The sequence below is a fragment of the Frankia sp. CpI1-P genome (assembly GCF_001421075.1).
In the GTDB taxonomy this organism is placed as follows: Bacteria; Actinomycetota; Actinomycetes; order Frankiales; family Frankiaceae; genus Frankia; species Frankia torreyi.
Genome location: NZ_LJJX01000027.1, coordinates 6392 through 64062 on the forward strand (window position 1 = coordinate 6392; position 57671 = coordinate 64062).

A 57671-nucleotide genomic window follows, 5' to 3' on the forward strand; every position below is an offset into this window, starting at 1 on the left:
CGCCCTCAGCACCCGTGACGCCCTCAGCACCTCACGCGCGCGTAGCGCTGGTCGGCGACCGCAGCGCCGAGATCGCTGCGCATGGCCGCATCCCCGACCTGCTCGACGCGCTGCGCCGGCGAGACGGCCTGCCGGTGGACGCCTACTGGATCCCGACCGACGAGGTGATGGCCGCGGGGCCGCTCGACGGATTCGACGGTATCTGGCTCGTGCCCGGCAGCCCGTATGCCAGCGAGGCGGGCGCGCTCGCGGCGGTCCGCACGGCCCGGGAGCGGGGCATTCCCTTCCTCGGGACCTGCGGCGGCCTCCAGCACGTCGTGCTGGAGTTCGCCCGCTCGGTGTGCGGCTTCGCCGACGCCGCGCACGCCGAGGTCGACCCCGACGCGCCCCACCCGCTGATCGTGCCGATCGCCTGCGCCCTGAACGGTCACGAGGGCGCCGTCCGGATCACCCGCGACTCCCTCGCCGAACGGGTCATCGGCGCTGACCGCACGGTCGAGCGGTACTACTGCTCATACGGGATCAACCCGGACCACGTCGGCCTGCTGCTCGCCCACGGCCTGCGGTTCAGCGGGGTGGACGAGTCCGGCGACGTCCGCGTTCTCGAGCTGCCCGGCCATCCCTTCTTCCTGGCGACGCTGTTCCAGCCCGAGCTCGGCTCGGATGCCAGCCGCCCGCACCCGGTCATCCGCGGCTTCGCGGAGGCCGCGGTCGCGATGGCCGCGGCCCGGCGAGCGTCGACGCGGGCCGCGCTTCGATCGCTCGGCTGAGCCGGCGGCGCCGCCTCACCGGCCCAGCGTGCTCATGTCCCGCGCAGTCGCGGTGCTCCGTCCCCACTGTCCTGCGCGCAGGTGTGTTAGGGGCTGGCGGCTGGGGATGAGCGTTGCATCCGACACCGAAGTCAGCCGGGAGGAAACATGGCGAGCACGGTACAGGAATCGATCGAGGTCCACGTCCCGATTCGCACCGCCTACAACCAGTGGACGCAGTTCGAGTCCTTCCCGAACTTCATGGACGGTGTCGAGTCCATCGCGCAGCTCGACAACACCCACACCCACTGGAAGGTGAAGGTCGGCGGGCAGGAGCGAGAGTTCGACGCCACGATCACCGAGCAGCTACCCGACGAGCGGGTGGCGTGGAAGAGCACCGAGGGCGCCTCGCACGCCGGCGTGGTGACCTTCCACCGGCTCGCGGACGACGAGACCCGGGTGACGGTCCAGATGGACTGGCAGCCCGAGGGGTTCGCAGAGAAGGCGGGCGCCGCCATCGGGGCGGACGACCGGCGGGTCAAGGCCGACCTCAAGCGGTTCAAGTCGTTCATCGAGCACAACCAGAGCGAGACCGGCGGCTGGCGCGGCGAGGTGCCCCGGCCCGACGCCGCCGGGCCCGCCGGCAACGCGGGTGACCCCCGTGTGGGCCGGACGCCGGGTGACACGTCCTTCGGCGCTCCGGGCACCCCCGGCTCGGCCGGTTCGTCGGGCTTCCCCGGCTCGGGCGGTTCGACGGGCGCTCCCGGCTCGGGTGGTGCTCCCGGCTCGGGTGGTGCTTCGGGCGCTCCCGGCACCGGTGGCGCGCCGTACACCCCCGGTTCGGGCGGCGCGGCCGGTGGCCCGGCCTCCGGCGCCCAGAACCGGACCCCGGGGAGCCCCGCCGGCGGCTGGTAAGCGCGGCTGAACGGAGCACGACGAGCGGCGCGGCCGGTCCGACATCGGGCCGGCCGCGCCGCTTCCCTTCCTCCCCTCTGCACGTCGCCCGGCGCCGTCCGCAGGCCGGGAGGTGACAGGGAGGTAACAAGCCTCCACCAACCGGACACGGTCCCGCGGGGCCGGCATAGGTTTCGATCCACCGACCCCGCCGGCATGTGATAGTCCGGACGCCGGGGACGGCGTCAAACCGTGCCGCGAGGGCGTGAAGCCGTGCCGCGAGGAGGAAGAACGTCGATGCGGGACCTCCGCTGCCTGCCCAAGGGGCATCTGCACCTGCACTTCGAGCTGGGAATGCGGCCGTCGACGCTCGCCGATCTGGCCGCCGCCGCGGGCATTCCGACCCCCCGGACCGGGGGATTCACGGAGTTCGGCGGCTTCAGCGACGTGATCGGCGGGATCCTGCCGGTCTTCCGCCGCCCGGCGGACTTCGAGCGACTCGTCGACGAGATGGTCAGCGACGCGGCCGACGAGGGCGTCGTGTACCTCGAGCCCAGCTTCTGGCCGTATGCCCACCTGGGTGTCTTCGGCAGCGCCGAGGCCGCCTGGGAGACCGTGCTGGCCCGATCGGAGGAGGCGGGCGCGCGGAACGGGGTGACGGTCCGCTGGATGGCCGCGGTGGACCGCGTCTACGACTCCCCCGAACAGGCGGTGGAGGTGGCCCGCACCGCACTGCGCCACGCCGACCGGGGCGTCGTCGGTCTCGGGCTGCACAACGACGAGAACGGCTGGCCACCGGAGCCGTTCGTGGCGGCGTTCCGGGTAGCCCGGGAGGGCGGGCTGCTGTCGACCCCGCACGCCGGCGAGCTCGACGGTCCGGAGTCGGTGCGCGGCGCCGTCGAGGCCCTCGGCGCCGACCGCCTGCAGCACGGCATCCGGGCGATCGAGGACCCGGCACTCGTCGACGACCTGCTCGACCGGGGCACGTGCCTGGACGTCTGTCCCACCTCCAACCTGCTGCTGTCGGTCGTGCCGTCCATGGCCGAGCACCCGCTGCCGGCGCTGCTGCGCGCCGGGGTGCGCTGCTCCATCAACGCCGACGACCCGCTGCTGTTCGGGCCCACCTGCCTGGAGGAATACGAGCTGTGCCGCCGCGAGCTCGGCCTGTCCGACGAGGAGCTGGCGGCCTGCGCGCGTAGCTCGGTGCTCGCCGGCGCGGCCCCGGAGCCGGTGCGGGCGGCGGCCCTGGCCGCCATCGATGCCTGGCTCGCGACACCGGCTCCGCTGACCACTCCGGCCGCCGGCTGAGCCGGGCAGACGAGGACGGCGCGGTGCGCCCGGTGGTCGGAACCGGATCGGCGGCGGGTGACCGGCCGCGGCGGGTGGTCATCGCCCCCGACTCGTTCAAGGGTTCGGCGACCGCGACGGAGGTCGCCGCGGCGCTCGGGGACGGCTGGCGCTCGCGCCGGCCGCGCGACGAGATCGTGACGCTGCCGATCGCCGACGGCGGCGAGGGCACCCTCGACGTCTTCGCCGCCGCCGTGCCCGACTCGGTGCGCCACCCGGTGCGCGTGACCGGCCCGGACGGGCGCCCGCACGACGCCGAATGGCTGGCGCTGCCGGGCGACGTGGCCGTGGTCGAACTCGCGCGGGCGAGTGGCCTGCCGCTCATGCTGGCTCCGGACCCGCTGCGGGCGCAGACCATCGGCCTCGGTGAGGCGCTGCGGGCCGCCCTGGCCGGCGGGGCCCAACGAATCCTGGTCGCGCTGGGCGGTTCGGCCTCCACCGACGGCGGTACCGGTGCCCTCGCCGCCCTGGGGGCTCGCTTCCTCGACGCGCGTGGGGCGGTGCTGCCACCGGGTGGGGGTGCCCTGACGGGGTTGGCCCGGGTGGAGCTGGCAGGCCTGCGGCCCCCGCCGTCCGGGGGGGTGCGCTGTCTGGTCGACGTGGACGCCCCCCTGCTGGGCCCCGCGGGCGCGGCAGAGGTGTTCGGGCCGCAGAAGGGGGCGGGCCCCACCGACGTCGACCTGCTCGCGGCCGGGCTGCGGCGGCTGGCCGAGGTGCTCGGCGGTGAACCGACGGCCCCGGGGGCGGGCGCGGCCGGCGGCACCGCCTACGGCCTCGCCGCGGCCTGGGGCGCCGACCTGGTGCCGGGTGTCCAGACAATCACCGAGGCGGCCGGGCTGCCGGCCGCCCTCGCCGGGGCCGGGTGGGTGGTGACCGGCGAGGGCCGGTTCGACCGGACGTCCCTGGCAGGCAAGGTGGTGGGCGGGGTGCTGGCCCTGGCCCGGGCGGCGGGTGTGCCGGTGCTCCTGGCCGCGGGCCAGGTGGATGCCCCCCGTCCGGAGGGGGCCATCGCCGAGGTCGCCCTGGCCCGGTTGGCGGGCGGTGCGCAGGCGGCGATGGCCGAGCCGTTGCGCTGGCTGCGCGCGGCCGGCGCGGAGCTCGCCAGCCGGGCTGGCTGACGTCGCAACGGGGATGCGCCGGGCGGGCCGGGCGGGACGGCGTCAGACGGCGTCAGACGGCACGGTTCATCCCGGTGAGGACGTAGCCGATCTTGCGCCAGGTGTTCGCTCCGCAGATGCCGTCATCGGGGATGNGGCCGAACCACGGGGAGGCGTAGCGCTGCAGTGAGGCCACCCGCGCGGTGGTGCGTGGCCCGTACTCNCCATCCGGATTGATCCGGTTGGGATCGCCGGTCGGCGCCTCGTGGCCGAAGATGATGTTCAGCGCGTTCTGGAGCTCCACGACGTCCGCGCCGCGGGCGCCCTCGCGCAGCGTCGGCCGGCCGGCGTACCGGTCGCGGGGGTCGGACGACACACCGCGACCGTTACCGAGCGCGAGCGCGAGGATGTCGCTGCGGCGTGCCGCTCGGCGGTCGCCGGGGCAGGTGTGCCCGCCCCATGCCTGCCCGCCCATCCGGTGGGTGCCGAGGCCATATCCGTTCGGCGAGTCGGCGATCTCCCCTTTCCAGCCGAACTCCCGCATCCCCCAGCCAAACAGCTCGGCCAGTCTGGTGATTTGTGCCGGTGTGTAGTCCTCGGTGTCGTAACCTTCGCATTCGCAGGAGATCCAGTACGGATTCCCGGCCGCCTGCGCCCAGGCCCGCTGATCGAACGGAACATACTGCTCGAAGTCGCCGTTCCTGGACAGCCAGAGATGGGAGCTGACCTGGCTGGCGGCGTTGTCGAACCAGCCGAACAGCGAGCCGGTGCCGACCTGGACGTGCGCGATGAGTCCGCGGGTCGGCTGGATCATCGTGCCGGACGTGTTCCGCACCGGCCGCAGTCGGGCGGGGGGGTAGAGGGTCGGCGCCATCGTCAGCGGCCCTCCCGTGCGCACACGTCGTCACGACAGGTCCCCGTCTGGAAAATCACGATTCCGGGCCGCTTCCTCTTCGTGCGGTTGATAGTCGGTGTCGACCAAGGATGGCCGGTCCCGACCGGTACAGTCCTGCTTTCTACTCGGAGCGCCGAGATGGTCGCGATGCCGGGTCTGGTGTTGTCGGTCCGTGTCGGGCAGGATGCCCGGACGTACCGCCCCCGGAAACCTCCGCGCCCACGCACCGGCGGCATCCGGCGCCGGATCGCCTCGTTCGGGGGCTCGGGTCCGGACTCATCTGCCGGCCGTCGGCCGGCCCGGCGCCTAGACTGCCGGCCTATGTCCGGATCCGGCCTGTGTCTCCCCCGATCGGACCAGTGGCGGTGAGCGGGCGCTCCGGCGACGCCGCCGTCACCGTGGTCGCGGGGACGCCCCCGCGCACCGCGCTCGACCTGCGGTACGAGGTCTTCGTCCGAGAGCAGGGCGTGCCGCCGGAGCTGGAGTACGACGGCCTCGACGCCACCGCGGACCACGCCGTCGTGCTCGATGGCGACGGTCGGGCGGTGGCCACGGCTCGCCTGCTCGATCCGGGGCCCCGCGAGCCGGACGCGGAGCCGGCGGGGGTCATCGGGCGGGTCGCCGTCTCCGCCGCCTGGCGCGGCCGGGGCCTGGGTCGGCTGGTCACCGCGGCCCTGGAGGGACGGGCAGGGGAGCGCGGACTGCCGGCCGTGGAGCTGCACGCCCAGACGAGGGTGGCGGACTTCTACACCCGCCAGGGGTACCGGTCGATCGGCGAACCCGACGTCGAGGCGGGCATCGAACACGTGTGGATGCGCCGCGAGCTGCTTCCCGGCCTGCGGCGGGCGCGGGACTCCGACGCCGCCGCCCTCCAGGACCTGATCGCGACCGCCTGGGCGGAGTACCCGGGCTGCGTCCTCGACGTGGACGCCGAGGAGCCATGGCTGCGGGCCCCCGGGTCGGCCCATGCGGCCGGCGCGGGGGAGCCCGCTCGGGCCCTGTGGGTGGTCCAGGCGGACCCCGCCGATCCGATCGGGGCGGCGGGACCGGCCGGCGGGCTGCTGGCCAGCGTGGCGGTGTGGGCCCGACCGATGGCGAATCTTGCGGCGGCGGCCGAGCTGAAGACGCTGTACGTGTCGGCCCTCGTCCGCCGCCGAGGACTCGGTTCGGCCCTGGTGCGCCGCGCCGAACGGGAGGCCCGGCGGTGGGAGGCGCGGCAGATGCGGCTGTGGACGGACACGAGGTTCACCGACGCTCACCGGTTGTACCGGCGGCTGGGCTATCGGGCGACCGGGCACAGCCGCGACCTGCACGACCTCTCGGCGACGACCGAAATCGAGTTCCATCGCCCGCTGCCGGGGGCGAACGAAATCCCAACGTCCCGCCAACTCTCGCTATCCTGACGGGCGCGTGCTGTTTTATTTACGGGAATCCCGGACCAAATGGTGGAACGGGTGTTCCGATCCCGCGCAGACGGCTCGTCCGACGGTCGTTCGCGGCCGGGGTCGACAAGGAGGCATTCAATGCCGTATGCCGCAGCCTCGCGACGGCGGGCCGGGCAGCCGATGCCCGCCCCCGCGGGGGGCCCTCCCGCTCCCGGCGACGACCACCCACCGGCCCGGCCCACCGCGCGCCGGCGGGGCCGATGCCTGCGCGGATCCCGGCCGGCCCGAACGACCCTCGCGGCGGCCGGCGCCACGATCGCCCTGACCGGGCTGTTCGCCGTGGCCGACGCCGGGGCCGCCCGCGCCGGCGGCGTGGTCTGGGCGAGCTGCCCGTCCGGCCAGGTCAGCGAGGTCAGCGTGCCCGCGTCGGACGGGGCGCCGGCGACCGGCGCGACCTGGCTCGAGGCCGGCTACTACGCCCACATCGCGACGTTCTGGCGGCCGGCGACGGCGCTGCTGTGCCGGACCGAGGCTGGCCGCGGGGTCGACGCGGGCGAGCCCACGTTCCGCTTCGAGCATCAGGGCTGCCCGGGCGGCGAGGCGACCTTCGGTGTGCCGCGCCCCGCCGCCGCCGGCGGCGGCAGCGGCGCCGACGGGCCGCCGGTGACCTGGGGGACCTACCTGCCGGACGGCTGGTACGACCTGGGCGACACCAGCGACCCGGCGTGGACGTCGGTCTGCTGGTCGTCCTTCCAGCGCTGACGGCCGCATCCCGGCGGGGGCCCTGATCTTCTCCCGGTGGAGAGGGCCCCCGGCAGGGATGGCCGCCGGTACTAGTAGCGGTAGTGGTCGGCCTTGTACGGACCCTCGACGGGCACGCCGATGTAGTCCGCCTGCTGCTTGGTCAGCTCGGTGAGCTTCACGCCGAGCGCGTCGAGGTGGAGCCGGGCGACCTTCTCGTCGAGGTGCTTGGGCAGCACGTAGACGCCGACCGGGTAGCTCTCGGTCTTGGTGAACAGCTCGATCTGCGCGATCACCTGGTTGGTGAAGCTGTTCGACATCACGAAGCTCGGGTGACCGGTCGCGCAGCCGAGGTTCATCAGCCGNCCCTCGGCGAGCACGATGATCGAGTGGCCGTCCGGGAACACCCACTCGTCGACCTGCGGCTTGATGTTGATCTTTTCGATGCCGACGGTCTTCGTCAGGCCGGCCATGTCGATCTCGTTGTCGAAGTGTCCGATGTTCGACACGATCGCCTGGTGCTTCATCGCGGCCATGTGCTCGGCGGTGATGATGTTGAAGTTGCCGGTGGTGGAGACGAAGATGTCGGCGATCCCGACGACGTCCTCGAGCACGGTCACCTGGAAGCCGTCCATCGCGGCCTGCAGCGCGCAGATCGGGTCGATCTCGGTGACGATGACCCGGGCGCCCTGGCCGCGCAGCGCGTCCGCGCAGCCCTTGCCGACGTCGCCGTAGCCGCAGACCACGGCGACCTTCCCGCCGATGAGCACGTCGGTCGCGCGGTTGAGGCCGTCGATGACCGAGTGCCGACAGCCGTACTTGTTGTCGAACTTCGACTTCGTCACCGAGTCGTTGACGTTGATCGCCGGGAAGGCGAGCGTGCCGGCCTTGGCCATCTCGTAGAGACGGTGCACGCCGGTGGTGGTCTCCTCGGTGACGCCCTTGATGTTCTGCGCCGTCTCGGTCCAGCGACCGGGCTTCTCGGCAATGGTGCGGCGCAGCGTCTCCAGGACGATCGCGTACTCCTCGCTGTCCGAGGGGTCGGTCGCCGGGACCGCGCCGGCCGTCTCGAACTGCGCGCCCTTGTGGACGAGCAGGGTCGCGTCGCCGCCGTCGTCGAGGATCATGTTCGGCGCGCCGCCGTCCGGCCAGGCCAGTGCCTGGTCGGTGCACCACCAGTACTCCTCGAGGGTCTCGCCCTTCCAGGCGAAGACCGGCACGCCCTGCGGGTCGTCCTTGGTGCCGTTCGGCCCGACGACGATCGCGGCGGCCGCGTGGTCCTGGGTGGAGAAGATGTTGCAGGAGACCCAGCGGACGTCGGCGCCGAGCGCCACCAGGGTCTCGATGAGGACCGCGGTCTGGATCGTCATGTGCAGGGAGCCCATGATGCGGGCGCCCCGCAANGGCTGGCTGGCCGCGTACTCCGCCCGGGTGGCCATCAGGCCGGGCATCTCGTGCTCGGCAAGACGGATCTCCTTGCGGCCGAACTCGGCCAACGCGAGATCCGCGACCTTGAAGTCGAAACTCATGCCTTCTCCTTCGACGCTCGGGCGGCTGCCGAGCCTGGGTGGCGGGTGCGGAGTCCCGGGAACCACCCGCCAGCGGCGGCGGTGGCCGTGATGCGCCGGCCCGGGAACACGTTTCCTGAGCGTGCCACATGCGGGCAGAGGAACGAAGACCCGGGCCAGCCGGGCGGCGCGGCCGTCCAGTCACGCCCTCACGGCGGGGTAGCCCGGCCCGGGTTTCGCCTCACCCTCGCCGTGATGCCCGCTGAGCTGGTCGGACACCCGGTGCCGGCGCGGCCCTTGGCGCGCCCGGCCCCGAGCCCCCGGCGCCGGCCGCGTCCCCGCCGCCGCGCGGTGTGCCGGACGATCGGGCCTCGCGGGTCTGTCCTGTAGCCGCCTGTCCGCTTATGAGTCTTTTGTCCGACAGCCCAGGCTCCAAGACCGCAACCGCGACCGCGCCACCGCCGCCGCGGCGGTGCACCCAACCCCGCTCGTCGGCCCAGACCAGCAGCGGAGGCAGGACGACCAGTGCGGACAGCAGGGCGACGGCCACGTTCAGGGCGACGAGCAGGCCGAAGTCCCGCAGCAGCGGCAGCGAGCTGAACGCCAGCACGGCGACGCCGATCACGGCGGCCAACGCGGAGACGAGGAAGGCCCGCCCGGTACGGGCCGCAGCCGCCTCGACCGCCTCGAGCGGCCCCAGGCCCCGGCGGCGTTCCTCCAGGTGGCGTAGCACGAGCAGGGTCGTGAACTCCGTGCACAACGCGATGATCAGCGGGCCGCTGACCGCCGTGAGCGGGCTCAGGTCGACCCCGATCAGCATGGCGATGATCGAGCTGAGTCCCACCGCGATCAGCACCGNCACCACTGACAGCACCGCCCGCACGAGGCTCCGGTTGTACAGCACGAGCAGGACGAACACCGCGGCCAGGGCGTAGTACGTCAGCTCGACCCGGTTCCTGGCGAAGTTGTCCAGCAGACCGGTGCCGACGACGGCGAGCCCTGACGGGGTGGCGCTGATGCCGGCCGCTGGGCGGACATGGTCGCGGATGTCGTCGACGACGCCGGCCTGGCGCTCCAGCGACCCCGAACCGGTCCGGAAGACGAGGTTCAGCGCGTGATGCTCGCGGTTGACCATGGCGCGCTGGACGTCGGGCGGCGCCACCTGGTAGGCGAGCCGGATGTCCGCGCCGGTCGGCATCACGACGGTCGTGTTCGGCACCTCCATCATGAAGCTGATCGTCGTGACCAGGCTGGAGGCGTCCAGCAGGTCGTCGGGGTGGGCCGCGAGCTGTGCGTTGGCGAATCTGCCGACGAAGCCCGCCGTCGCGTCGTCGAACACGTCGCCCGACTGGACGAAGATGCCGAGCTCACTGGCCGAGCCGGTGCTCGCCCGCAGCGTGTTGATGTTCTTGATCACCTGGCTCTGCTGGTCGACCCACTTCTCGGGGTCCGTCTGGATCGTCAGCCGGCCATCCGCGAAGATCCCGCCGATGAAGATCGCCACGGCGGCCACGACGAGTGGGATCGCGGTGATCCGCGGCAGGGCGCCCAGCCGGATGACGGTGCGGCCGAGCGGGCCGTGGGTGTAGTCCTTCGGCGGCGTGGGGCGGCGCCGTTCCCGCATGGTCAGCGACGCGGTGAGCAGCAGCACCGTCGCGACGACGATGACCGGCAGCCCGAGCGCGAGCAGCGTGCCGAAGTCCCGGATCATCGGTACCTGGCTGAACTCCAGGGCCAGGAAGGCAAGCACGGCGGCGACGGTGGCCAGCGCGAGCGCGGGCAGCAGCCCGGCCAGGGCCGCCATCACGGGGTTGCCGGCCCGGTCGAGCTGGGCTTCCTCCTCGACCCGGCTGTGGAACTGCACGGCGAAGTCGATGCCGACGCCGAGCAGGACGGGCAGGCCGGCGATGGTCACGACGGACAGCGGCACGCCGATGTACCCCGCGAGACCGAAGGCCCAGATGAGCCCGACCCCGACGACGCCGAGCGGCAGCAGCCGCCAGCGCACCGCGAACGCGACGACCAGCAGCCCCGCCATCAGGGCCAGCGAGATGGCGCCCAGGGTGAGGAAGCCGCCGCGGAGGTAGTTGTTGATGTCCCGGAGCAGCACGGCGGCGCCGGTGGTCATCGCCGTCGCGTGGTCGAACCGCAGGCCGGAGGTGGCCCGCTCGACGATCCGCGCACCCTCACCCTCGGCGTCCAGCGAGGCATTGCCCTCCAACCGGGTGACCATCTGGGCGGTCGACGGGGTCGGGAAGAACGGCCGCAGCGACTTGCGGATCGCGCCGGTGTTGTCGTGGAGCAGGAAATCCACCCAGGCCGGGTTGTCGACCGTGCGCTGCGCCTCGGGGATCGCCTGCATCCGCTTCAGCGTGGCCAGCGAGTCGGCGAGGCGGCGCTGCGCGGAGCCCGGATCCGGGTCGCGGCTCTGGGCGCCCAGCAGGATCTTGGCGGCCGGGCTGTCGAGGACGTTGCCGTTCTTGCTGCGCACCAGGTTGTCGGTGAACTCCAGCGCGGTCAGCGGGGTGATCGTCGACTGGACGCGCGGGTCCGCGTCGAGTTCGGCCTGCAGGTCCCGGAACTGCTTGATGTTGTGCGGGGTGAACAGGTCATCGGCGTCGGCGCCGCGCTCGATCGTGAACAGGGTGAGCATCGCCTGCCCGCCAAACAACGACTGGTAGTCGACGTTGTCCCGGGCCACCTGCGAATCGCTGTTGAGGTAGTTGTCCTGGCCGGTGGTGAACTNCAGCCGGTTCAGTCCGTACCCGAGGACGAGCGTGACGAGCAGGGTAACGACGGCGACGACACCGGAACGCCGGCCGTTGCGTGCGACGAGTGCCCGCCAGCGCCCGCCCGGGCCATCCGGCGGGTCGGCGGGCCCGCGCGCCCGTGGACCGGTCGGCCTTCGCGAGGAAGGGGCGCCGGGATCCGCGTCGGACGAGCTCGTGCGGTCGGTCGGGTCAGGAGGGCTCGTCGGATCATCGGCTGGCATGGTGCTTGGCGGCATCGGGCACGCTCCGGAGTCTTCGTTGGCCTCCGGATCAACGCAAAGTGACCGGTCGGTCCGAGGGCTACACCCCTCGGTGTATAGCGCAGATCACATCCGAGTGGTGTAGCTCGGGCATTGATCTTTTGTGCACATTCTGAATGAAACCGAGGGGGCACATTGCGTAATCGGCGGCGGAGGTCTCGACGCCTCATAGACGCAAGGCAATCCCGGTGACCCTCGTTCGGCCTGAAGGTGGCCGTAGGAATGGGCGGGCCGGGGGGCGACCCCGCACCTCCCCCGTGCGTCGCCCGATGGTGCCAGTGCACGGCGGCCGCGTGGCGTGATCGTCGGCGGTCGGCCGGCGCGGGCCGGGCCGACCGCCGACGCCGGTGGTCAGACTCGGGCGGTCTCTCGGGCGACGTGGAGCTCGACGAGCGAGTCGCAGCTCGGGAAGAACAGCCCCTCGTGCCCGTCGTCCCATCGAACGACGTACGGCGGACCGCCGTCGGCGCCGCGTATCTCGATCACGACGCCGTGCCGTTCCGGACTGCCCACGGTGCGGCCGTGGACGACGAACCTGTCTCCGACGGATGCGGACATCATGGCGGTCAACCTCCCTGCCGTTGTGGTGACCGATGGCATGCACCTGCGCTATCTGCGTAACACAGCCGCGGGGGCCCGGCCGGCCCGAAGTCCGAAAGGTCGCCGAAGTCGCGGGCGAGCCCGGCCGGTCCCCACCAATCCCCGCCGGTCCCGCGGTCGAGTCCGGCGCAGCCGCGCGGCGCGCGTCACGGGCACCGCTGGAGGCCTGGGGTCCCCAATCCGGCCACCCCCGCCGCCGTCGCCGGATCGTTCGTCCTACGCCGGCCGATGTCCGGAAGCAGGGCGGTCACGCAGGCTACGTCCTACCCGCGGTGAAATCGTAGGTCGTGGGTTCCCCGTCGTTAATCTGCGGGTAAGGCTGCTGTGGGAGGCGATCACTCGTCCGCCGCCGGTCTCACGGTCGGAACCGCTATGCGACCCAGCGTGAGACGTCGAGAAGAGTTCCGGGGACTGAGCCCTATCTCACATCTTTTTCCCGGCCCTCCTTACCGATCGGTCGGTAGGAACGATGGATGGGTTAACGGGAAGTGTCGTGATGGGGAGGCGGAGATGGTTCGGAGCTGCTCATGGTGAGCACGACGGGCCAGACCCTGATGGGCGGGCCGGTCCGGCCGGCCACGCTGGCCCGAGGCTCCGGTCGGGGTGACCGACCTGGTCGGGCGGCTGGGGCGCTGCGCAGCAGCGCCTTCATCGTGGGTCAGGTCGTTCTGCTGGGCTCGTTGTACTGGCTCTACGGGCTCGGCCGGCACTTCGCCGACGGCCGGGAGCTCGTGGCCCTGCACCACGCGAAGCGCGTCTGGCACATCGAGCGCCTGTTCGACCTGCCGAACGAGTCATCCATTCAGTCCCTCGCGCTCCACTCCAGCCACCTGCTGGAGTTCGCGAACCGCTTCTACATTGCGGTGCACTTCCCCGCGGCGATCATCTTTCTGCTTTGGGTGCTGATCTTTCAGCGGCCGGCCTGGCGCCGGGTGCGGACGGTCATCATGGCGTCGACCGGCGTCGCGTTGCTGATTCACATCGCCTACCCGCTGGCGCCCCCCCGATTCCTGCCGCGGCTGGTGCCCGGAGTGAATCTCGTCGACACCGGGGCGGTGTTCGGGCCGTCGCCCTACGGGCCGCACGACACCGTCGCCAACCAGTACGCGGCGATGCCGAGCCTGCACATCGGGTGGTCCATCCTGGAGGCGTGGGGGGTGATCACCATCCTGCGCGTCCGAGCCCGGTGGCTCGCCGTCCTGCATCCGATCATCACGACCGTCGTCGTGGTCATCACGGCGAACCACTACTGGCTCGACGGCATCATCGGTGGCGGCCTGGTCGTCGCCGCGGTCCAGCTCACTCGGCCGGAGGTCCAGGCCCGGCTGCGGCTGTGGGCCATCGCCTTCCGCCTGCCGGTCCGGGCCCTGCCCGCCGCCGCGATGGCCTGCGCACCGGGGACGGGCGCACCGGTGGCGTTGGCGGGCGGACCGCCACCCGGGGCGATCATCCAGGATCGTCCAGGGGCCGCCGGTCGGCCCGCGTCCGCGGTGCCGCAGGCCAGGAAGGGCCCCTCGGCCGACGTCGACGCCGGCGCGACCGTCGCCCGCGCTCCCGACCCGCCCGACGGGGTTGCGCCACGGGCCGCCCCGCCGCAGCGGGCCGCGGCCGAGGACGCCGACGATGCCGGCGGAGATGCCGGCGGAGATGCCGGTGGAGACACCGAAGGAGTGGCCGCGCCTGAAGGAGCGGCCGGCACCTGAGGAGTGCGGGACAGCAGGAGTCAGGACAGCCGTTCCAGGACGAGCGCCATGCCCTGACCCCCGCCGATGCACATCGTCTCCAGCCCGATGGTCGCGTCGGTGGTGCNCAGCCCGTTGATCAGGGTGGTCAGTATCCTCGCGCCGGTCATGCCGAACGGGTGCCCCAGCGCGATCGCGCCGCCGTGCACGTTCAGCTTCGACAGGTCGACGCCGAGTTCGCGGTAGGTCGGGATGACCTGTGCGGCGAACGCCTCGTTGAGTTCGACGAGGTCCACGTCGTCGATCGTCATCCTGGCCCGGGCGAGCGCCTGCCGGGACGCCTCGACCGGCGCCAGCCCCATGATCTCGGGCGACAGCGCGCTCACCCCGGTGGAGACGATCCGGGCCAGCGGGGTGACGCCCAGTTCACGGGCCCGGGTGTCGCTCATCACGACGACCGCCGCCGCGCCGTCGTTGAGCGGACAGGCGTTGCCCGCGGTCACCGTGCCATCGGGCCGGAAGACCGGCGGCAGGGCGGCGAGCGCCTCGATGGTCGTGCCCGGCCGGGGGCCGTCGTCGGCGTCGACGACCGTGCCGTCGGGGAGCCGGACCGGGGTGAGCTCCCGCTTGTAGAAACCGGCGGCGATGGCCTGCTCGGCGAGGTTCTGTGACCGGCAGGCGTACTCGTCCTGCTCCGCGCGGCCCACGCCGGTGAGCCGGGCGACGTTCTCCGCCGTCTGGCCCATCGCCATGTAGACGTCCGGTAGCTCGCCGTTGCGGCGGGGGTCCGTCCACGCCGGGGAGCCGGCGCCGGCCCGCGCCGCGGTGCGCGCCTGGGCGCCGGCGTAGCTGGGATTCTGGGTGTCGGGCAGGCTGTCGCTGTTGCCCTTGACGAAGCCGCTGACGACCTCGACCCCGGCGGCGACGAACACGTCCCCCTCCCCGGCGCGGACGGCGTGCATCGCCATCCGGATCGCCTGCAGAGACGACGCGCAGTACCGGGAGACGGTCGTGCCCGGCACGCCGTCGAGGCCGAGGCTGACCGCGACGACCCGGCCGATGTTGTGCCCCTGCTCCCCGCCGGGCAGCCCGCAGCCGACGATCAGATCATCGATCTCGTGGGGGTCGAGCATCGGCACCTGGTCGAGCGCGGCAAGGATGATCGTCGCGGCGAGGTCGTCGGCCCGAAGCTTCCGCAGCGTGCCCTTGAAGGCCCGCCCGATCGGCGAGCGGGCGGCGGCAACAACGACGGCCTCGGTCACGGACGCCCTCCCGGAAGCTCGGCGCTGCGGTCACGTGATCGCATGGCACTCGCGGCTAAATGATCAAACTTTAGCGCGGCGCGGTGCCCTCGGTCGCGGCCTCGCGGCCGGCGCGGCGATGCCGGATCGGTCGGGTTACCCTTTGATCATCGGGATGGACCGAGCCGGACGGACGGGCGGATGCGCGAGGGACCTGCTCCGACGGGCGGCGCCGTGGCGTCGGCCGGTACCGTCGACGACCTGTGCCGGCACGCCGCCGCGCTGCGCCGGGCCGCCACCGGGGTGGCTGCGGTGCTGGCCGGGGTCCGGACCACGGGTGGCGCTGGCTCGCCCCTGCGCGCCCGGCTCGACGGCCGCGTCCTGGTCTGGCAGGCGGCTCTCGATGCGGATGCCGAGGCGCTGCGGGCCCGCGCCGCGCTGCTCGACCGGCTCGCGGCCGGCTGGGCGCTGCCCACCCCAGGCCCCTGGCCCGCTGCGGCCATCTCACCCGGACCGACCTCGTCGCGGGTGCCGATTGTGCCGGCTGGGCCGACCGTGCCGATCGGGCCGACCGTGCCGATCGGGCCGACCGTGCCGATCGGGCCGGCCGAGGTGGCGGTCGGGGGAATCGGCGGCGCGGCGGTTCGCTTCGATCCGGTCCTGCTGGGCGCCCTCGCCGCGCGCCTGCGCGCCGCCGCGGACCGGGCGGCGGCGCTCGGCCGCGTGGTGGCCGTCGCCGTCGGCGAGGCCGACCGCACCCTGACACGGATGGGCGCCGCCGGGCCGGGCGGACCGGCCGGGCGCGGGCTGCGGCTCGTGGCCGTCGAGGCCCCCGCCGCCGCAGCCGACATCGAGCTGCGGATGGCCCGCTTCGCCGCCGCGCCGATCACCCTGCGCCGCGTCGGGCCGGGCGATCCATCCGAGCGGCCGGGCCGGACGCCCGGCGGCCGGCCCGCGTCGCCGACGGCCCTGGCAGTGGCGGCGGGACTGCTGGCCCTGTTCGATTCCGGGTCCAGGTCCATCCCGGACACTCCCGGCGTCGAGCGGCTGCGGGCGATCCGGGCGCGGCTGGCGGACCTGCCGGGTCCGATCCGCGCGGGAGTGATCGGGTTGCTGCGAGGCGGGCCGTTGACCGTCCTCGCCGCGATGGCCGCGCGGCTGGCCGGCACGCCGAAGCCGGGAGCGGTGCTCGCCGCAGCCGAACTCGCGGGCCTCGCCGACGATCTGCTCGCCGGGGCGCCGCCCGACCTGCTCGGTGAGCTGGTGCGGGCCCTGCCATGGCTCGAACCCGCCGCGCCGCCGCCCGCCGGCGGCGAGCGGTCGGGACCGGTCGTCGGTGTGGACCGCTCCGGAGACGCCATCGTGCGCGACGGCGCCGAACCCGGTGACGTCGGGCAGGGCGCCGTCGCCGACTGCTACCTCGCCGCGGCGCTGATCGGCCTCGCGCGGCAGGACCCCGCCCTGCTCGCCGAACGGCTGCGGCGCAACCCCAACGGCACCGTCACGGTCACCCTCCACCCGGGTTCGGGCGCACCGGTCGGCGTGACGGTGACCGCGACGCTGCCCGCGAGCCGAGTGTCCGCACCCGCTCCCCCCGGCGGCGGGGGCGGGCGTGGTGAGGCGGTCCAGGAGATCGCGATGGACGGCGACAACGCCGCGGGTCAGCCCGAGCTCTGGCCGGCGCTCTACGAGAAGGCGTACGCCCGCCTGCACGGCGGGTACCCCGCGATCGGGTTCGGCAGCGCCTCGGTCGCCCTGGGGACCCTCACCGGACGGTCGGTGAGCCGGCGAGCCGCCCGCGAGACGAGTGTCGCGGATCTCGTGGCCCTGCTCGGCCGAGGCGAGGTTGTCGTGCTCGCGACCCGGAGCCGGACCCGGCCCGGCGGCCTCGTCGCCGCCCACGCGTACCCGGCGCTGGCGGTGGATGCCGCGCGGGGACGCGTGCTGCTGCGCAATCCCTGGGATCCCGCGCCGGGCACGGACAACGTGCGGTGGTATGCCTGGTCGCAGGTCGTGGCGGACGTGCACACGGTCGTGCACGGGCCCACCCGGTGACGGCCGGCTACCGTCTGCGGATGATCGCGACGGGGGTCGGGCAGTGGATCATGCACTGATGGCTGACCGAACCCAGCAGCAGCTCGGCGAATCCGCCATGGCCGCGGGCACCGACGACGACGAGGTCGCATTCCCGGCCGGCGGCGAGCAGCGCCTGGGTTGGCGAGTCCGGCACCACCCGGCGTCGTAGCTCCAGCCCGGCGGGCAGGGCGTCGCGCACCGTGGCGACTGCCTCGTCGAGCGCGGCCTGGGCCTGTTCCTCCAGCGCCTGAGTGATCTCCCCGGGTGCCTCGGCGAAGGGCAGCGGGATGGCCGCGAGCCAGGCGTGCACGGCGATCAGCGCAACCCCGCGCCGGTAGGCCTCCTGGGCGGCCCAGGCCAGGGCGGCGAGCGAGTTCGGGGAGCCGTCCACGCCCACGGCCACCGCTCGCGCCGGTCGGCCGCAGGTCTGGGCCGGGTCGCCGCCGCGGGCGATCACCACCGGTGCCGGCGAGTGCACGGCCACCGAGGCGCTGACCGAGCCGACCCGCAGCCGGTGCAGCACGCCCCGCCCGCGGGCCCCGACCACGATCATGCGGGCGTCGTGCCCCACGGTGAGCAGTGCCTCCGCCCCGGGCTGATCGACGACCTCCTCGGCGACGTGCACCGCGGAGCCGGCCGGGACCGTGGCGGCGACGGTCTCGTGCAGCACGTGGGCCGCCCGCTCGGCCAGGCCGTCGCTCTCCTCCGGCCGGGGTGGGCCGCCGTGTCCGATCCCGACGACGGCCCGCAGCCCGCAGCCGTGCCGCTCGGCCTCGTCGAGTGCCCAGCACAACGCCACGTGGGAGCCCGGTGAGCCATCGACCCCGACCACGATGTCGGCCATCCGCCGCCTCCTTCGCCGCCCGAGTGGCGCCGCGTCCGCGGAAGCACGGTCGAAATACCCCACCCGCCGGTGGGGAACCCTCGGCGAGCGGGCCTGACCGGCGGCCCGCGACGCAAGGCGGACTGCTCCGGCCCGATCCCCGGCCCGACCCCCGGCCAGAGCTACCGGGGCCCGTGGCGTGGTGTCTCCATAGCCTGACAGATGGGTTCGATGTTCCTGGCTTCGGTTTCCCGACCGTCCGGAGGGTCCAAGCCGGAAGCGGCCGGACGGCGGCCCACTGTAGTGGTCCCACCGTGGGTTGTGGCCGTGCGTGCGCTACCCGTGACTTTTCGGTCCCACCTGCCGGCGGGAAAGTCGGCAGATCATGAGGTGTGGTTGGGCAAGCGTGGCAGCGCCTGATCCACAACCGCCTCGGTTGGCCGCGATCCGGCAATGATCTATAGCACCCGGAGATCCTTTCAATCCGGTCGCGCGGGAATCACGGCGCCGCCGGGCGGCATTCGTCACCNGGCGCGACGAGATGTTGCCGGCCGTGCCCTGTCCCGCATTCCCGGCATTGATGTGCCGGCCGGCCCCGGCCGATGCCGTCGGTCGGTGGTTGTCGCGCCGGGCCCCGGTCGGGGGCGGGCACTGGACGCGTGAGGAAAGGACGCCGGAATCGTCCCGGCAAGGTCGCGCAAAGATATGACGTCTTGCTCGAAAGAATGTCGGCCTGCCGCTCACTGATTCGCCGGCGGGTGGGGCTTTATCGGCCCTGCCGGCCGCCAACGGGACGGCTGGTTCGCCACGGCCTCGGCGGTTGCGGGGATGCGTCGCTCAGGTGTCTGGCATTCCCGCCGCCGGCACTGCCACCGCCTCGCCGCCGCCGCTGCGTCCTCGGGGCGCCTGGGGCCGCGGCCGGCCCGTCCGGCTCGTGGCGGCGTCGGGAGCGCGGCCGGAGGGCCGCTGGTGAATGGCCATCCCCGGCAGGCCGGGGATGGCCGATGAGAGGGCTGATTCGACGTCGGGCGCCGCGCCCGGCCAGATCCGGTCGTCTGCGCGCGCGACGCGCGGTGGTCCGGGGGGCGGCCCGGGACGGGCGGCCGGCGCGAGGTGCCGCCGGGCGGATCCCGGGCGGCGGGGCGAACCGGAGTCGGGCGTGTCGCGGGGCCTGGGTGTGGCACCGAAGGCCTCGTGCCCACGGTCACCCCTGCTCTCTCGTCGGAAAGCCGGGGCGCGGCCGAAAGAAACCGATCAAATCGATGACCGGTTGTCATCGGCGGCTTGATTTGCCGAATTTTTCGGCTGCTCGAACTCGCCATTTGGATGCCCCAGTGTGGCCCTTTCGTGGCCGCGTCGCCATCTTTTTGCTTGGAAGCAGTCGGGCGATGTTTGATGTTTCTGTCACACCACGACTACCCAACGGCGGTGATGGAGTCATGTCCTCTTCATGTGACCGTGGTGGCCCTCCACGGGAGCCGCTTGACCCGGTGCGGAGTACGGTGCCTGAACAGACGTCGACCCGCTCTCGTCCCACCGAGCCCGTTCCGGTGGGGCTGATCCCCGGACAGCCGGCCGTGACCACATCGGGTCCGGGCAGTCCGCCAGCATCGAGTGACCCAGCCGAGGGAAGGAGGCTTGTGCCGCCGGACACGATCCAGCTCACCATCCCCGGTGCTCTGGTTTCGGTTCAGGCGGTGCAGGAGCCGGGAACTCTGATCGCGGACCGCAGCGGATGGCAACGGGCCGTGTTACGCGCATCCATGCCCTCCGCGGCGAAACTCGTCGCGTGCACCCTGGCGTGCCACATCGCCGAGGCGCCGGAGTTCCTCCCCGCCGGTGCGGCCGTGAGCGGCCCCGGGCTGATCACCCTGCGGGAGGAGACCGGCTACAGCCGGACCCACGTCCAGCGGCAGGTTTCCCTGCTGCGCCGGCAGGGTTGGCTGACCACCGTGGCGCGGCCGGCCGCCGGCCGGACAACCCGGTTCGCCCTGAGCATCCCCGACTCGATGGTCCGGGCCGGTCTCGTCCGCCTGGTCGAGCCGCCCGTCGAGTCGACCGACGAGACGCGCGCCGAGGCCGCCAGCACCCAGGAATCCTCGCGCGAGTCGGGCCGCCGCCGCGGGCGCCGTAGCCGTGCCGGCTCCCACCCGAAGGGCGCCGCGCGGCGCCGCACCCGCGAGCGCGAGATGGCAACCGTGGGCAGCGAGGCGCAGGACCGGGCCGGCGGCTTCGTCGTCGACCTCGTGCCCTCGCGCGATCGTGGCCCCGTCGTTCCCGAGGCCGCCCAGCGTCCCGAGCCCCATCAGCGTCCCGAGCCCCATCAGCGTCCCGAGGACTGGCACCGCGAGGACCATCCGTACCAGCCGACGGACGCGCCCACCGCGCCCACCGCCACCGCCGTGACCGACCTGATCTCCGCCGAGCCCGCCGCTGCGGAGCCTACGGATCAGGCCACGGCGCACCAGGCGCCCGCCGCGCGGCCCCTGGTGGACGAAGCGACCGCGGACGAAATTCGGCGAGAGGCCGCGCACGAAGAGGCCGCGCACGTGCACGAAGAGGCCGCGGACGAGGAGGTGGCGGACGAGGCCACGTCGGGCGAGGCCCCGGCGCCCACGGTTCCGCTGCCCCCGCCGCCGCCCGCGCCGATGACTCTCGCCGCGACCCAGGTGATCAACGTGCTGGCGAACGCGATGCGCCGCCCGACCTCCGACTTCCTGGAGATCTTCGGCAAGCTGCAGATCATCTTCGACGAGGACAACTGGGATCCGGTCACGCTGGCCCTGCACCTTGTCCACATCATCCAGACCGGGGTGCTGGTCGGGGACGGCGACGAGATCGACAATCTGTCCTGGCGCCTTGACCGGCTGCCGCGGGCCTCGACCGACTGTGAGTGCCGCTCCTGCCGGGAGCGCCGGGCCGACCAGTTGAAGTCGCCGTCAGCCCCGTCCCCCAAGGGTCGGTTCAACCGCACGGGTGGGGCGGGTCGCGGCGTCGGCCGGCCGGCCGCGGCCGAGCCGAAACGCTCCGCGGCCGCGAAGACCGAGGCACCGCCGGTGGAGATCCCGCGGCCTCCCCTTGAGGCGATCGAGCGAGCCGCCCAGGCGGCGCGGGAGGCCCGGCTGCGGGAACGGCAGCAGGCGGCGGACGGCGCGGCCTGACCGGATTCGGCGCGGTGTTGCGCGGGCCGGTCGGTGGGTCATCATGGGAGGCCGGCGTCGACGGCGGCAGGTGACAGCATGGCGGAACGCGGATCCGGCGATGGTCTCGACGCGGATGTGATCGTGGTCGGCAGCGGCTTCGGCGGCAGCGTCAGCGCGTTGCGCCTCGCGGAGAAGGGCTACCGGGTCCTCGTCATCGAGGCGGGTCGCCGGTTCAGCCCGCGGACGCTGCCGCGTAACAACTGGCACATCCGCCGGTTCCTGTGGCTGCCGCGGCTGGGGTGCCACGGCATCCAGAAGATCACCTGGCTGGGTCGGGTCATCGTGCTGTCCGGGACGGCGGTCGGCGGCGGATCGGTCGTCTACGCGAACACCCTGTACCGGCCGCTCGACGCCTTCTACNCCGACCCGCAGTGGCGCGGCATCACGGACTGGCGCGCCGAGCTGGCCCCGTTCTTCGAGCAGGCCGAGCGGATGCTCGGGGTGACCGCGAACCCGACGACGACCTACGCCGACGAGGTGTTCCACGCGGTCGCGGACGAGATGGGCGTCGGTCCGAGCTTCGCGCCGGCACGGGTCGGGGTCTTCTTCGGCCGCGGCGGCCGGCAGGAGCCGGGAGTCCGGGTACCCGACCCCTACTTCGGCGGGGTCGGGCCCGGCCGCACGGGCTGCATCGAATGCGGCGAGTGCATGACCGGCTGCCGCCGCGGCGCGAAGAACACGCTGGACCGCAACTACCTGTTCCTCGCCGAGCGGGCCGGCGCGCGGGTCCTGCCCGACACCACGGTCACGGCCATCCGCCCGCGGTCCGACGGCGGGTACGAGGTCGACACGGTCCGGACGCCGGGGGTGCCCCGGCGCGGGCGGCGGACGCTGACCGCGGGGCAGGTCGTGCTCGCCGCCGGCACCCTGGGGACCCAGCGTCTGCTGCTCTCGGCGCGTGAGCGCGGCGACCTGCCCGCCCTGTCGCCCCGGCTCGGCGAGCTCACCCGGACGAACTCCGAGTCGATCCTCGGCGCGACGCGGTTCCGCCCGGACCGCCGGGTCGCCCGCGGAGTGGCGATCACGTCGTCGTTCTACCCGGACGCGCAGACCCACGTCGAACCGGTCCGCTACGGCCGGGGCAGCAACCTGATGGCCCTGATCAGCGCGGCGATGACGGATGGCGGGGGTCGGGTGCCGCGCTGGCTGAAGTACCTGCGGGAGCTGCTGGTCCGCCCGCACCACGCGGTGGCCATGGGGCTGCCCTGGCGCTGGTCCGAGCGGACCATGATCGCTTTGGTGATGCAGTCGCGCGACAACTCGCTGACCGTGTCCCTGCGGCGCGGCCCGTTCGGCCTACGTTGGCTGACGAGCCGGCAGGGCCACGGAGATCCGAACCCGTCGTGGATCCCGGCGGGCAACGACGCCGTCCGCCGGATCGCGGCCCGGATCGGCGGCTACCCCGGCGGCTCCGTCGGCGAGATCGCCGATATCCCGATGACCGCGCACATCCTCGGCGGCGCGCCGATCGGCGCGGACCCGTCCAGCGGGGTGATCGATCCCTACCAGCGGGTCTTCGGGCACGAGGGCCTGCACGTGGTCGACGGCGCGGCGATCTCGGCGAATCTCGGGGCGAACCCGTCGCTGACGATCACCGCGCAGGCCGAACGGGCCATGTCATTCTGGCCGAACAAGGGGGAAGCGGACCCCCGTCCGACGCTGGGCCAGCCCTACCGGCGGGTCGATCCCCGCCCGCCGGCCCGCCCGGCCGTGCCGGTGAACGCCCCGGGCGCGTACCGCATCGGCGATCCGGTCGCCGCGCCGCGCCGTTGACCGGTCGCCGGCTCGCCCGCGCCCGCCCCGGGCGGCCGGCCGGACGGACACACGGCCGGGCCGGTGACCAGGGGCGGACGCCGGCGGCGGAACCGGCGCGTGGCGGACTCGAACCCCGCCGGCCGGATGCCGCCGCCGCGTGCCTCAGCGGGGCCGGCTGGGCTCGCCGAACGTCGTGTCCACGCCCGGCATCTCCTCGAGGCTGTTCGTCGAGCTCGCCAGGCGGTCGTCGAAGGGGGCGCGGCCGCTCGCCCGATCGGTGGCCGCGACCGAGCCGGTCGTGCCGCCGATCGGCGCCGGCTCCGCGGTGACCGTCGGGTTGTCCTGCTGGGCCAGGTAACGGCGCACCGCGACGGCGCCCGCCGCACCGGCTCCGGCCAGGACGAGCGTCAGCAGGCCGCGGCGGCGCCGGCGGTGCACCCGGGCGAGCTTGCCCTCGGCCTTGGCCAGCCGCTTCTCCAGGATTTCCTGGGCCTTGTCGGCCTGGACGCGGGCCTTCGCCTCGTTGGCCACGGCCTTGCGTGAACGCTGCCGCTCCGAGCGCAGCTCGGCGGCGGCGCGGGCCCGCTCGGCGGACAGCTCGGCCTGGGAGCGGGCCTTCTCGATCCGCCGGCCGGCCCGCCCGGAGACGGCGACGGCCTTCCCCGCGGCCTTGCCGGCAGCCTTGCTCGCGACGCGCGGGACGGCCGTCCCGCCGCGGGTCGCGGAGCCGGAGACGTCGGAGATCCGGTGGGCCACGGTCACCCCGGCCTCCCGGGTGGCCGACGCGGCGGTGCCGGCGGTCTCCCCGGCGATGCTCGCCGCGCGGTGGGCGACCGTACCGGCCCGGTCGGCGGCGTGCTTCGCCGCGTCGGAGAGCCCGCTGACCGGCGCGGTTTCGGTGACGTGCGAAATACGGTCCTTGATGGTGGTGCTCATGGCGTCCTTCCCTGGAGCCGAGATCGTGGNGGGGGGNCGCGGGCGGTCAAGATCTGTGCAGTGTGCCGTACCCCGTTGGCGGCCCTCTCCAACGCGCCGGCCCCCCGCAGGCGTGTCACGCCGACCTGCGTGACATGCCTGGGCTGTGCAGAGGCCCGTCACGCGGTGCATGCCGATGCGGGCGGTGCGGAACGTCGGCTGCGCCCGGCGCATACGATCGGGTCCGGCTCGGGCGCCGTCTGACCGGACATCGACCCAGACCTGAAGAGAAGAGAGGCTCATGGCCGAGGAGCTGTACGCGACGCTGCGGACGACTCAGGGGGATATCGAGATCCGTCTGTTCCCCGATCACGCTCCCAAGACCGTCCGCAACTTCGTCGGGCTGGCGACCGGGACGCAGGACTGGACGGACCCGGCGAGCGGCGCCAAGAAGACCGGAACCCCGCTGTACAGCGGCACGATCTTCCACCGGGTCATCCCGAACTTCATGATCCAGGGCGGGGACCCGCTGGGCTCCGGCCGCGGGGGCCCGGGCTACCAGTTCGCCGACGAGTTCCACCCCGACCTGACGTTCAGCAAGCCCTACCTGCTCGCGATGGCGAACGCCGGGCCAGGCACGAACGGCTCGCAGTTCTTCGTCACCGTCGCGCCCACCGACTGGCTCAACCGCAAGCACACGATCTTCGGTGAGGTCACCCGGGGCACCGACGTCGTCGACGCGATCGCCAAGGCGCCGACCGCCGCGCAGGACCGCCCGAAGTCCGACATCGTGATCCAGGAGATCGTCATCGACCGTCGGCCGGCCTGACCGGTCCGGCCGGGCCCGACTCCGGGGGAGTACGACCATGAGAACACCGGACGTGCCGCCGGCCGGCCGGTCGTGCGCGGGGGCGCGGCGGGTGCGATCCAGCCGCACTCATGGGGTCGGGCGATGACCCAGCCGCCGCCGGAGCCGGGCGGACCCGCGGGCGACGCGGGCTCCGGCCCGGCCGGGGCGGGCTGGCGGCCCGCCATCGGCCCGCCGGCCGGCCACCCGGGCTGGATCCCGCCACCCGGCGCGCCCGCACCGGGTCCCTCGCCCGCACCGGGTCCCTCGCCCGCACCGGGTCCCTCGCCCGCACCGGGTCCCTCGCCCGCGCAAGGTCCGCAGGGGTCGTCGATTCCGCACTGCTACCGCCATCCGGATCGGGAGACCTACGTCTCCTGCCAGCGCTGCGGCCGGCCGATCTGCCCCGACTGCATGCGGCCGGCGGCGGTCGGGTTCCACTGCCCGGAGGAGGGACGTCCGGAGGGCGGGCGGATCGCCCCGCGCGAGCGCGAGCCGCGTACGACCCTCGGCGGCCGGGCGCAGCTCGCCCGGCAGGGGCTGGTCACCCAGATCCTCATCGGGCTGTGCGTGGTCGCGTACATCCTTCAGGGGGCGCCGGGGCTCGCCGGCGGCGACACCAGCAACCGGTTCACCGACGACTTCGCGATGATCGGCTTCCGGATCGCGGCGGACGACCAGTACTACCGGTTGCTCACCGCGGCCTTCCTGCACGCGGGCGTGCTGCACATCCTGTTCAACATGTACGCGCTGTACCTGCTGGGCTTCCAGCTCGAGGCGATCCTCGGCCGGGTCCGCTACCTGGGCCTGTTCGTGGCCGGCGCGGTCGGCGGGAACACACTGAGTTACCTGCTCGGCGGACTGTCCACGGCCTCGGTCGGCGCGTCCACCGCGATCTTCGCCTTCTTCGCGGCCTACTACGTCATCGCCCGTCGGCTGCGGGTCGATTCGCGGCAGATCCTCATCGTGCTCGGGATCAACCTGCTGATCACCTTCTCGTTCAGCAGTATCGACAAGTGGGGCCACCTCGGCGGGCTCGCGGCCGGTGTGATNGTCGGCCTGATCTACGCCTACGTACCCCCGCGGCGGGCGTGGGTGCAGGCGGGCGGCGTCGTCGGGATGATCGCGCTGCTGTTTGTCGCGGCGGCCGTCAAGTCCTCGACGCTGATCTAGCCCGCCTCGGCCAGCCCGCCTCGGCCGTGGCTGGTCAGCCCAGCCGGAGTCGGATCTCCTCGACGTGCTCGGCGACCGGGCCGGGATCGGTGCCGAGCTGGCGGCGGGTGAGCAGGATCGGGCCGTCGATCGTCTCCACCTCGAGGGTGCGCAGGTGCACCGCGCGCCGATTGTGGGTGAGGGTACCGGCGCGCACCCGGAGCACCGCCGCCCAGGGCAGGTGCCGGCGGCGCAGGCCATCGACGAGGTCGAGCCCGGCGGGGGAGACCCGCAGGGTCGGCCGGGCGAGCAGGTCGCGCAGCGTCAGCACCCACAGGCCGGCGGCGAGTACCCCGACGAGCAGCCGGCCGGCGGCGTCGAGCGAGCCGACCCGCTGCGCCAGCGGACCGACGGCGGCCACCAGCGCCGCCGCCGTGCCGGCGAGGGCGTAGAGCCCGACCCGCCACAGCGGCGGCGACCATGCGGCGGACGTCGGCGGATGGTCGGCGCCGGGCGGTTCCCCGGACCCGGTGGGTTGCGTGGTCACGCCACCACGCAACCACATCCCGCCCAGGCGGCCGCGGTCGGCGCGGGCGATGGAGATCGGCGCCGAGTTGCCAGGTGGCCGAGGTGCTTGCACCATGCTGAGTAGCGGCTACTATTCGCTATCTCATCAACACTCATTGTATTGACCTCGGTGAGGTGGCGATGGCGTGAGAGATGCCGTGGCAGATCGTGATCAGGGGGTACGGGTGGCACATTCGCCGGTGCGACGCAGCGGGGGNAGTCCGTTCNCGCCGATCGCCGAGTACGGATTCCTGTCCGACTGCGAGACGACGTGCCTGGTGGCCCCCAGCGGGAACGTCGAGTGGATGTGCGTGCCGCGGCCGGACGCGCCCAGCGTCTTCGGCTCGGTGCTGGACCGCTCGGCGGGTGGCTTCCGGTTCGGCCCCGACCGCACGCAGATCCCGGCCGGGCGCCGCTACCTGCCCGGGACGAACATTCTGGAGACGACCTGGCAGACGCCGAACGGCTGGCTCATCGTCACCGACTGCCTGGTCGTCGGCCGCTGGCATCGCACCCACAAGCGTTCCAACACCCACCGGCGGACCCCCAGCGACTGGGACGCCGACCACGTGCTGCTGCGCCTCGCCCGCTGCGAGCACGGCTCGGTCGACCTCAGCCTCGTCTGCGAGCCGAACTTCGACTACGGCCGCCAGGCGGAGTCCTGGGAGTACGAGGAGGACGACTACTCCTCCGGGGTGATCTCCAACAGCGGAAGCAACATCACCCTGCGGCTGCGCACCGACCTCCGGCTGGGCTTCGATGGTCGGCGCGCCCTGGCCCGCACCTCCCTGCGGGAGGGCGACACGGCGTTCGTCGCCCTGACCTGGCGCCCTGAGGAGCCGCTGCTGCCGGACACCTACCTGCAGGCCTGTGGCGCGGTGGACCGCACGACCGAGTTCTGGCGGCAGTGGCTCTCGCGCGGGATGTTCCCCGACCATCCCTGGCGGCGTCACCTGCAGCGCAGCGCCCTGGCCCTGAAGGGGCTGACCTACGCGCCGACCGGCGCACTGNTGGCCGCAGCCACCACCTCGCTGCCGGAGACGCCACGCGGCGAGCGGAACTGGGACTACCGGTACAGCTGGCTGCGGGACTCCACCTTCGCGCTGTGGGGCCTGTACACCCTGGGCCTGGACTACGAGGCCAACGACTTCTTCTCGTTCATCGCCGACGTCGCGGAGCACGAGGAGGACATCCAGGTGATGTACCGGGTCGGCGGTGAACCGAGGATCGACGAGGAGATCCTCGGTCACCTTTCCGGCTACGAGGGGGCCTCGCCGGTCCGGGTCGGCAACGCCGCCGCGCTGCAACGCCAGCACGACGTGTGGGGTGTCGTGCTGGACTCGGTCTACCTGCACACCAAGTCACGCGACTATCTCTCCGAGCGGTTGTGGCCGGTGCTGGTGCGTCTCGTCGAGGCCGCCGCGGCGCACTGGCAGGAGCCCGACCGCGGGATGTGGGAGGTTCGCGGGGCGCCGCAGCACTTCACCGTGTCGAAGATGATGTGCTGGGTGGCGCTGGACCGCGGCCGCCGGCTTGCGCAGATGCGCGGCGACGCGAAGACAGCCGTGCGGTGGAAGGCGATTGCCGAGGAGATCCACGCGGAGGTCTGTGACTCCGGCGTCGACCACCGCGGCGTGTTCACCCAGTACTACGGGTCGAAGGCGCTGGACGCCTCGCTGCTGCTGATCCCGCTGCTGGGATTCCTGCCCGCGTCGGACGAACGCGTGAAGGCGACCGTGCTCGCGATCGCCGACGAGCTGACCGAGGACGGCCTGGTGCTGCGCTACCGCACCGGGGAGACCGACGACGGCGTCGCCGGGGAGGAGGGCGCCTTCCTGATCTGTTCGTTCTGGCTGGTGTCGGCACTGGTCGAGATCGGCGAGCTGGCCCGGGCCCGCCAGCTCTGCGAGCGGCTGCTGAGCCTGGCCAGCCCGCTGGACCTCTACGCGGAGGAGATCGATCCGAACAGCGGCCGCCACCTCGGGAACTTCCCGCAGGCGTTCACCCACCTCGCGTTGATCAACGCCGTGATGTACGTGATCCGGGCCGAGGACGCCGAGGCGTACGCCCGCCCGTCCCCATCCACCTGAGTCTCGGCCACCTGAGCCTCGGCCGTATTCGCGGNGTCGATGGTGGTTGTGGCACTAACGTGGGGGCGTGGCAAGCCTGGAAGTCAAGGACAAGCGGGTCGAGGTCGTCATGAGCGGGTTGGAGCGGCTCGGCGCGCTACGCGGCGATGTCTCTGTGTCCCTCGACGAAATCCTCGACGTCCGCCCGGCACCGGAACCGTTCACCGAGCTCTGCGGCTGGCGGCTGCCGGGAACCGGAATCCCGCGCGTGATCGCCCTCGGCACGTGGCGCTCCCGGGACGGCAAGGCCTTCGCCGCCGTCTACCGGGGGCGGCCGGCGGTCGTCGTCGAGGTCCGGCCGGGCGGGGAGTTCCGTCNGCTGATCATCGGTGCCGACGACGCCGACGACGCCGAGGGCACCGTGTCCCGGCTGCGTGCCGCGGTCCTCGCCCGCTGACACAACCGAAGCCCTACCCAATCCCGATTGTCGCCTCGGCTTCCACCTCGACGACCCAACGCTGGTCGAGCAGGCCGGCGACCACGACCATGGTGGCGGCCGGACGGATCGCCGCGAACAGCTCCCGGTGGACCGCGCCCACCGCCGCGGCGTGCTGCGCGCCGGTGAGGAACATGCGGGTGCGGGTGACGTCGTGCAGGCTCGCCCCGGCCTGCGTCAGCGCGGCGCCGATGAGCTCGAAGCAGCGCCGGGCCTGCGCCTGCGCCTGCGCGTCCGCGGCCACCGTTCCGTCCGGCCAGACGGGGCCCGTACCACTGACGAACACCCGGTCACCGACCCGGACAGCCCGGGAGAACCCGATGGTTGCCTCGAAGGGGGACGTTCCGGCGATGAGTTGACGATCGGTACGCATGCGGTCGCTTTTCGTCAGTGACGTGCGGGGGTGGATATCCACACTTGTGGACAACGGTTGTGGATAAATGACACCGCTGGAAGTCCGGCCGAGNGAGTCCGGGGCACCGGCCGGAACGACCGCCGGCTCGACAGATATCCGGCTAGCGCCACTGGGTCGACACGGCGAGACCGATGACGACAAAGCCGAACCCAATGAGGATGTTCCAGCCGCCCAACCCCTCCATTCCCAGCACGCCGCCGTTGGAGAAGTAGTACACGAGCAGGTAGGCGATCCCGATGAGGAAGAAGGCCAGGATGAGCCCGCCGAACCAGGGCGGTGACGGCGGCCTGCTGCGGCGGGTCTGGTTGGCGTTGACGCTCGGCGTCGGCTTCTTCGGCTTGCGACGTCGTGACTCGGGCACTGCGGGACTCCTCGGCTGGCCGTGCGTGGACGAGCGGCGACCGCCGCCGCCCTCCCGGTTCGGCGGGTGGCGGTCCCGCGCTGGGCAACAGGTTAGACGGCGGGCAGCAGGTAAACGGCGGGCAGCAGGTTAGACGGCGGGCAACAGGTTAGACGGCGGGACTGTGGACACACCGGCTGCGTACCGACGTGCGGGATTCTCTCCCGGCGACCGGAGCCCGGCGATCGCCGCGACGTGGCATCGCGGGTGTCGCCGGCCGCGTAGCCTGCGGCAAGAGGCGATACCACCGACGCGGCGGACGGATCGCCTGGCCGGGCCACTGGTGGNGTGTCCGTGCGCCGCCGACCGACGATCCGCCGACATGCGGACGCGCCGCCCGCCCGGCGCGTCGGAGAGGCCGACGCCATGGTGGGTTGGGCGTGCAGCGGGCGTCGAATGGCGAGCGTGAGCCGGGTGTTCCGCGCAGGTCGGGCGGTCGGGGTCGGGCGAATGGTCGGCGGGCGGGCGGAGCGCCGGCGAGCTCGGCGGCTGACGGCGATCGGGCTGGTGTGCTGCCTCGGCCTGCTGGCCGGGACAGCCGCCGCCAGCGCCGGACCCTTCGCCGATCCGGACGGACTGCGTGACTCCCCGGCCGCGGTCGCCTTGGGGCCCGGCGGCATCGCCGAGGTCGTGGGGAACGAGTCGGAGCGGGTCGCCGCGCGGCGCGACGCGGTGGCCGAGGAATCCCGTCGGCCCGTGGCAGCCGTCGCGACCGACTCGACCGCGACCGACTCGACCGCGACCGACTCGACGATGGAGCCGGGCAGGTCGCTGCGAGCCGGCGAGGGGCCGGCCGCGGGACTGGCGGAGGCCGCCGGGCTGGCGCCGGTGCACGGGCCGGCGCTGACCGTGCAGCTCGACGACGCGCCGCGCGAGAACCGCCGCGGTCCGTATCCGGCGGGGATCCCTGCTCCGGGGCCGGACGACCTGGTCGTGCACCAGCAGGACGTGCAGGCGGTCGTGAACGCGCTCTGGGCCGGCGGTGCCGAGGCGATGACGATTATGGATCGGCGGGTCACCGCCCTGACGGCCGTCCGGTGCGTGGGCAACACGCTGCTGTTGCATGGGGAGGTCTTCTCACCGCCGTTCCGGATCACCGCGATCGGCGGCGCCGCCGCCCTGCACGCGGCGCTTCGTGACAGCCCGCAGATCGCGATCTACCAGCAGTACGTCGCCGCCTACCGGCTGGGCTACCGCGTCGACGAGGTCGCGGACGTCAGGATGCCCGCCTACGACGGGTCGTTGACCCTCGCCCGCCCGGGCAACTCGGCGGGCCGGGCGGACTGAGCCGGTTCGACGTGCCGGTTCGACGTGCCGGTTATCAGAGTGTGGGTTATCGGACCGTGCGGCTGAGGATGGCGTGGAGGGAGTCGTCGTAGCTGAGTCGGCCGCCGTCGCGGGTGTGGATGGCGGCGGGGTCGATGTGGCGGGTGGCGCGGGCGAGGATGCCGGCGGGGTCGGGTCCGGCCAGGACGGGTGGGGCGGGTGTGAGGGTGCGGCCGTCGGAGGGGTGTGCGGTGACGGTGCCGTCGTCGGTCCGGCGGAGGCTGATGTTGTCCTCGTGGATGGCGCGGTGATGCGCGGAGCAGAGCAGGAGCAGCCGGTCGATGTCGGTGTCACCCCCGCGGATCCACCACGACAGGTGGTGAATCTGCAACCAGCGGGTGTGTCCGCAGCCGGGGTACTGGCAGCGGCCCTGGTCACGGGCNTAGACGGCGTCGCGCAGCCGCGGGCCGGGCTGGCGCTGCCGGCGGCCGAGGTGCAGGGGGTTGCCCTCGGGGTCGGTGAGCAGCGCGCGGATCAGCCCGTCGCAGCCGAGGCGTTCCACGACCTGCGGCGGCAACCCGATCCCGCCGTCGATCTGCGCCCAGGCCCCGATCCCGATCCGCGGCACCCCCAGCAGCCCCGCGACGCCCTCCGCCGTCGCGTCGCCCGAGCCTCCGTCGCCGACCGCAGCGCTGTCCTGCGGGCCCACAGCCGGGGAGGCGTCGGCGGTCGGAGTGTCGCCGGTGGGGCGGGTGGTCAGGTGCACGGTGAGGGTGTGACCAGGGGTCGTCAGACCGGGAGCGGACCGGTCGAGGAAACCGTCGGCCAACGCGATCAGCGCGTCGGCGTCGCGTTGGCGATCCCGCGCGGTCACCACACTCTCCCCATCAGCGGGCAGCTCGCCCGACCCGGCATCACCCGACCCTGCGTCGTCCGACCCTGCGTCGCCGGTCGTGGCCTCGGTGGAGCCGAGGGGGGTGGTGTCGTCGAGACTGGCCCGGGCCGCGTCCAGGGCGGCGATCAGCTGGGCGCCCTCGTCTGCGGACAGGACCGCCTGCAGGCAGAGCATGCCGTCGTCGTCGAACCGCCACGACAACCGCCGCGAGGCCCGCCGCACCTTCTGATCCCCTCGGGCCTGCCGGTAGGACCGCACCAGCCGTTCCACCTGCCCCGCGGTGCAGAACCGGGCATGCGACAACCACACCTGCTCCGTCGACGCGTCCGCGACCCGGGTCACCGCCCGCACCTTCGAATACGACAACGTCCCCGCCGCGAACGCCGCCCGAATCGCCGGCAGACCCTCCAACGCACGCGCGGTCGCCACGTACTCCCGGGCCGTGCGCAGACCAAGACCACACCGCCACGCCAACCAGTGCGCNCACGATCCCATCCCGATCCCCGACCAGCCCTCACGCCGATCGAACGCGGCCAACGCCACCAACCAGCCACACGTCGCCGCCGCGATCCGCCCCGCCCATCGGCACACCACCTCCTCCACCTCCCCCAACGAAGCAGTCTCCACATCCACCCCCACCAGGGCAGACACGGCAGACGAAGNAGACGCAGCGGGGGGCAGAGGGAACGCGGGAACCGCACTCATCATGATCACCGGGCCAGGGGTGTCGTCGGTCATCGGACCCGAGCATCGTCCCACCCACCACCGACAGGAACCCGACCAAGATCAACTGGGGTGGGGCCGCCCACCCCNCAACCACGGACCCAAAACCTCGGCGTGAAACCAAAGCCGACAGACGAGCTGACACAAGNCGACAGACGAGCCGGCACACCGAAAGACGGTCACGGTGTTCGGCGGAACCCGAACCGGCCCGGCGCCGATGCCGGACCCCGGCCCGGACCCGGACCCGGACCGGGACCGGGACCCGACAGCGAGGTTCCGCGGAACCCACACCCGCACACGGCGACCTACCGGCCGGCTCAGGCGAAGGCGGCAGCCCGCAGCGTCTCCACCTCGGCGGACAGCTCGGGTGCCAGCCGGCGTGCGGCGCCACCGTCGCCGCACTGATCGAGCCAGCGGGCGAGGATCAGGTGGCCGCCCTGGGTCAGCACCGACTCGGGGTGGAACTGCACGCCCTCGAGCGGCAGCTCGCGGTGGCGCAGCGACATCACCACGCCGCTGTCGGTCCGGCCGGTCACCTCGATCTCGGCCGGCAGGGTGCTCTCCTCCACGGCGAGCGAGTGGTAGCGGGTCGCGATGAACGGCGACGGCAGGTCCGCGAGGACGCCGACGCGGTCGTGGTGGACCTGGGAGGTCTTGCCGTGCAGCAGCTCCGGCGCGCGGTCGACCGTCGCCCCGAACGCGACGCCGATCGCCTGGTGCCCCAGGCACACCCCGAGCAGGGGGGTGCCGCGCCGGGCGCACTCGCGCACCATCGGGATGCTCACTCCGGCCGCCTCGGGCGTGCCCGGCCCCGGGGACAGCAGCACGCCGTCGACGCCGAGGTCGCCGAGTTCCGCCGGCGTGATCTCGTCGTTGCGGNGCACCACGCACTCGGTGTCGAGCTGGCCGAGGTACTGGACGAGGTTGAAGACGAACGAGTCGTAGTTGTCGACCACCAGGATCCGCATCAGCACGCCACCTCCGGCGAGTTCGGGGCGAGTTCGATCATCGAGCTCACCCGTTCCCGTTCTGCGCCGCGCCGCCACCCGGGCCGGCGCCGGTGCCTGCGGCGCCCCCGCCGCGGTTGGCCGCCCCGCCGTTGCCGGCGGACAGGCCGAGCAGGCCTGTGCGGCTCGGGGTCGGGTTCGGCTGGGTCTGGGTGGCCGCCGGGCTCGGGCTGGTGGTGTCCGGCTGCTCGGTCGGCTGCTGGTCGGTCGGCGGGGTCTGGGTGGGGCTCGGCGGCGGGGTGGTCTGGATCTGCGCGGCGACCGAGAGCTGGACCGTCGATCCCCGCGGGACGTTCCCTCCGGAGGGCTGCTGGTCGACCACGGTGCCGGGGGCCACGTTGTTGTTCGCCACCGACTGCTGGGTCGCCTGCAGGCCGTAGCGGCCGAGCTCGGCGACGGCGTTCTCGTAGGAGNGGTTGCGCACGTCGGGCACGTTGACGTTGGAGCTGACCACGTTCAGGGTGACGGTGGCGCCGGGCCTGACGGCGGAGCCCACCTGCGGGTCGGTGCTGTCGACAGTGCCGGGCTTGTGGCTGGTCGCGTTCGCGTAGGGCACCGAGCTCGGCACCAGGCCGAGCCCGCGCAGCTCCGCCTCCGCGGTCGCCTGCGACTTGCCGACGAGGTCGGCCGGGATTGTGACGTCGCCGGCGGCCTTGCCGATCGACAGCGTGATCACGCCGTTGATGTCGACCTGCTTGCCCTCGGCCGGGTCGACCTTGGTGACCCGGCCGGCCATGTCCGGCGCATCGACTGAGGTGATCTCCACGCGCCCGGTGAAACCGGCGCTCTGGAGCCGGGCCTTGGCCTGCTGCTCGTTCTGGCCGGTGAGGCCGCTCGGTACGGTGAACGACTTGGCNGCCTGGTTGCCGTCGCCGCCGCCGAGGAAGGTGGTCGCGAGCAGGACCACCGCAACGAACACGACGACGATGCTCAGGCCGGCGAGGACGTACTTCAACGTCTGGGACCGCTGCTGGTCCGGCACCGCCCGGCGATCGATGGCGCCGGTGACGTCGTACCGGTCGAACGGACCGGTGCCGAACCGGCCGTCGTCGTAGGAATCGTCGCGGTAGGAGGTCGCCTCGTCGCCGTAGCGGTCGTCGGGGTAGCGGTCCCGGGTCGGGTAGCCCGCCCGGTCGCCCCGGCCGAGCAGCGCGGTGCCGGCGGTGGCGGCGGGGCCGAGGGTGGTGGCGGCACCGCTGGCGCCACCACCTCCCATCATGGCCTGCACCCGGCGTCCCGCCAACGCCCGTTCCAGATCGTCGCGCATCTCACCCGCGGTGAGGTAGCGGTCGTCCGGGTCCTTCTCCATCGCCTTCAGCACGATCGCGTCGGCCTCGGGGGAGATGTCGCGGTCGTGTGCGGACGGCGGGTCCGGATCCTCCCGGACGTGCTGGTAGGCGACCGCCACCGGGTTGTCCCCGCGGAACGGCGGGGAGCCGGTGAGCAGCTCGTAGAGCAGCACCCCGGTGGTGTAGACGTCGCTGCGGGCGTCGACGCGGGCGCCGCGGGCCTGCTCCGGGGACAGGTACTGGGCGGTGCCGATCACGGCCGCCNTCGCCGTCATCGTCGAGGACGTCGCGGTGGTGGCGCGGGCGATGCCGAAGTCCATCACCTTGACCGAACCGTCCGGGCTGAGCATCACGTTCGCCGGCTTGATGTCCCGGTGGATGATCCCCATCCGGTGGCTGTAGTCCAGCGCGGCGCAGACGTCGGAGGTGATCTCCATGGCGCGGCGCTCGGTGAACCGGCCCTCGGCCTGCAGCGCGTCGCGCAGAGTCCGGCCCTCGATGAACTCCATGACGATGTACGGGATGTGGTTGCCGTTGATGACGTCCTCGCCGGTGTCGTACACCGAGACGATCGCCGGATGGTTCAGGGCGGCCGAGGACTGCGCCTCGCGCCGGAACCGGGCGAGGAAGGTGGGGTCGCGGGCGAGGTCCGAACGCAGCGTCTTGATCGCGACCTCGCGCCCGAGTCGGATGTCGCGGCCGCGGAAGACCTCGGCCATCCCGCCGTAGCCGATGCCTGCGCCCAGCTCGTAGCGGCCACCGATGAGCTGCGGCGCCGCGTCGGGCGTGTACATCTCCGTCGCGTCGGTCACCAATACTCCCCTGCCGTCGCCCCTCCCGCGTCGGAGAGCGCCGACCCGGCGTTGCCGCTGACGATTTCATCACCGAATGCGTGCGCGTACACCACACCTGGTGGTGTGGCCGCCGAGTTCGATTCGGAGCCCTTGCTGGAGAACAGCTTGTTGGTCACGAAGGCGGTGATGGCGACCGTCAGGACCAAAAGAATGATCAGGACCGGTAGTGGCATCGGCCGCCGGGCCGCCGGACCGGATCGGCGCCGGGCCGCCCGCCCTGGCCGGGCCGCGTCCGGCTCGCCGGGGCCTGCCGGGCCGCCCGGTGGGCGGGACCACGACGGGGGACCCGGTCGGTAGAGCGTGCCCGGGTCGCGGCTGTCGCCGCGGTCGCCCGCCCGATAGCCCTGCTCCCCGTAGCCCTGCTCCCCGTAGGCGGTCTCGGCACCGTAGGCGGTCTGCTCGCCGCGATAGCCGGGGTATCCCGTGTCGGGACCGAACGACGGGCTGTGCATCGCCGTCGCGGGCAGCTCGGCGGCGCCGTGCGGGGGGCCGGCCGGACCGCCGGGCACGGCCTGGGTGTGGTCCGACCCGGCGCCGGTCCGGCCCGGCCCGCTGGTCCGCCCCATGGTCGACGGTGGGGGAGTGACCCAGGAGGGCGGCCGGTTGCGGGAGGTGGGCCGGCGGCCGGCGGGCCCCGAGGGGGGCAGGCCCGGGCCTGGGCCGGGGTGGCGCGCGGTCGCGTCCGGCGTGTCGCCCGGACCCGGCCAGCGACCGGTGTCCGGGCTCCACAGGCTGCGCCGGATGCCCGCGGCGGAACGGGCGAACGCGCCCGCGGAACTGGGCCGGCGCGCCGGGTCCTTGGNCATGGCCGACTCGACCAGGGCTCGCACCTGGTAGGGGATGTCGGCGGGTAGCGGGGGCGGGGTGTCCTGCTGGTGGGCCATGACCACGACGATCGGGTTGCGGTCGTCGAAGGGCCGCCGGCCGGCGAGGCACTCGTACGCGACGACGCCGAGGGAGTAGACGTCGCTGGCCGGCGTCACCGGTCGCCCCGACGCCTGCTCGGGTGAGACGTAGTACGCCGTGCCCATCATGATGCCGGTGGCGGTCAGCGGGGCGGCGTCCACCGCGCGGGCGATGCCGAAGTCGGTGACCTTGACCGCGCCGTCCGGGCGCAGCAGCAGGTTGCCGGGCTTGACGTCGCGGTGGACGACGCCGAGGGCGTGGGCGGCCTGCAGCGCGTCGGCGGCCTGGCCGAGGATGTCCAGCATCCGTTCGGGCGACAGCCGCTTCTCCCGGTGCAGCGCGGCCGACAGCGGCTCGCCCTCCACCAGCTCCATCACCAGGTAGGCGGTGGGGTAGTCGTCCGCGGTGGCGACCTCGCCATAGTCGTAGACCGAGGCGACCCCGGGGTGCGACAGCCGGGCGGCGTGGCGGGCCTCGCCGCGGAAGCGCACCAGGAACGACTCGTCGCTGGCGTACTCCGGGCGCAGCAGTTTCACCGCGACGGGGCGGCCGAGGGTCTGGTCGAGGCCCCGCCAGACCTCGCCCATGCCGCCCGCGGCGATCCGGCCGTCGAGCCGGTAGCGGTTGTCCAGGACGGTGTTCGGCGAGGCGGCGCCCGCGAACGGCTGCGACGGTGAGGTGGGGTTACCCGGCGAGTTGTTCATGGTGTGTCCAATGNGGCCTGCATGACCTGTTTCGCGACGGGGGCGGCAATGGCACCACCGGTGCCGACCTCACCCCCGCCGTCCTCGACGATGACGGCGACCGCCACCTTCGGCGCGTCTGACGGGGCGAACCCGACGAACCAGGCGTGCGGCAGCTCGCCCGTGCCGTGTTCCGCGGTTCCGGTCTTCCCTGCGACGGAGACGCCGTCGATGCGCGCCTTGCGGCCCGTTCCCGACGTCACCACGCTCTCCATCATGGTCGTGAGTTCGGCGGCGACGTCGCTGCTCACCGGCTTGCCGAGTTCCTTGGGATCGGTCCGGCTGATCGTCTTCTTGTCCGGGCCGCGCAGCTCGGAGACGAGGTAGGGCTTCATCTCGGTGCCACCGTTGGCGATCGCCGCGACCACCTCCGCCATCTGTAGGGGCGTGACCCGGACGTTGTACTGGCCGATCGCCGACTGCGCCGTCTGCGCGCCGTCGAGCTTGGTCGGGAACACGCTGCGGGCCTGCTGCAACGGGAAGTCGGGGAAGGTCGAGTTCAGGCCGAACGCCTCGGCCTGCTGGCGCAGCGTCTCGGCGCCGAGATTGATGCCGAGCTGCGCGAAGGCGGTGTTACAGGAGATTGTCAGCGCGTGGGTGAGGGTATCGGTCTCACCGTCGCCGCACCGCTCGCCGCCGAAGTTCGGCAGCCGCACCGTGCTCAGCGGCAACGCGAGCTCGTCGGGCGCCGGCACGCGGTCGTCCGGGTGGCGGCCGTGCGACAGCGCCGCCGCGGCGGTGATGAGCTTGAACGTCGAACCCGGTGGATAGGTCTGCTGCGTCGCCCGGTTCAGCAGCGGCTGGGCCGGGTCGCCGGAGAGCACCCCGTAGGCGCCCGTCGCCGTCTTCTCGGTGTGGCTGGCCAGCGGGCTCGGGTCGTAGGACGGGCTGGTCACCATCGCCAGGATGGCGCCGGTGGACGGGTCCAACGCGACCACGGCGCCCTTACGGTTGCCCAGCGCCTGCGCGGCGGCCTGCTGGACCGCGGGCAGGATCGTGGTGACCACGGAGCCGCCGCGGCGCTGCTTGTTGGTGAAAAGCCCGGTCACCCGGCTGGCCAGCAGCCGGTCGTCGTCGCCGGAGAGGAACACGTCCTGGGAGCGCTCCAGCCCGGCGGCGGTGAACAGCGTGTAGTAGCCCGTGATGTCGGAGTAGAGCGTCCCGGCCGGGTACTGCCGCTGGAACTTGTACTGGTCGTTCGACGGAGTCGACCGGGCGATCTCCACGTCTCCCGCCAGGATCGTCCCGNGTTCGCGTTCGAGCCGTTCGGTGATCTGGCGGCCGTTGGTCGGTTGGGTCTTGAGGTCACTGGCCTCGCCGACCTGCAGCCAGTTGGCGTTCACCAGCAGCGCGGCGAACAGGACCAGACAGGCGACGGCGACCTTGCGCACCGGGCGGTTCATGTCGTCTTCACCACCTGGGTGGGGCTGTCGGCGACCGCGCCCGGATCGAACAGCGGGGCGTCCGACGCCGGCTCGGGNGCACGGCGTGCGCTGTCGCTGACCCGCAACAGCAACGCGATGATCGCGGCGTTGGCCACGATGGACGACCCACCATAGGAGACGAACGGCAGGGTGAGNCCGGTCAGTGGGATGAGTCGCATCACCCCGCCGACCTGCACGAACACCTGGAGCGCCAGGGTGAACGACAGCCCGGTCGCCAGCAGCTTGCCGAAGGGGTCCTTCGCCCCGAGGGCGGCGCGCATGCCACGCAGCACGATCAGCGCGTACATCGTCAGGATGGCCATCACCCCGGTGAGTCCCAGCTCCTCGCCGAGGCTGGCCATGATGAAGTCGGTGTTGGNGAACGGCACCTTCTGCGGATGGCCCTCGCCGAGGCCGGTGCCGGTCATCCCGCCGGCCGCAAAGCCGTACAGACCCTGCACGAGCTGGTAGGAGGTGCTCGACGGGTTGTCGCCGTCGAAGGCGTGCAACCAGCCGTCGACGCGGACCTGGACGTGGCTGAACATGCTGTGCGCGAGCACGGCACCGATCATGAACAGCACGAACCCGATCAGGAACCACGACGCCCGCTCGGTGGCCACGTAGAGCACGACCATGAACATGCCGAAGAACAGCAGTGAGGAGCCGAGGTCGTTCTGCACGACCAGGATGCCGAGGCTCGCCAGCCACGCCATCAGGACCGGTCCGAGGTCGCGGGCGCGCGGCAGCTTCACCCCGAGNACGGACCGCGACGCCAGGGACAGCACGTCCCGCTTGTTCTCCAGGTAGCNGGCGAAGAAGATCAGAATGATGATCTTCGAGACCTCGCTGGGCTGGAACGAGAACGGCCCGACCCGCAACCAGAGCCGGGCGCCGTTGATGGAGGTGCCGATGCCCGGCACGATGGGCAGCAGCAGGCCGACGATGCCGACCAGTCCGGCCGTGTAGGCATAGCGGGCAAGGTTGCGATGGTCGCGCACCAGCGCCAGCACCAGGACGAAGACGATGACCGCCAGCAGCGTCCAGACGAGCTGCACCTGCGCGGCGCTGGGCGGGATGTGGGTGCCGGCCTGCTTGGCCGCCTGGCTCTTGGCCAGGTCCAGTCGATAGATCATGACCAGGCCGAGGCCGTTGAGGGCGACGACGACCGGCAGTAGCACCGGATCGGCGGCCGGCGCGAACCGGCGGACCGCGAGGTGCGCCAGCGCCCACAGGCAGAAGAAGCCCAGGCCGATCGAGAAGATGCCGAGCGAGAGCTCGCCGATGTCGGCGAAGGTCAGTGCGGCCAGCGCGCTGGTCGCCAGCACCCCGGCGAAGACCAGCAGGACGAGCTCACGGCGGCGGTACGGCGGCAGGTCGGTGCCCTGTGGCAGCGGCAGGCCGGCGAACGTCGCGGTGAGGTCCGCCGACCTCGGCCTGCGCAGCGGAGGAAGGGGTATCGGCGGGCGGGTCATCGCTGGCCTGAGGTCACGGTGACGTGGTGGGTACGGGCGTGCTCGGGCAGCCTGGAACGGCGACGCCGACGGGGATCGCGGTTTGGCACGCCGCAGGCACCAGACCGGCGGGGTCCAGCGACGGGGACTTGGGACGGTTGGTCGGGGACGGACTGGGCGCCGCGGTGACCGCCGGCCGCGTCGGGCTCGGCGTGTGCAGCCGGGCGATGATCTGCTTCCCCTCGTCCCGGCTGTTGGCCGGGATGCCGCGGCGCACATCGTCCTGATCGGCCGGGGTGAACTCGGACAGCAGCGGGCCGTGCGAGACCTTCGACGAGAGATGGACGCCGGCGATGCTGCCCTTCACCCCCTGGAACAGGGCCACCCGCCCGTTCTCGTCGACGCCGACGTAGTACTGGCCGCGCACGTAGGTCCACCCCGCCGCGGCCCCCGCGACGACGAGGACGAACACGACGGTGGAGACGAACAGGATCCGCCGACCCGAGCGGCGTCGGGCGTCCCCCTCCCCGTCCGCATCGTCGCTCTCGCCGTCGCCGCGGTCGCTGGCCTGCTCCTGGCGGTCCCGGCGGTGGAAACCCGACCGGCCGATCCGGGCCGCCTTGGCCGCCGCGGATTCGGCGTCCGGGTAGCGCGGGTCGGGCCCGCTGCGCGCGGACGCGGCCCCGGGCACCACCCGCTTCTCCGCCGCGGCACCGGCGACCAGCGGGTAGGGCCGGCTCTCTCCACGGTCCTCGGAGATGTCGGCGACGACGACCGTGATGTTGTCCGGACCGCCGCCCTTGAGCGCCAGATCGACGAGCTGGTCCACCGCGTCCTGCGGGGTGGGCAGCAGCAGCGTCTCCAGGATCGTCTCCTCGCTGACCACCCCCGACAGGCCGTCGGTGCACAGCAGGTAGCGATCCCCGTCCCGAGCCTGGCGCACCGACAGATCGGGCTCGACCTCGCGGCCGTCCAGCGCACGCATCAGCAGGGAGCGCTGGGGGTGCGTGTTCGCCTGCTCGGGGGTGATCCGGCCCTGGTCGACGAGGTCCTGTACCAGCGTGTGATCGTGGGTGACCTGGCTGAGGATGCCCTCGCGCAGCAGGTAGGCCCGCGAGTCCCCGACATGCAGCACCCCGAGCATGTCTCCGGAGGAGAGCACCGCGGTCACCGTGGTGCCCATGCCGTCCAGGGCNCTGTTCTCCAGCGACATCTCGCGCAACTGACGGTTGGCGTCGCGGACGGCCTCGTTCAGCTCTGTCACGAGGTCGTCGCTGTCGATGTCGTCGTCGAGGTCGGCCAGCCGGGAGATCACCATGGAGCTGGCGACCTCGCCCGCGGCGTGCCCGCCCATGCCGTCGGCCACCGCCAGCANGCGCTGCCCGGCGTAGGCGGAGTCTTCGTTTCCTTCCCGTACGTGCCCGACATCCGAGCGAACGGCGAAGTGAAGCCTGAGGCTCACCGGTGGAGCTCCAGGACCGTCTTCCCGATCCTGACCGGCGCGCCGAGAGGTACCGGCATGGGACTGGTCACCTTCGAACGGTTGAGGAATGTGCCATTGGTCGAGCCGAGGTCCTCGACGAACCACTGTCCGTCGTGGGGCACGAGTCTCGCATGCCGACCTGATGCGAAGTCATCCTCGAGGACCAGAGTCGAGTCCTGTGCCCGTCCGATGGTGACAGGTGACGATCCTAGGGGAATCGTTGTGCCTGCCAAGTGCCCCTTGGTTACCACGAGTTTGCTCGGAGACTGTGGCTTGCGTGCTGGTTGAGGTGGAGTCCGGGGGGGTGTCGGCCGTGCCATCGGGGGTGGCTCGCGCCGCTGCTGGCGCTTCGTCGGGCCGAACATGTCCAGCCGGACGGCGCGCACGGCGACCAGGACGAATCCCCACAGCAGGGCAAGAAAGCCGATCTTGACGATCAGCAGGACGAGTTCGCTGGGCTCGGTCGGATCCATCGGCCGCTACCAGCCCCGATCCGACCGCGACCGCCCGCGCCCACCGTCGCCGCCCGCCGGGGGGTCGAGCTGGCCCGGCAGGTACGTCTGCGCGTCGTACACGTCGTCCAGCGGTTCGAGGCCGCTGTCGGGCCCCGCCGCGCCGCGGGCGGGTCGGGCCGGCTCGCGGTAGCGGTCGGTGGCGTCCTCCCCGTAAGGGTCCGGCCGGCGGGGACCGTCGTCGCGGCGGTCCCGCGGATCGCGGCGATACGGGTCGCGCCCGCCGCGCTCCGGCACCGCGCGCTCCGGCACCGCGCGCTCCGGCCCGGCGTCGCGGCCCGGGTCCCGGGGGCCGGGTTCGCGGCGGGCCGGACGAGCCTGGTCACGGGCCCGGCCGACATCCGAGCCCGGGCCGTGGCCGCGGTAGCCGGGGTCGCTGCCTGCCCGGGCGGGGCGCTCCCGGTAGGGATCCGTCGGGTAGGGCTGGCCGCCGCGCGGGGGCGAGCCACGCCGGTACGGGTCGTCCGGCGGGGGCGTGGAGCGCCGGTCCGGCGGGGCCGTCGTCCGATGCCCGACCCGCTCCGGCGGAGGGGTGGCCCGGGAGGGCGACNGGCCCGCGGCGCTGCCCCGGCCGTCCTCACGGTGGAAGACGATGGTCGCGGTGCCGAGCTCGATCCGATCCCCGCTGACGAGCTTGACCTGGGTGGCCGCGCGGCCGTTGACGAGGCTGCCGTTCGTCGAGCCGGCGTCGACGTAAAGGAACTGCCCGTCCGGCAGCCGGCGGATCTCCCCGTGCCGCCGGGACACCCCGGTGTCGTTCAGCCGGATGTCGCACTCGACGCTGCGCCCGATGACGGTGGTCTCGGCGTCCAGCGGGTACTCCCGCTCCCCGCCGCCACCCGTCCCACCCGGGGCCTTCGTCGTGATCAGTAGATGGGGGGTGCCGGGCGCACTCGGGCGCGGACGGCCGCGGCGCCCGCTGACGACCCCCGGGTCCGCCGCCGCCACGCTGCTGCGGATCCGGAAGACGCCGACGTCGAGGTCGGCCGCCTCGGACATCCGGACGGAGACCGGGCCGACGAAGGTGTACCGCTGCTCGGCCGCATGCTCGCGGACCATCTCGGCCAGCTCGTCGCACAGCGCCCGGTCATATGGGGAGAGCCGGGCGAAGTCGCCGGTGGCGAGCTCCACCGCGAACTCGTTGGGCACCAGCACGCGGTTGGAACTGACCGCCCGCCGGTCGTCGGTCTCCCGGGCCAGCGCGCTGGCGATCTCCACGGGCTCGACCCCGCCCTTGAACACCTTGGCGAACGCACCCTCGACGAGGCCGCCCAGGCGCCGTTCGAAGCGTTGTAGCACGCCCATGCTCGACCTCCCTTCTCCCGGTCTGTGAGATCGTATGCCCCCGGGCGCGGACGCCCCACGGCTCGGCCGCTTGACAGGTCCACCGCGGTGGGCGACCCCCCGGCGCAGTGGACATCTCCGGCGTGATAGCGTGTCCCCTGGTTAAGAGATAGTCCCACTCGGGCGAGTGGCGGAATGGCAGACGCGCACGGTTCAGGTCCGTGTGTCCTAGCGGACGTGGGGGTTCAACTCCCCCCTCGCCCACGTCAGCCCCTACCGGAGCATGCTGCGCCGGTAGGGGCTTCCTTTATTTTGCCGGGGGGGCCGAGCCCCCCCGAGCCCCCCACGGTGGCCTGTCGGGTGGGTGGGTGGGTGAGGGGGGCGGGGTGGGGGGCGAACTTTGCCACCCCGAGGCGACCACCCCGTCCAGGCTGCCCCGGCACCGAGAAACTGGCCCAAAGCAGCCATTCCCAGTCGCACAGCAACCACTCACGCCCCTGGGACGCCCCTGCGGCCACACCACTGAGTNCACCCTCGGGGGGTGGGGTCAGGCGGGCGACTGTCGTGAAGTGGACGGCTGATCGTGGCGGTCAGTGCGCCGCGGTGGTGCCGAGCGCCGGCTGGGCGGAGCACTTCTGGAGCACCGCCCGCATCGCCTGGGCCTCCGCCGCCACCACCCACAGGTGATAGCGGGACTTCAGCCCCACCTGGCGGGCGATGTACGGGCACTNCTCGCCAGGGCTGGGCGGCAGCCATTCGGCCGCATCGTGGTCGCTCTTGCGCTGGTTCGTCGGGCCGTCCACCGCGAGCAGGTTCTCCGGGTCGTTCGCGAACTGCAGGCGCTGTGCATCGGTCCAGTTCAGTGCGCCGGTCCGCCAGGCGTCGGCCAGCGGCACGACATGGTCGATCTGCACGGCGGAGGCGTTGCGGGAGCGGTCGAAACGGATGATCCGGGTCGTGTACGGATCGGTGAGCTCGCCGGTCAGCACCGTGCAGCCGTCGGACCGCCGCACGGTGGTGCTGCGCAGGTCTCGGCGCAGGATGTCGTTGCGGGTGTCGCAGCCGTTGTGGTCGACGTCGGACCAGGGGGTGCCGAACTCGTCGCGCTGGTACTTCGGCGAGTTGTCCTCGGCGCGGACCGGCAGGGTGGCGAGCAGCGCGAGCGCCGAGCCCGCGGCGCCCCGGGAGGTCGCGCCTGCGGCGCCTGCCGCGCTCGCCGCGCCCGGATCCGCCGCGCCGGTCTGGTCGCCGCGGCTGTCGCAGGCGACCAGCGCGGTGGCCACCGCGAGCAGCAACACGAGCCCGCCGTACCTGATCCGCCCGGCCGATCCTGCCCGTCCAACCGATCCTGCCCGTCCAACCGATGCCGCCCGCCCGACCCGGCGGCGCGGGACCGCACCGACAGCGCTTGTCCGCACCTGACTCCCCACCTCGACGCCCCGCCCACCTCGACGCCCCGGGTCCGCGGGAAGAACGCCTCCGCCCGCTTGACGCCCGTCCGGGCAGAGAGTCACGTTAGCGGTCGATCGTGGTGTCCTGGTGGTTGGTACAACCCGGAAAGGGCAGTTCTTAGCGCGAAACATCGCAACGTAGCCAGTCAATCCCCTACAGTGTGCTGCCATGCTCAGACTGCTGGCGCAGGTCGCCGCCCCGATGCCGTCCCATCCCCGCGGGTNGCACGTGGTTGCCGTCCCGTCCGCGTCGCCGCGATCCTCGGCTGTGNCATCCCGGCCCTTACGCCGCGACGCCGAACTGAACCGTGCCCGCATCCTCACCGCCGCCCGGGAGCTGTTCGTCGAGCGCGGAAACGACGTCGGCGTCGAGGAGATCGCCCGCCGCGCCGGAGTCGNCATGGGCACCCTCTACCGACGTTTTCCGAACAAGGACGCGCTCATCGAGGCGATTCTGCGGTCGACCGTCGACGACATCCGCGAACTCGCCGTGGAGGTGGCCGCGACGGAACCACCGGCAAGCGCGCTGCATTGCTTCGTGGTACGGGTGCTGGCGGCCGACCCCTGCCATGGAGCCTTCCTGGCGCAGCGGCTGTGGAGCGGGCGCACCGCGGAGCGCATGATCGCCGAGGTCGTCCCGTCGGTGGCGGCGATGCTCGCCGCGGCCCAGCGGGCGGGCACGGTCCGCAGCGACGTGGTGCTGGCGGACCTGCTGGTCCTGATGCGGTCGCTACGGCTGGTCGTGGACCTCACCGAGCGAGTCGCGCCGGGGTCCTGGCGGCGCTCCCTGGAGATCATCCTGGCCGGCTTCAGGCCGGATTCCCGCAACGGCGAGCTGCCGGTGCCGGTGCCGGCCTACGCGGCGCTGGCGGGCGCCGGGGAGACGCCGCCGAGCGTCGACTGACGGCGGCCGGCCGCCGTCAGCGGACCGGGATGTGGGCCCCGGCGCTCTGCGAACTCTCGTGGAGCTCGAGTTCCTGCGGCTGCGCATCGCGGGGGACGTCGAAGACCAGGGTGCCGCGCTTGGTCTCGCCGGGGTTGATGGAGTCCCACAGGTTCTCGTCCAGCTTGAAGCGGGCGAGGAAGTTCGCCTCGTGACGGTCGCCGTGATCGTCCCAGAGCAGCTCGGTGGTGTTGTCCAACGCCGCGGAGGTGTCACCGGTGTTGCGCACCGTCACCCGGGCCAGGCAGAACCTGCCGTCCGCGCGCAGTGCGAGGATCCCGTCGCCTAGCCGGGTCTTCGAGCAGTCGACGCCCGCCACGACGAACTCCAGCCGGCCGTCCGTCGCCGGCAGGCCAAGCCCCGCGGTGGGACTCGGGGTGACCGACGCACCGCNCGCCACCGTCCCGGCGGAGCCAGGCGGCCGGCCAGAGTCAGTCCTGCCGCCGTTGCGGCTCGGCAGGCTGACCACGACCACGATGGCGATCAGCGCCGCCACGACGATTCCGATGATCAGTGCGAGCTGCCGGCGGTCCGGTCCGCGCCGGGGCCGGGACTGCGGATAGGGCGGATAGGGGGTGTCTGCGGCGCCGGGCATCGGCGTGGGACCCGGCACTCGTGCCGGCTCCGACATCCGTGCCGGCTCCGACATCCGTGCCGGCTCCGACATCCGTGCCGGCCCCGCGATCCGGGCCGGCCCCGCCATCCGTGCCGACTCCGAGGACCGGGGTGGTTCCGACATTCGCGGCGTTTCCGACATTCGCGGCGGGCCGGGCGTCCGGGTCGGCTCCGGCGTGCGGCTCGGCTCGGCCATCCGCGCCGGCTGCGGCCCGGGTCCCGGGGCCTGACCGGGTGCTCGCTGACCGCCAGGACCGGCCCACCGGGCCGCGGGCGTGCCCGGCGCCGACCCGCGCGGCCGCCCGCCCGGCTGGCGCCCGTCCGGTGGAGCGCCTGGCGCGGCTCCCGGCCCGCGACCACCGGGGGGGCCGGCGGTCGCCGGGTAGGGGGCGCCCCGCGGCCGGCCGCCGTTCGGCGGGCCACCCATCGCCGGCGTCGGGCTGGGCCCGTGGGCGCCCGGGGCCCGGTCTGCGGCGGGCGCGCGGCCCGGTGGGCCGGCCACGTCGGGCCTCACCGCGGGGGCGCCGTCCCGGGGCGGGCGGCGGGCGGGGGCCGAGGTCACCGGGCCCACCCGCGTCGGCGCCGGGCGGGGCACCTCGCCGGTGCGGTTGAGCAGCTCCTCGACCTGGCCTATCGCCGGCCCGATGGCGGGGCCACCGCGGGCCGGCGGCTGCGCGACGAGCCGCAGCAGCAGCTCCCGGGCGCTCGGCCGGTCGTCGGGATGCTTCGCCAGGGCGGCGCTGACCAGCCCGACCAGCGGCTCCCGCAGGCCACGCAGATCCGGGGCGGAGCCCACGATGCGCATGCCGAGGTCGATATCCGAGCCGTCGCCGAAGGGGTGCCGGCCGGTGCCGGCGTAGGCGATGAGGATGCCCCACGCGAACACGTCCGCCTCGGGTCCGATCGGCTGGCCGTGCACCTGCTCGGGCGCCATCCAGNCGGCCGAGCCGAACCCCCACGCCGTCGGCTTGGCCTTCGCGCCCTCCAACGCCTGGGCGATGCCGAAGTCGATCACCCGGGGACCGGACAGCGAGAGCATGACGTTGCTCGGTTTGAGGTCACGGTGCACGAGCCCCGCGCTGTGGATGGCGGTCAGGGCGGTCGCCACCCCGACAGCCAGGCCGGTCAGGGTCGAGGAGGCCAGCGGACCGGACTCGACCTGCTCGTCCAGCCGGACGCCGTCGATGAACTCGGTGACCAGGTAGGGTGCCGGCGCGTTCGGATCGGCGTCGAGCACCTCGGCGGTACAGAAGGGGGCGACCCGCCGGGCGGCCTCCACCTCGGCCCGGAACCGGCGGCGGAACTCCTCGTCGGCCGCGAGGTCGGGCCGGATCACCTTGACGGCGACCCGCCGCCCGGTGGTGTTGCGGGCCAGGTAGACCGTGCCCATCCCGCCGACGCCCAGGCGGCTGATGAGGGCGTAGGGACCGATGGACCGCGGCTCGTGGGGGTTGAGCGGGTCGCCCGGATCGGTGCGGCGGGGGTTCGGGCCCCCGGCGTCGTCGACCACGGTCAGCACCCTACGGATGTGATCACGACCGCTGCCCACTGCTTGTCACGCGAATGCCTCTCAGCTCCCGATCCCACGCACGGCCCGGACCCGACCCGCTACCAGCTCGTTCCCGTCCGGCGGCACGCGGCGGTCGGGGTTCGCCGGTGTTTCTGGGTCGCGTCGTCTCCGTTCGCAGTCTGCCGCACCGCGGGCCGTCTTCGGCACGCGCGGGCTCCCGGGCGGTCGTTCGGGTCGGTTGGCCGACAATGTGTTGCGATTGTGGATGTTTGCGGACTCCGGGCGTTTGCGGATAGTGGATGTGGCGATAGTGGCCCGCGCCCGCGGCGGGATGAGGCATCGTGGGCGAATGGATACCGGTGGCCCGCCCGGCGTCGACGGACCGTGGCTGCTGTGCCCCTGGTGCGCGGGGCCGGTCCCGTTGACCCATCTCGTCGCCTCCGACGACGAACCCGGCGCCCAGGTGGCGGTGTGCACCGGTTGCGGCCGCCGGGTGAGCTTCCTGCCGCNGACGGAGCCGTGAGGACTGACGCCCCGCCGCCTCCTACGCCTCCAGCTCATTGGCGACGGCGTGCACGACCTTGGCCACCCGCTGCGCGATCCGGCGGTCCGGGTAGCGACCGCGGCGCAGATCGCGCTGGACGTCGTCCAACACCTTGATCATGTCTTCGACCATGCTGTGCAGCTCGTCGGGGCTGCGGCGGGCCGCCTGCGCGGCCGCCTTCGCCACCGACGGGGGCGCGGCCAGCAGCCGGACCGACAGCGCCTGGTCCCCGCGCCGCCCGGCCGCGACGCCGAACTCCACCCGATCGCCCGGCTTGAGCCGCTCCACCCCTGCCGGTAGCGCGGCCTTGTGGACGAAGACGTCGCCGCCGTCGTCACGGCTGAGAAAGCCGAAGCCCTTGTCAACGTCGAACCACTTGACTTTGCCGGTGGGCACGGGCGACCTCGTTCTGTGTAACGACAGGACAACGCGACGAAAGCTGANGGAATCCCAGGCTATCCGCCGACCGCACCACGCGCGGGGTCTTCGGTCGCGATCGGCTGTCGGCCGGACCTCACCAGTGACGATCCCCTTCCCGGTGTTATCCGGGGTGCACCCCGGGCATGCCAGGTCCTGACCCTGGGCCGACCGTCCGAGCTGGACGGCCGGCCCCCGATGGCAGGAGGCGTTTCGATGGCGAATCCCGATCGCGAGGACTTCCGTACCCCGGAGGACTTCGAGGAGGCCGAGCGGAGCCGGGCTCGGGACGAGGCCGTGCTCGGCGCGGACGGCGGCCCGGACGATCCCGAGGCGAACCGCGCGGCCGAGGGTCTGGAGGTTTCCGACCAGGAAGCCGCGAACTACCGCGAGCACGTCGAGCGGGGCGCACACCAGCAGGGCGAGGGCGCGCCGGTCGTCTGAGCGCCGCCCGCGGGGTGCCCGCCCCGGAGCCGGGCACCCCGAGGAGCCCTCGCGGGTTCCCGTGGCCGCCGCCGTGGGCGGCTCCCGCCGGCGGCGCCCCGTAGGCTGGCGGCTGTGCCGCTGACGTCGCCACCGACCGAGCAGGTCGGACCCCGGGACGAGCCGGCGGCGGGCCGCGCGGACCGGCTCGTCGCGGCCGGGTGCGTGCTGTTCGGGATCGGCCTGCTCGCCACGGCGGTCGCGGTGATCCCGTTCTTCTTCGGGGTCAGGAACCTGCCGACGTGGCTGAACGCCGTGGCCGGCGGCGGGCTGACCATCGGGTTCGCCGTCGCGCTGGCCGGGGTGCTCGTCGCCGTCCGCTCCCGGATCCCCGAGGAGGCCGATCCGGACCTCTACCGGACCAACCCGCACCTCCCGATCGACTGAGCGGCTGAGCGGCGGTCAACGTCGCCGGGTGTCCTCGCCCAGCAGCCAGGGTGGGAACTCGCCGAGCCGGGCCAGGACGACGTCCGCACCGGCCGTGCGCAGCTCCTCCGCCGAGCAGGGGNCCGTGGCCACGCCCACCGCGAGCGCGCCGCCCTCCCGCGCGCCGATCATGTCGCCGACGTGATCCCCGACGAAGACGTCCACCCGATGGGTGAGCAGGGCGGCCCCCTTCGTCCGGGCGAACAGGGCGCCCTCGACCGCGTCGGCGGCGATGCCGATACGTTTCAGACTCGCCCGGGCGAGCGGGGTGCTCTTGGCGGTGACGACGACGACGCGACCGGCGAGCCGGCGTACCGCGTCCACCGCGGCGCGCGCGTCCGGCATCGGGACCGACGCGGGGACCGCGTGCACAGCGGACAGCTCCCGGTAGCGGGCGGCGATGGCGGACACGTCCGCAGCGGGGAACCAGTGGGCGAGCTCGCTCTCCAGCGGCGGTCCGAGCCGGGAGACGACCAGATCGGCGTCGACGGCCACGCCGGTCTCGTCGGACAGGGCGGCGAAGGTGGCCCGGATGCCGGCACGGGCGTCCAACAGGGTCAGGTCGAGGTCGAACCCGACAACCGGGGCTGAGGCATTCCAGGACGGCACCAACCGAGCTTAGGCCGGACCCGACGGGCCGGCCGGACGCTTCGCCTGGGTGGCCACCCCCGCGGCCGCGGCGGGTCGACTCTTCGGCACGGCCCCCAATCGGCCCGCAATCGCCGCCGACGGGGCCGCCGGGCCGGTAGTGTCCGCGGGTGTGACCAGGGTTGTGGTGGATGTGATGCTCAAGCCGGAGATCCTCGACCCGCAGGGCCAGGCGGTGCTGGGCGCGCTGCCTCGCCTCGGGGTGAGCGGAATCGTCGGCGTCCGCCAGGGCAAGCGTTTCGAGCTGGAGCTGGCGGACGGGGTGGCGCTGGACGGCGCGGTGCTGGCGCGGGTCGAACATCTCGCGTCGACGCTGCTGGCCAATCCGGTCATCGAGGACTACGTGGTGCGGGTCGAGGACGCGTCGGCCGAGCCCAGCCCGAGCACCGCGGGCTGAGCCGGCCGGCCCCGGCCGCCGCACCGGGCTTGGCGGGCCGCCGGGGCCGGAGGACAGCTGGAGGACGGCTAGAGGACTCGGGGCGCGGCGCCGCTCTCGCTCACCATCGGCCGGCCGTGGGCCTGCCAGGCGAGCATGCCGTCGGTGAGGTTGCGAACCTGCCAGCCGCCCTGGGCGAGGTAGCCCGTGACGGCGGCGGAGCGTCCGCCGGAGCGGCACACGACGACCACGTCCTGCTCGCGGGGCACCTCGTCGAGCCGGGTGACGAGCTCACCCATGGGGATGTGCAGGGCGTCGGCGATGTGACCGGCGGACCACTCGTCGGGCTCCCGGACATCCACGAGCAGCGGGGCACCGTCCGCGGACAGGTCGGCAGGCAGGTCGGCGACGCTGACGGCCGGGATCTGATCAGAACTCACCCTGCCATCCTGCCACCTATTTCAGCAGTCGGGACAACCGGCGATCGGCGAGCGTCCGCCCGCCGGTCTGACAGGTCGGGCAGTACTGCAGGGCCCGGTCGGCAAACGAGACCTCCCGCACGGTGTCGCCGCAGCGGGGGCAGGGCGACCCGGCCCGTCCGTGCACCGCCAGGTTGGCCTTCTTCTCGGCCTTGAGCTCGCCGGCGGCGAGCCCGGCGGCGCTGTCGCGGGCGGCGGTGAGCACACCGACGAGCGCGGCGTGCAGGCTCGCGGTCTGCGCCGCCGACAGCCCCGCGGCCGGCTTGAACGGCGACAGCCCCGCCGTCCACAGCGCCTCGTCGGAGTAGGCGTTGCCGACGCCGGCGAGGCGAGCCTGATCGGTGAGCACCCCCTTGAGCTGGGCCCGTCCGGCGGCGGCGAGGATCTTCTCGAGCGCGGCCACGGTGAAGGCCGCCCCGAGCGGGTCGACGCCGAGCCGGGCGATGCCGGGGCCCAGCGATGCCCCGGGGCCCAGCGATGCCGGGGCTCAGCGCAACGGCTGGCTGAGCCTCGGCACGAGGTCCGCGTCGGCGGCACGGGCGAGCAGCGTCTCGATGGCGGCGAACCCCTCGTCGCCGAGATCGAGGCTGAACTCGTTGACGTACAGCTTGATGTGCGCGTCGACGACGTCCGGCGCCATCTCCTGCGAATGGGCGAGGACGTAGTCGGCGCTCGCGGACGGGTCGGCGAAGCCGGCGGCGACGCTGGCGCGCACCGCGGCGGACAGCGCGGCGCCGTCCAGCTCGCGGCGGGCGAGGATCGCGCCGAGCGGGATCGGCAGTGAGGTCTGCTCCTCCCACCAGTCGCCGAGGTCGGCGAGCGCCGTCAGCCCGTACGACGGGTAGGTGAACCGCGACTCGTGGATGACCAGCCCCGCGTCGTACCGGCCCTCCTGCACCGCCGGCATGATCTTCTCGAACGGCACCACGTCGATGCTCGCCACGCCACGATCGGCGGCCCACAGCCGGAACAGCAGGTAGGCGGTGGTGCGGGTGCCGGGGATGGCAACCCGGGCTCCGCGCAGGTCGGTGCGGCCGGCGGTGAGCACCAGCGGGCCGCAGCCGNGGCCCAGCGCCCCGCCGGAGGTCAGCAACTGGTAGTCGGCCAGCAACCACGGCAGGGCCCCGTAGGACACCTTGACCAGATCGTCACGCCGTTCGGCCGCGCGGGAGTTCAGCACGTCGATGTCGGCGAACGTCACCGTCATCGCGGGTGNGTCCGGCACCAGCCCGTGGGCCAGGGCGTGGAAGGCGAACGTGTCGTTGGGACACGGGGAGATGGCCAGGGACAGCGACTGGGTGTCTCGCGCCGCCGTGCCCGTCGGGCGCTCGCTCATCCGGTGTCCTCCCGCTCGTCGGTGTCCCGCCGCTCGCTCGTGTCCGCCGCCCCGTCCTGAAGGTCGCGTCGGTGTCCTGTAGGCGCGTTGTCCGGGCCGGTCAGCGCGCGCCGTTGCTGCCGTGCTGGGGACCGGAGCCCGCCGCGGCCGTCCCGCCGGCGGCGGGCAGCGCCTCGGCGGCGACCAGGCCCTCGGGGTGCGCGACCAGCGCCGCCGCGGCCGTGCGCAGACTGGCGAGCGCGGCCGGCAGGTTCCAGCCGGCGCGGTCCCGACGGCCGACCGGGTTGCTCACAGCGCGGATCTCCGCGGCGGGGACGCCGAAGGATCTCGCGGCCAGGGCTACGGCGTAGCCCTCCATCGCCTCGGCCACCGGGTCCAGCCGCTCGGTGAGGGCGCTGGCCCGGCGTTCCGTGCCTGTCACGGTCGACACGCTGACCACGGTACCCGTGACGATCCGTCGACCGGTGGCGTCGAGCACGGTGTGCAGCCGCGACACCAGCTCCGGCTCGGGGCGCACGGTGGACGAGCCGAGTCCCAGGTCGTCCAGGGTGAGAAACGTCCCGCTGCCGGTCGGGCCGCGTCCGTCGGGGCCCCGACGGGTCGGTGCGCCGGCCGCGTGGAAGCCGAGGTTGCGGTCCATCTCGCTGATCCGGCCGGCCGGTGCCGACGGGGGCTCCTCGTCGAGACCGGACTCGGCGCCGAGGTCCGCGGCGACCATCCGCTCGGCGACGACGATGTCGCCGACCTCCGCCCAGCCGCGGAACCCGCCCGCGACGCCCATGGTCACCACGAGATCGAACGGCTGCCCGGCGGCGCTCGCGACCGCCAGGGCCGTCGCGGTGCCGGCGGCGGCGGCCGGACCGCCGGTGCCTGCGGCGAGGACAGTGATCGGGCCACGCCGGCGCCCGACGTAGGGGCCCAACGTCGACGTGGTGAGCAACTGGCGGTCCCAGTCCGGGGACACCAGGTTNCCCGGGCCGGCCGGCAACCTCGTCCGGCCACGCGACCAGCTACCCATCAGCCCTGCGCACACCGCGTCTGCCTCGGCTGTCACCGCGGTGACGATCAGGGTGCGGCTCACGACCAGGTCCGGATCATGATCTGGAATGTCCTCGTCTGCCGTCATGCGCTGTTGGTTGATCTACTNGAATGGCACCGGGCCGGACGGCGATGTAACGGCACGGGATTTTCGATGTGGTGCAAATCGGACTTGTTGCCGGACCTTAGCACCACGGTCGACGCTGCGTGGTCCTGATGGCGACCAGGGGCACGCTGCGCGCATGCCGAGGGGCCGAGCGGTGGCAACGGGGGTACCCGGACGGTACGTCCCCCGATCCGGCCCGGGCGGTCGCCGGTCGGGCCGCCGCGGGCGAGCGTCTCGGGCGGGCGGCGCGGCGGGATGCGGGTCAGGGCTTGATCGAGACCACGAACGGCCAGCTCCCCGATGCCGTGGTCGACTTCGGGTCGGTGGGCGCGGCGAAGACCACGAGGTTCACCGTCCCCTGCACGTTCGGGAGCAGGTAGCGGTAGTGGGTGTCGCTGATCGTCTCGGTGATCCGCTGGTTGTTGACCGAGAGGAAGTAGCCGCGATCGGCCACCGAGGTCGGGACGTCGATGTTGAGGCTGCCCCCGGGGCGGGCGTCCAGGTGGGGCGGGGAGACCGTCTGCTGGATGAGGGCACCGTCCCGCAGGTACTGCGCCGCGTTCGTCTTCACGAAGTCGCCGCCGGACTCCATCGTCACCAGCGGTGTCGGACGGTCGCAGCCGGCGACCCCGAGACCGACCGCGACGATGGCGGCGGTGATCGCGGCGAGCCGTGGGAACGGCCGGCGACGGGACCGCGTTGACGTACGCACGCTCGGAGGCTATCGCCGCCGCCGTCGCGGCGTCCCGAGCCGAGGCGTCCGCGAGTGGCGTGGGGCCGACGTCGTGAGCGGTGTCACGTCCCGCCGGCAGATTCGGCTGGGCCCTGCCGTTGGTCGGGTCGGTGTCGTTGGTCAGGCCGGCGAGGTCAGGCGCGCCGCCGACGCCCCAGGCCTCGGCGCTGCCGCGGCGCGTCCGGCCGGGTGGGGTCCTCCAGCGTGGGCGGGATGGGCGCCGGCGGCGCCTCCCGCCAGGGGTCGACGGGCGGCGCCGGTGTGGACACCGTTGCCGTCGGGCCTGGGTATGCCGTCGGCCCTGGGTATGCCGTCGGGTCCGGGTACTCCGGGTATGTCGTCGGCCCTGGGTATGCCGTCGGGTCCGGGAGTGGGGCCTGCGGCTGGGCGCCCGGGGGATACGCCGCGGCGCCGGCGGGGTACGCCGGCCCGGGCGGCCCCACGCGGGGCTGGCCGGCGGGAGTTGGGACGGCGCCGGCGGGTGCACCCGCCGGGACCGCGCCGCCCGGCGGCGGGAGATCGGCGCCCCGCAGCCGGTCGCGGGCCGCCAGGCGCGAGCGGCGCAGCGCGCCGGCCTGGACGAACAGCGTCGCGCAGACGACCGCGGCGGCCACCGCGAAGCCGACTGTCCCGGGCATCTCGATGAGCCCGAGGGCGCCACCGGCGACCCAGGTGAGCTGGAGCGCGGTCTCGGAGCGGGCGAACGCGGAGTTGCGTGTCGCCTCCGGGATGTCGCGCTGGACGACGGCGTCGAGCGCCAGCTTGCCCATCGAGCCGGCCATGGTGGCCAGCAGCGCCGCGACGAGCGAGGTGAACCTGGTGTAGGTGATGGCGGCGCCGAGACAACCGCCGGCCGCCAGGACCAGGGCGAGCATGAGGATGCCCTCCGGGCGTCGTCGGCCGAGTCGGCCGCCGATGAACACGCCGAGCCCGCTGCCGACGCCCGCGGCCACGGCCAGGCCGCCCAGCCACAGGTTGTTGCCGCCGTTGGTCCGCAGCAGGAAGGCGAGATAGAAGGTGAGAAAGCCGACGAGGCCGCGCAGGACCGCGGTGGCGCGCAGGGCCACCGGCAGCGCGCCGAGGAACGCCCGCAGCCGCGCCCCGAGCCCGCGCCGGCCGTCGGGCGCGACCGGGGCGCGCAGCGGCAGCTCGCCGGCCGCCGAGTCGACGTGCCTGGGGAGGTTGAAGGCCAGCAGGACGCCGGCCATGTAGACGATCGCGCAGAGCCGCAGCACCCACGGATAGCCGACGAACGGGATGTGCGCGATGCCCAGCCCGACCGGCGCCACGATGGCGCCGGCGACGATGTTGACCAGCGAGATCCGTGAGTTGACCTTGACGAGGGTGAGCTCGGCCGGGGCGACCCGGGGGATGACCGCGCTGCGCGCCACGCCGAAGCCGCGGGAGAGCACGAGCAGGCCGAGGGCGAGCGGATAGACGGCCAGCCCGTGCAGCGCCCCGGCAAGTTGCCAGGCCAGCAGGCCTCGGCCCAGGCAGATGGCGGCGAGCGCCGTGCGCCGGCCGTAGGCGACCCGGTCGAGCAGCGGCCCGATGACCNGTGCCAGCAGGGCGAATGGCACCATGGTGATGAGCAGGTAGAGGGCGACCTTCGATCGGGCCTCCCCCGAGGGCACCGAGAAGAACAGCGACCCGGCCAGTGCGACCGTGACCAGCGCGTCGCCCGCGGCGTTGACGAAGGACAGTTCGGTGAGGGCGGACAGTCCGGTCCGGTCGGCACCGTCCCCGCGCACGCTCGATCGCAGCCTTCGCAGGTTGTTCGAGACCGTGCTGCCCAGGTTCACCATGCCAAGTGTCCTCGTCCCTGGCCTGCGCTCCTACGACCACGTCGGGCGGTGNGAGTGTCCGTGGGTGAGAATACGTTGCGTGGATGCTCCCGAGGTCCGTTCCGCCACGACCGAGCCGCCGGATCCATCCGCTACCCTCGGTGCGGATTCGGTGCCGGACGCTGCGCAGACGGCCGGCGCGGAAATCATGGCGGGTGCAACGGCCCAGGGCAGCGCGGAGGTCCCAGACGTGACAACGGTGACAACGGCTCCGGCGACGGACCTTGACGCGCCGACCCCGCGGACTCGCCCCCGGGCGTCGTCCGCCACCACCGCGGCGCCGCCGCCCGACGTGAGCCTCGCCACCGAGGCGGTCGCCGACCCGGCGGTGCCGGCCGCGCGGCCCCGGGCGGTCCGCGCGTCGCGGGAGCCGGCGGTGGACGCGGTGTGCGCGGCCGCCGTGGACCTGGCCCGCGCGGCCGCGGTCGAGCAGGCGGGCGGCGAGGGCGAGGTCGGCGAGCACCTTGGCATCGAGGCCGAGGGCGACCGGATCGTCCTGCACCGCTTCGCCTGCACCTCGCCCGCCTACCCGGGCTGGGCCTGGACGGTCGTCGTCACCCGCGCCTCGCGGGTACGCAAGGTCACGGTCGACGACGTGGTGCTGATGCCGGGCGAGGGCGCGCTGCTCGCCCCGGCGTGGGTGCCGTGGTCGCAGCGGCTGCGGCCGGGCGATGTCGGGGTCGGCGACCTGCTGCCCACGGCGATCGACGATCCCCGGCTCGCGCTGCGCGTGGAGGACGTCGAGGAGCTCATCGACGTCGACGACTACTTCGAGCTCGGCCTGGGCCGGTCCCGGGTGCTGTCCGTCACCGGTCNGGAGGAGGCCGTCGAGCGCTGGTACGCCGGTGACGCCGGGCCGGACGCCTCGATCGCCAAGGTCGCCCCGGCCTCGTGCCTGACCTGCGGTTTCCACGTCCGCCTCGCGGGCGCGCTCGGCCGTATGTTCGGCGCCTGCGCCAACGAGCTGGCCCCCGACGACGGCCGGGTCACCGCCATC

General features: G+C 73.2%; 39 protein-coding genes, 1 tRNA gene and 38 pseudogenes (1 of these 78 cut by a window edge). 24 read left to right on the forward strand and 54 right to left on the reverse strand.

Features of this window, described 5'->3' with window-relative positions:
• The 4 genes from FF86_RS18100 to FF86_RS18115 form a co-directional block, all read left to right on the forward strand.
• The coding region (locus tag FF86_RS18100) for a CTP synthase (RefSeq protein ID WP_242418995.1) at nt 1-770 on the forward strand (770 nt) is incomplete at its 5' end.
• 147 nt (nt 771-917) lie between these two features.
• Nucleotides 918-1664: an SRPBCC family protein gene (locus FF86_RS18105; protein ID WP_044886041.1), complete on the forward strand. Its 747-nt coding sequence runs from the start codon at nt 918-920 to the stop codon at nt 1662-1664.
• A gap of 276 nt (nt 1665-1940) precedes the next feature.
• Complete coding sequence (add, locus tag FF86_RS18110) at nt 1941-2951, forward strand: adenosine deaminase (RefSeq protein ID WP_044886042.1); 1011 nt, start codon at nt 1941-1943, stop codon at nt 2949-2951.
• A 23-nt stretch (nt 2952-2974) separates the two neighbouring features.
• Nucleotides 2975-4108, forward strand: coding sequence for a glycerate kinase (locus tag FF86_RS18115; RefSeq protein WP_044886043.1), 1134 nt, complete (start codon nt 2975-2977; stop codon nt 4106-4108).
• Nucleotides 4109-4160: 52 nt separating this feature from the next.
• On the opposite strand, the pseudogene FF86_RS51480 reads toward FF86_RS18115, so the two are convergent.
• The 3 pseudogenes from FF86_RS51480 to FF86_RS18120 all read right to left on the reverse strand — a co-directional run.
• Nucleotides 4161-4242: pseudogene (locus FF86_RS51480) on the reverse strand (N-acetylmuramoyl-L-alanine amidase); the annotation flags it as partial.
• 1 nt (nt 4243) lies between these two features.
• Nucleotides 4244-4310: pseudogene (locus FF86_RS51485) on the reverse strand (hypothetical protein); the annotation flags it as partial.
• Between the two features lies 1 nt (nt 4311).
• Nucleotides 4312-4961, reverse strand: a pseudogene (locus tag FF86_RS18120) (N-acetylmuramoyl-L-alanine amidase); the annotation flags it as partial.
• A gap of 386 nt (nt 4962-5347) precedes the next feature.
• Here FF86_RS18120 and FF86_RS18125 point away from each other — a divergent pair.
• Both FF86_RS18125 and FF86_RS18130 read left to right on the forward strand, forming a co-directional pair.
• Nucleotides 5348-6385: a GNAT family N-acetyltransferase gene (locus FF86_RS18125; protein ID WP_236705306.1), complete on the forward strand. Its 1038-nt coding sequence runs from the start codon at nt 5348-5350 to the stop codon at nt 6383-6385.
• Nucleotides 6386-6505: 120 nt separating this feature from the next.
• On the forward strand, nt 6506-7129 hold the full coding sequence (locus FF86_RS18130; RefSeq protein ID WP_044886045.1) for a hypothetical protein: 624 nt from the start codon (nt 6506-6508) through the stop codon (nt 7127-7129).
• Between the two features lie 71 nt (nt 7130-7200).
• Here FF86_RS18130 and FF86_RS51490 read toward each other — a convergent pair.
• From FF86_RS51490 to FF86_RS18145, 6 genes and pseudogenes are all read right to left on the reverse strand, one after another.
• A partial coding sequence (locus tag FF86_RS51490; protein WP_242418996.1) for an adenosylhomocysteinase occupies nt 7201-7473 on the reverse strand: 273 nt, incomplete at its 5' end.
• A gap of 1 nt (nt 7474) precedes the next feature.
• Nucleotides 7475-8511 (reverse strand): annotated as a pseudogene (locus FF86_RS18135) (adenosylhomocysteinase); the annotation flags it as partial.
• Between the two features lies 1 nt (nt 8512).
• Nucleotides 8513-8637 (reverse strand): annotated as a pseudogene (locus FF86_RS51495) (adenosylhomocysteinase); the annotation flags it as partial.
• Between the two features lie 220 nt (nt 8638-8857).
• On the reverse strand, nt 8858-9474 hold a 617-nt coding region (locus FF86_RS51500; protein ID WP_242418998.1), incomplete at its 5' end, for an MMPL family transporter.
• Nucleotide 9475: 1 nt separating this feature from the next.
• A pseudogene (locus tag FF86_RS18140) lies at nt 9476-11361 on the reverse strand (RND family transporter); the annotation flags it as partial.
• A gap of 637 nt (nt 11362-11998) precedes the next feature.
• A complete protein-coding gene (locus FF86_RS18145; protein ID WP_044886099.1) occupies nt 11999-12205 on the reverse strand; it encodes a DUF1918 domain-containing protein in 207 nt (68 codons plus the stop codon).
• A gap of 569 nt (nt 12206-12774) precedes the next feature.
• On the opposite strand from FF86_RS18145, the gene FF86_RS18150 reads away from it, so the two are divergent.
• On the forward strand, nt 12775-13950 hold the full coding sequence (locus tag FF86_RS18150; RefSeq protein ID WP_044886048.1) for a phosphatase PAP2 family protein: 1176 nt from the start codon (nt 12775-12777) through the stop codon (nt 13948-13950).
• 20 nt (nt 13951-13970) lie between these two features.
• Here FF86_RS18150 and FF86_RS51510 read toward each other — a convergent pair.
• Both FF86_RS51510 and FF86_RS18155 read right to left on the reverse strand, forming a co-directional pair.
• Nucleotides 13971-14056, reverse strand: an 86-nt coding sequence (locus tag FF86_RS51510) for a hypothetical protein (protein WP_242419019.1), incomplete at its 5' end; no start/stop codon positions are given.
• A 1-nt stretch (nt 14057) separates the two neighbouring features.
• Nucleotides 14058-15191, reverse strand: a pseudogene (locus FF86_RS18155) (acetyl-CoA C-acetyltransferase); the annotation flags it as partial.
• A gap of 180 nt (nt 15192-15371) precedes the next feature.
• On the opposite strand from FF86_RS18155, the gene FF86_RS18160 reads away from it, so the two are divergent.
• Nucleotides 15372-17225 carry a C2 family cysteine protease gene (locus FF86_RS18160; RefSeq protein ID WP_055405987.1) on the forward strand — a complete coding sequence of 618 codons (1854 nt, stop codon included), beginning with the start codon at nt 15372-15374 and terminating at the stop codon, nt 17223-17225.
• Between the two features lie 7 nt (nt 17226-17232).
• Here the strand turns inward: FF86_RS18160 and FF86_RS18165 are convergent, their stop codons facing one another.
• A complete protein-coding gene (locus FF86_RS18165; protein ID WP_044886051.1) occupies nt 17233-18090 on the reverse strand; it encodes a universal stress protein in 858 nt (285 codons plus the stop codon).
• Between the two features lie 1619 nt (nt 18091-19709).
• Here FF86_RS18165 and FF86_RS18170 point away from each other — a divergent pair.
• From FF86_RS18170 to FF86_RS18175, 3 genes and pseudogenes are all read left to right on the forward strand, one after another.
• Nucleotides 19710-21230, forward strand: a complete 1521-nt coding sequence (locus FF86_RS18170) for a hypothetical protein (protein WP_044886052.1) — start codon at nt 19710-19712, stop codon at nt 21228-21230.
• A gap of 78 nt (nt 21231-21308) precedes the next feature.
• Nucleotides 21309-21632: FAD-dependent oxidoreductase (locus FF86_RS51515; RefSeq protein ID WP_242418999.1), on the forward strand; the 324-nt coding region annotated here is incomplete at its 3' end.
• 1 nt (nt 21633) lies between these two features.
• Nucleotides 21634-23045, forward strand: a pseudogene (locus FF86_RS18175) (GMC oxidoreductase); the annotation flags it as partial.
• 144 nt (nt 23046-23189) lie between these two features.
• Here the strand turns inward: FF86_RS18175 and FF86_RS51520 are convergent.
• Entirely contained in the window at nt 23190-23963 is a 774-nt protein-coding gene (locus tag FF86_RS51520) for a hypothetical protein (protein ID WP_044886054.1), read from the reverse strand.
• A 280-nt stretch (nt 23964-24243) separates the two neighbouring features.
• Between FF86_RS51520 and FF86_RS18185 the strand changes: the two genes are divergently transcribed.
• Both FF86_RS18185 and FF86_RS51525 read left to right on the forward strand, forming a co-directional pair.
• Nucleotides 24244-24771, forward strand: a complete 528-nt coding sequence (locus FF86_RS18185) for a peptidylprolyl isomerase (RefSeq protein ID WP_044886055.1) — start codon at nt 24244-24246, stop codon at nt 24769-24771.
• 666 nt (nt 24772-25437) lie between these two features.
• On the forward strand, nt 25438-25841 hold a 404-nt coding region (locus FF86_RS51525), incomplete at its 3' end, for a rhomboid family intramembrane serine protease (RefSeq protein WP_242419020.1).
• 155 nt (nt 25842-25996) lie between these two features.
• Here the strand turns inward: FF86_RS51525 and FF86_RS18195 are convergent.
• Nucleotides 25997-26488, reverse strand: coding sequence for a PH domain-containing protein (locus FF86_RS18195; protein WP_044886057.1), 492 nt, complete (start codon nt 26486-26488; stop codon nt 25997-25999).
• Between the two features lie 248 nt (nt 26489-26736).
• On the opposite strand from FF86_RS18195, the pseudogene FF86_RS51535 reads away from it, so the two are divergent.
• Both FF86_RS51535 and FF86_RS51540 read left to right on the forward strand, forming a co-directional pair.
• Nucleotides 26737-27518, forward strand: a pseudogene (locus FF86_RS51535) (trehalase-like domain-containing protein); the annotation flags it as partial.
• A 1-nt stretch (nt 27519) separates the two neighbouring features.
• Nucleotides 27520-28598 (forward strand): annotated as a pseudogene (locus tag FF86_RS51540) (glycoside hydrolase family 15 protein); the annotation flags it as partial.
• A 449-nt stretch (nt 28599-29047) separates the two neighbouring features.
• Here FF86_RS51540 and FF86_RS18210 read toward each other — a convergent pair.
• Both FF86_RS18210 and FF86_RS18215 read right to left on the reverse strand, forming a co-directional pair.
• Nucleotides 29048-29446 (reverse strand): RidA family protein, encoded by a 399-nt coding sequence (locus tag FF86_RS18210; RefSeq protein ID WP_044886060.1) that lies wholly within the window; start codon nt 29444-29446, stop codon nt 29048-29050.
• Nucleotides 29447-29588: 142 nt separating this feature from the next.
• Nucleotides 29589-29849, reverse strand: a complete 261-nt coding sequence (locus FF86_RS18215; protein WP_044886061.1) for a cell division protein CrgA — start codon at nt 29847-29849, stop codon at nt 29589-29591.
• A 792-nt stretch (nt 29850-30641) separates the two neighbouring features.
• Here FF86_RS18215 and FF86_RS18220 point away from each other — a divergent pair.
• Nucleotides 30642-31175 carry a DUF881 domain-containing protein gene (locus FF86_RS18220; protein ID WP_313954354.1) on the forward strand — a complete coding sequence of 178 codons (534 nt, stop codon included), beginning with the start codon at nt 30642-30644 and terminating at the stop codon, nt 31173-31175.
• Nucleotides 31176-31221: 46 nt separating this feature from the next.
• Here the strand turns inward: FF86_RS18220 and FF86_RS51545 are convergent.
• From FF86_RS51545 to FF86_RS51635, 21 genes and pseudogenes are all read right to left on the reverse strand, one after another.
• Nucleotides 31222-31596: HNH endonuclease (locus tag FF86_RS51545; RefSeq protein ID WP_242419000.1), on the reverse strand; the 375-nt coding region annotated here is incomplete at its 5' end.
• A gap of 1 nt (nt 31597) precedes the next feature.
• Nucleotides 31598-32532 (reverse strand): annotated as a pseudogene (locus FF86_RS51550) (DUF222 domain-containing protein); the annotation flags it as partial.
• Between the two features lie 557 nt (nt 32533-33089).
• A partial coding sequence (locus FF86_RS18230; RefSeq protein ID WP_242419001.1) for a glutamine amidotransferase-related protein occupies nt 33090-33651 on the reverse strand: 562 nt, incomplete at its 5' end.
• Nucleotide 33652: 1 nt separating this feature from the next.
• Nucleotides 33653-33740: pseudogene (locus FF86_RS51560) on the reverse strand (aminodeoxychorismate/anthranilate synthase component II); the annotation flags it as partial.
• Nucleotides 33741-33786: 46 nt separating this feature from the next.
• Nucleotides 33787-34192: PASTA domain-containing protein (locus FF86_RS51565; RefSeq protein WP_242419002.1), on the reverse strand; the 406-nt coding region annotated here is incomplete at its 5' end.
• Nucleotide 34193: 1 nt separating this feature from the next.
• A pseudogene (locus FF86_RS51570) lies at nt 34194-34635 on the reverse strand (PASTA domain-containing protein); the annotation flags it as partial.
• A 1-nt stretch (nt 34636) separates the two neighbouring features.
• Nucleotides 34637-35332, reverse strand: a pseudogene (locus tag FF86_RS51575) (protein kinase); the annotation flags it as partial.
• Between the two features lies 1 nt (nt 35333).
• Nucleotides 35334-35880: pseudogene (locus FF86_RS51580) on the reverse strand (protein kinase); the annotation flags it as partial.
• Nucleotides 35877-36724 (reverse strand): annotated as a pseudogene (locus FF86_RS51585) (serine/threonine protein kinase); the annotation flags it as partial. The pseudogenes FF86_RS51585 and FF86_RS51580, both read right to left, overlap by 4 nt.
• Nucleotide 36725: 1 nt before the next feature.
• Nucleotides 36726-37532: pseudogene (locus FF86_RS51590) on the reverse strand (serine/threonine-protein kinase); the annotation flags it as partial.
• 14 nt (nt 37533-37546) lie between these two features.
• A pseudogene (locus FF86_RS51595) lies at nt 37547-38819 on the reverse strand (peptidoglycan D,D-transpeptidase FtsI family protein); the annotation flags it as partial.
• A gap of 1 nt (nt 38820) precedes the next feature.
• Nucleotides 38821-38974: pseudogene (locus FF86_RS64195) on the reverse strand (penicillin-binding protein 2); the annotation flags it as partial.
• A gap of 78 nt (nt 38975-39052) precedes the next feature.
• A pseudogene (locus FF86_RS51600) lies at nt 39053-39150 on the reverse strand (FtsW/RodA/SpoVE family cell cycle protein); the annotation flags it as partial.
• 1 nt (nt 39151) lies between these two features.
• Nucleotides 39152-39374 (reverse strand): annotated as a pseudogene (locus FF86_RS51605) (FtsW/RodA/SpoVE family cell cycle protein); the annotation flags it as partial.
• A gap of 1 nt (nt 39375) precedes the next feature.
• Nucleotides 39376-39753, reverse strand: a pseudogene (locus FF86_RS51610) (FtsW/RodA/SpoVE family cell cycle protein); the annotation flags it as partial.
• Nucleotide 39754: 1 nt separating this feature from the next.
• A pseudogene (locus FF86_RS51615) lies at nt 39755-39803 on the reverse strand (hypothetical protein); the annotation flags it as partial.
• Between the two features lies 1 nt (nt 39804).
• Nucleotides 39805-40467 (reverse strand): annotated as a pseudogene (locus FF86_RS62680) (FtsW/RodA/SpoVE family cell cycle protein); the annotation flags it as partial.
• A gap of 13 nt (nt 40468-40480) precedes the next feature.
• A partial coding sequence (locus FF86_RS18255; protein ID WP_242419004.1) for a PP2C family serine/threonine-protein phosphatase occupies nt 40481-41641 on the reverse strand: 1161 nt, incomplete at its 5' end.
• 1 nt (nt 41642) lies between these two features.
• A pseudogene (locus FF86_RS51625) lies at nt 41643-41820 on the reverse strand (serine/threonine protein phosphatase); the annotation flags it as partial.
• Nucleotides 41821-41904: 84 nt separating this feature from the next.
• Complete coding sequence (locus tag FF86_RS18260; RefSeq protein ID WP_011607786.1) at nt 41905-42402, reverse strand: FHA domain-containing protein; 498 nt, start codon at nt 42400-42402, stop codon at nt 41905-41907.
• A 590-nt stretch (nt 42403-42992) separates the two neighbouring features.
• Nucleotides 42993-43746, reverse strand: a pseudogene (locus tag FF86_RS51635) (FhaA domain-containing protein); the annotation flags it as partial.
• Nucleotides 43747-43906: 160 nt separating this feature from the next.
• On the opposite strand from FF86_RS51635, the gene FF86_RS18270 reads away from it, so the two are divergent.
• A tRNA-Leu gene (locus FF86_RS18270) sits at nt 43907-43989 on the forward strand.
• A 326-nt stretch (nt 43990-44315) separates the two neighbouring features.
• Here FF86_RS18270 and FF86_RS51640 read toward each other — a convergent pair.
• Nucleotides 44316-44455, reverse strand: a pseudogene (locus FF86_RS51640) (HNH endonuclease); the annotation flags it as partial.
• Between the two features lies 1 nt (nt 44456).
• A pseudogene (locus FF86_RS18275) lies at nt 44457-45155 on the reverse strand (HNH endonuclease family protein); the annotation flags it as partial.
• Between the two features lie 337 nt (nt 45156-45492).
• Here FF86_RS18275 and FF86_RS62690 point away from each other — a divergent pair.
• Nucleotides 45493-45574 (forward strand): TetR family transcriptional regulator (locus FF86_RS62690; protein WP_255355837.1); only part of this gene is annotated, 82 nt, incomplete at its 3' end.
• A gap of 1 nt (nt 45575) precedes the next feature.
• Nucleotides 45576-46080 (forward strand): annotated as a pseudogene (locus tag FF86_RS62695) (TetR/AcrR family transcriptional regulator); the annotation flags it as partial.
• A gap of 16 nt (nt 46081-46096) precedes the next feature.
• Here FF86_RS62695 and FF86_RS51650 read toward each other — a convergent pair.
• The 4 genes and pseudogenes from FF86_RS51650 to FF86_RS18290 form a co-directional block, all read right to left on the reverse strand.
• Nucleotides 46097-46471, reverse strand: a complete 375-nt coding sequence (locus FF86_RS51650; protein ID WP_255355838.1) for a DUF4352 domain-containing protein — start codon at nt 46469-46471, stop codon at nt 46097-46099.
• A 42-nt stretch (nt 46472-46513) separates the two neighbouring features.
• Nucleotides 46514-47672: pseudogene (locus tag FF86_RS51655) on the reverse strand (hypothetical protein); the annotation flags it as partial.
• Between the two features lies 1 nt (nt 47673).
• Nucleotides 47674-48244 (reverse strand): annotated as a pseudogene (locus tag FF86_RS51660) (serine/threonine-protein kinase); the annotation flags it as partial.
• 544 nt (nt 48245-48788) lie between these two features.
• Nucleotides 48789-49184, reverse strand: a complete 396-nt coding sequence (locus FF86_RS18290; protein ID WP_044886070.1) for a cold-shock protein — start codon at nt 49182-49184, stop codon at nt 48789-48791.
• Nucleotides 49185-49421: 237 nt separating this feature from the next.
• On the opposite strand from FF86_RS18290, the gene FF86_RS18295 reads away from it, so the two are divergent.
• Complete coding sequence (locus tag FF86_RS18295) at nt 49422-49649, forward strand: hypothetical protein (RefSeq protein WP_044886071.1); 228 nt, start codon at nt 49422-49424, stop codon at nt 49647-49649.
• A gap of 114 nt (nt 49650-49763) precedes the next feature.
• Nucleotides 49764-50075 carry a hypothetical protein gene (locus FF86_RS18300; RefSeq protein WP_044886104.1) on the forward strand — a complete coding sequence of 104 codons (312 nt, stop codon included), beginning with the start codon at nt 49764-49766 and terminating at the stop codon, nt 50073-50075.
• A 122-nt stretch (nt 50076-50197) separates the two neighbouring features.
• Here the strand turns inward: FF86_RS18300 and FF86_RS18305 are convergent.
• Nucleotides 50198-50723, reverse strand: a pseudogene (locus tag FF86_RS18305) (HAD family hydrolase); the annotation flags it as partial.
• A 151-nt stretch (nt 50724-50874) separates the two neighbouring features.
• Here FF86_RS18305 and purS point away from each other — a divergent pair.
• Nucleotides 50875-51159 (forward strand): phosphoribosylformylglycinamidine synthase subunit PurS, encoded by a 285-nt coding sequence (gene purS, locus FF86_RS18310; protein ID WP_044886105.1) that lies wholly within the window; start codon nt 50875-50877, stop codon nt 51157-51159.
• Nucleotides 51160-51227: 68 nt separating this feature from the next.
• On the opposite strand, the gene FF86_RS18315 is transcribed toward purS, so the two are convergent.
• The 10 genes and pseudogenes from FF86_RS18315 to FF86_RS51680 all read right to left on the reverse strand — a co-directional run.
• Entirely contained in the window at nt 51228-51578 is a 351-nt protein-coding gene (locus FF86_RS18315; protein WP_044886073.1) for a rhodanese-like domain-containing protein, read from the reverse strand.
• Nucleotides 51579-51594: 16 nt separating this feature from the next.
• Nucleotides 51595-52068, reverse strand: a pseudogene (locus tag FF86_RS18320) (zinc finger domain-containing protein); the annotation flags it as partial.
• Between the two features lie 36 nt (nt 52069-52104).
• The coding region (locus FF86_RS18325) for an MqnA/MqnD/SBP family protein (protein WP_242419005.1) at nt 52105-52681 on the reverse strand (577 nt) is incomplete at its 5' end.
• 1 nt (nt 52682) lies between these two features.
• Nucleotides 52683-52832: pseudogene (locus FF86_RS51665) on the reverse strand (MqnA/MqnD/SBP family protein); the annotation flags it as partial.
• Nucleotide 52833: 1 nt separating this feature from the next.
• Nucleotides 52834-52953, reverse strand: a pseudogene (locus FF86_RS51670) (1,4-dihydroxy-6-naphthoate synthase); the annotation flags it as partial.
• A 100-nt stretch (nt 52954-53053) separates the two neighbouring features.
• Nucleotides 53054-53923, reverse strand: an 870-nt coding sequence (mqnB, locus tag FF86_RS18330) for a futalosine hydrolase (RefSeq protein ID WP_242419007.1), incomplete at its 5' end; no start/stop codon positions are given.
• A 1-nt stretch (nt 53924) separates the two neighbouring features.
• Nucleotides 53925-54034, reverse strand: a pseudogene (locus tag FF86_RS51675) (futalosine hydrolase); the annotation flags it as partial.
• A gap of 325 nt (nt 54035-54359) precedes the next feature.
• A complete protein-coding gene (locus FF86_RS18335) occupies nt 54360-54809 on the reverse strand; it encodes a hypothetical protein (RefSeq protein ID WP_044886075.1) in 450 nt (149 codons plus the stop codon).
• Between the two features lie 155 nt (nt 54810-54964).
• Nucleotides 54965-56387: MFS transporter (locus tag FF86_RS18340; protein WP_242419008.1), on the reverse strand; the 1423-nt coding region annotated here is incomplete at its 5' end.
• Between the two features lies 1 nt (nt 56388).
• A pseudogene (locus FF86_RS51680) lies at nt 56389-56635 on the reverse strand (MFS transporter); the annotation flags it as partial.
• 187 nt (nt 56636-56822) lie between these two features.
• On the opposite strand from FF86_RS51680, the gene FF86_RS51685 reads away from it, so the two are divergent.
• Together FF86_RS51685 and FF86_RS51690 are read left to right on the forward strand one after the other, a co-directional pair.
• The coding region (locus FF86_RS51685; protein ID WP_396229936.1) for a DUF3027 domain-containing protein at nt 56823-57489 on the forward strand (667 nt) is incomplete at its 3' end.
• A 1-nt stretch (nt 57490) separates the two neighbouring features.
• Nucleotides 57491-57671: pseudogene (locus tag FF86_RS51690) on the forward strand (DUF3027 domain-containing protein) (its annotated part continues 210 nt past the right edge of the window); the annotation flags it as partial.

Coding starts and splice junctions, on each gene's coding strand:
- FF86_RS18105 (WP_044886041.1), top strand. CDS start 918: ATGGCGAGCACGGTACAGGAATCGATCGAGGTCCACGTCCCGATTCGC.
- add (WP_044886042.1), top strand. CDS start 1,941: ATGCGGGACCTCCGCTGCCTGCCCAAGGGGCATCTGCACCTGCACTTC.
- FF86_RS18130 (WP_044886045.1), top strand. CDS start 6,506: ATGCCGTATGCCGCAGCCTCGCGACGGCGGGCCGGGCAGCCGATGCCC.
- FF86_RS18145 (WP_044886099.1), bottom strand. CDS start 12,205: ATGTCCGCATCCGTCGGAGACAGGTTCGTCGTCCACGGCCGCACCGTG.
- FF86_RS18150 (WP_044886048.1), top strand. CDS start 12,775: ATGGTGAGCACGACGGGCCAGACCCTGATGGGCGGGCCGGTCCGGCCG.
- FF86_RS18160 (WP_055405987.1), top strand. CDS start 15,372: ATGCGCGAGGGACCTGCTCCGACGGGCGGCGCCGTGGCGTCGGCCGGT.
- FF86_RS18165 (WP_044886051.1), bottom strand. CDS start 18,090: ATGGCCGACATCGTGGTCGGGGTCGATGGCTCACCGGGCTCCCACGTG.
- FF86_RS51520 (WP_044886054.1), bottom strand. CDS start 23,963: ATGAGCACCACCATCAAGGACCGTATTTCGCACGTCACCGAAACCGCG.
- FF86_RS18185 (WP_044886055.1), top strand. CDS start 24,244: ATGGCCGAGGAGCTGTACGCGACGCTGCGGACGACTCAGGGGGATATC.
- FF86_RS18210 (WP_044886060.1), bottom strand. CDS start 29,446: ATGCGTACCGATCGTCAACTCATCGCCGGAACGTCCCCCTTCGAGGCA.
- FF86_RS18220 (WP_313954354.1), top strand. CDS start 30,642: ATGGAGCCGGGCAGGTCGCTGCGAGCCGGCGAGGGGCCGGCCGCGGGA.
- FF86_RS18260 (WP_011607786.1), bottom strand. CDS start 42,402: ATGGATCCGACCGAGCCCAGCGAACTCGTCCTGCTGATCGTCAAGATC.
- FF86_RS18295 (WP_044886071.1), top strand. CDS start 49,422: ATGGCGAATCCCGATCGCGAGGACTTCCGTACCCCGGAGGACTTCGAG.